Here is a 57,671-nt window from a genome sequence, read left to right on the forward strand (position 1 = left end):
GACGGACAGGGCCGTCAGCCCTGAATCGATTCGGAGATGGGGTCGGACCAGGTGTAGCCGCAGGACTCGCAGAGCCAGTTGTTGGAGGGTTCGACGGATTCGAGGATGGGATCTTCGGCTTTGCACTTGGGGCAAAGGGGGATTTCGTAGGCTGGAGTCTCTTCTTCTTGTTTTATCTCATCGACGATGTCCTGCGGGATCGGTTGGGCGACCACCGCCCTGGCTTGCTCGAGCTGGTCTGCGGCGACGTTGATCTGAATGTTGCCCGCGCCGAGTTCATCGTTCCAGGGAATATTGAATTGCGATCCGGCCCGCTGCACCCAGCTCTCGATGCCGGCGCGACTCAACATCTCGCACCGCTGAGCTGCTTCGTCGATTGAGTCGCAACGGTAGAGTGCTGTCTTCCACGTATACGCGCGCGCTGCAACTTGAGCGGCGTTGCTATCCGGGTCGAGATCGCTATCTTCCCTGCCATCCCAGTGGATCAACGAACTGTCAGTGTCGGACGAACCAACATTTTGAGCACGGGGCGTTTCGGAAATCCCGCGCTTCTTCAATTCATCGCGGAGGATTTGCTGCGCGTTCGGCGTAAGGTCGTTGATCTGGGCGACGAGGTCGTGGATTTCGATGTCGCCCATTTCGCTGTAGAGCACGGTGAGGCGACGCCATTCTTCCAAGGGGTCTTGTTGCATGGGGAGCAGTATAGCGGTTGTTGGTGGGCGATTGGTGATCGGCTGCGCGCAAGAAATACACAAGCAGATCCAGAAGGGAAGCGGATTTTGAGTTAGCGGAAGGTGTTCCAGCCGATGTCGGAGAGCATGGCACGGCCCATAACGAGAGCAGTAACGAGGAGGGCGGCGAAGACGCAGGTCCAGAAGCCCATGCGGCTGAAGGTAATGAAGAGAACGCTTTGCTTGCCGGCGAGTTTGATGCCTGCCTGATCGGGCAAGAGGGCTTCGACAGCCACCGCGATCAGAAAACCTGCGGCCCAGACGAGAGCGATTCTGAGAGAGAGCTGCAGGGTCATGTTCATCATCGAATTGGATTGGCTCCTCTCCCAACGGATATTGAAGGGACGGCGCTGGCAGGGTTTTGGCTGCCTCTGCCGCCGGCTTTACCGAATACCGGCGCAACGATACAATCGTGAAGGAGACACGAACCGCTGCGCTTTAGTGTGCCCGTTCATATCCACTCCGCAAACCGGTTTTGCGGGGACCCGTTTCACCGGCCGACGTAGCTCAGTTGGTAGAGCAGCTGATTCGTAATCAGCAGGTCATCGGTTCAAGTCCGATCGTCGGCTCCATCCGATTCGAAACGCAGCAATCCCCCTTCTACAAACTTAGACACCGTGGAACGCGGGTGCGGGCAACGAGGTCGGTCGATGTATTGCCGGGCTCGAAGGGTCCGTGGACACCCACTCATGGTGCGATACCAGCCGACCGGCGAAGACCGTCCGCAGAGACCCCGATGCACTCCAGAAGTAAAAACCGGCCCTTGCAGGCCGGTCATGAGGATTGCTGTTCAGGTTGGCCCTTGGCCGGGCTATTTGATGATCACGACATTCATGCTCCATGGAGCGAGCATAAGAGTCAGCGGGAGATTTTGCGCTCCCATATCCGTAGTGGTGGGATCGGACCAGACATTGGTTTGCGACTGGTCGTAGATCGCCTTGCTGTAAGTCTCGACACTGACATCCGTGCTTGAGTTCTGAGCAGAGAGCGAGACCGTGACCTGTTCGCCTGCGGTTTGGCTGACGTTGAACAGGACCAGTATAGTGCCGCCGCTATGCGTGGCCGCATAAGCGCGCACATTGGTGGTGTCGCCGGTGACGCCTGCAGTGAGGACGCTTTCACCGTTGACAGCAACGTTGCTGAAAAGCTGGAATGCGCGCGCCGTGGGCGACATGGTTCCGATGGGACCTGAGCCCACGCCGCAAGGACCGTCCGTGGGTCCATCGGAAAAAACGTTGTAGGCGCCAAATGTCTGCCACCCATACAACGAAGAGCTCATGTTGCCCGCTGCGGTTCCGCCAGCGCCCTCGTCGCAATTGCCGAAACCGATCCACCAGGTCGCGCGCACAACTCCGTCGTTCATCATTTCGCCGAGCGCTTGGCCTGCATAAAGTCCCTGGGTGATGGACCAGCTCTGCTTGCCGGGACTGCTATATACGGAGCCCATCTCACCGACATAGATTGGCGTGTTGGGCTTGCCGGCTGTGGTCAATTCTGATTTGATCGTGTTGATGTTCTTGGTCAAATCCTGTGATGCCTTTTGCACCAGGTAAGCGTCGCTTTCAGAGCCCGGGGCCTGGGGATAGAAGTGATATTCAACAAAATCGTAGGAGCCCTTTGCGTTGGCGAGGACCGTATCATCCCAGCCTCCGACGACGTTGTCTGCCTCCACATCGACGCCGACGAGCGTGTTCGGACTGGCCGCCTTGATCAAGCTGTAGTAGCCGCCGGCTCCCACGACTGCGCCGGCATACGTGGCGGGGTCATTCGGCTTGGCGTGCAGATCTTCTTCCCAACTGCCGTACTCCTCGTTCCCGACTGTCATGTGGCTCACCGTGATTCCATCAGCCAGAGCCTTCGTGATCCATGAGGAAGCTTCCGTGGGATCGCCGCCGCCGGTGCAGGCTGCGTTGGACCCGTAATTCGCCGTCAACGCTACGTCCAGACCGCCCGGAATTGCGATCTCGCTGACAAAATTTGCGAAGGTGGAGTTGGAATTCGGGGTGCCTCCGCCATTGGGCGGGGCCTGGCAATTGGAGTTGCTTTGCCAGTGATACACGTCCGACCACGATCCACCTGGCCAGCGAACCGCTTTGATACCAGCCACGTTAAAAGCGTTCAGGATCGGTGTGGCGTTGGTGTGGATGTCGTACCAGGCGGCCAGATTCATGCCGAGAAGCTGATCGGTAACGGCAGGCCCGATGCTTGTCTGATCGACTGCCACGGTGGAGACGACCGCAGCGACAGTGACTGCAGCCGAGGTGCCGCTGGCTGTGTTGTAGGTGGAGGAACTCGAGGAATCGGGCGTGTACGCAGCGCTCAGCGTATCTGAACCGACGGCGAGCGAACCTGCGGGGACATTGATGGTGGCACTGCCGCTGGACAACGTCGCCGCGGACGAAGTGTATGTTCCGCTGGACAGGGTGACGGAGCCCGTCGGCACAGGATTGCTGCCGCCTCCGCTGACGGAGACGGCGGCCGACAGAGCCTGCGCCGTGGTGATGGAGAAGGAAGCAGGCGTCACGGTGACGGTGGGCGTCGTCTTGGGCGAGTCAAAGGTCGCGGTGATTGCGGTGTTGGCGCTTATTGTGATGTGACAGGTCACGGTGGCTGCGGTGGTGCATCCTGCCCAGGAAGCGAAGGTGTTGTCGCCGGTCGGGGAGGTCGCTGTGACGGTTACAGCGGTGCCGGAGTTGTATGTCCGAGTGAATGAAGTATTGCCATTTGTTGCGCCGTTGTTGTCGGCTGGAGAAACGGTCATCCCCACGCCGGTTGCCGGATTGACCGAGTTTACGGTGAGGGTGTAGGCGGTGGGGGGCGGGGGGGTGGTGGATCCTCCGCCGCCTCCGCCGCACGCTGTCAATGCTGTTGCGAGACTCACTGCCACCCAAAGCGCTGCAATCTGATGCAAATTCTTCATAGACGTTCTCCCGAGCTGGCGCGTAAAACGTTTTCATTTCCGAAGCCATGCGGATCCGCAGGGCTTTGTGAAAAGCGATTTAGCACGTTTCAAGACGTTGGAAAATTTTCGCGCAATGATACTCCATCCGGCGAACGAAAGGCGAGAGAGAGGGCGGATTCAGAAGTGACTTTCAGACAGAGGGAAAGATGAATCGCGGGTTAGTTGAATGACTGCAGCAGGTTACACCTCATGGGATCCGGAGCTGACGAGTGAGCCGGTGTCATTCGTGAGCGAAGAGGTTCGCTAACGCGGCAAGCAGACTCTGGAGGACGGTGTGCAGGCGGGCTAAGGCGTCAGCCGCTTCGGCGGTGCGATTTTCGCCTTGGAGGGTGAGGATGTCCACGCCGCAGGAATGGAGCTCATGGTGGTGCGACACGACCTGCCGATAAATGGGCGGCCGGGTTTCGAGAGAGAGGGACTGAGAGGCCACCCACGCGCCGAGGCGACATTGTGAGGGATCGATCGAGGGAGGAACGCGACGCTTGCCGTGAAGAAACGCATCGATGGCGCTGACCCACGCGATGTGCTCGGCGCCTGCGTAGAGGAGCGGGCGGTCGGTGGGATCAAGGACGGCGACATTCGACCACCGGGGATGCGGAATCCAGGTAGCCACCCAACCGGGAAGATCGGTTGCCGGCATGGGGCGCGCAATGCAAAAGCCCTGAGCGACCTGGCAACCGAGGCGAAGCAGCAGAATTCCCTGCTCCACGGTTTCGACACCCTCGGCGACGGCCTGACGACGAAAAGCCGTTGCGAGGCCAAGCATCCCCTCGACGATGGTGAGGTCTTCAGGATCGTCGAGCATATCGCGGACGAAGGTCTGATCGATTTTGAGCACATCGACGGGAAGCCGCTTCAGAAAGGCCAGCGAGGAGTAGCCGGTGCCGAAGTCATCCAGAGCAAAAGAAACACCTAGTTTGCCGCAGGTGTGTATGACCTGCGAGACCTGTGCCATGTCGGGCAACGCGCTGCTCTCAAGCACTTCGATTTCGAGGCGGGAAGGATCGACGGAGGGGTGGCCGGTGAGCAACTCATGCAGACGCGCGGGAAAATCGAGCTGCTGCAACTGCTGCGCGGAGATATTGACACTTACCGGAATCTTGAGGCCGCAGGGAGCCCAGGTTTCCATCTGCGTAAGAACCGTGTCGATGACCCATTCTCCAATTTCGAGTGCGACAGGATGTCCTTCGACGATGGGCAAGAACGCTCCGGGAGTGAGGAGGCCTCGTTCAGGGTGCTGCCAGCGGATAAGCGCTTCAGCGCCTACGATGGCGCCGGTGGCCATGTTCATTTTTGGCTGGTAATAGAGCAGGAACTCCTTGCGAGCGAGAGCGGCGCAGACGCGCTCCAGGTCTTCGTGATGTCCGCGTGTAGAGCGGGCGAGCCGGGAGTCAAAGAGGTGGTAGCGATTTTTGCCGCTGATCTTGGACTGATAGAGTGCCTGCGCAGCCTGGCGCAGAAGTTGGTCGGCATCGACATCCTCGGCCTGGGGGTAGCAGGCGATTCCCGCACTGGCGGAGAGTTGAAGCGATGTATCTCCGATCAGAACCGGCTGGGAAGCGGCTTCAAGAAGCTGCCTGACCATCGGGAGACACTGGTCAGGGTCCCCGAAGTCGCGGAGCACGGCGATGAATTCGTCGCCGCCGAGACGGGCGAGGGTGTCATCATGCTGCATCGTGGACTTCATGCGATGGGCAACAGTGGTGAGGAGTTCGTCGCCGACAGTGTGGCCGTGACGATCATTGATCGCCTTGAAGTTGTCAAGATCAAGACAAACGACAGCCAGGATGCTGCCACGGCGCTCGCCCTGGACCATGGCGTGGTGCAGGCGATCGCGGAGGTGCACACGATTGGGAAGACCGGTAAGCAGATCGTAGAGAACCGCGCGCTGCAACTCCTGCTCGTGCTCCTTTGCCGAGGTGATGTCAGAGAAGAGGGCCACATATTGCTGCGTGTTCCCGGCAGAATCGCGCACCGCTGTGATGGTGAGCATCTCGGCAAAAACGCGGCCGTCCTTGCGGCGGTTCCAGATTTCGCCTGACCAGTGTCCGCTCTCGATGAGGTCGCGCCACATGTTGGCGTAGAACTCCTTGTTTTGCCGGCCAGAGCGCAGCAGGTTGGTCCGTAGACCAACCGCTTCATCGCGGCTGTAACCGGTGATCCGGGTGAAAGCGTCGTTGACATCGAGAATGATGCCGGCGGGATCAGAAATGACGATGCCTTCCGAAGCATGTGTAAAGACGCTGGCGGCGAGTTGCAGGCGGGATTCAGAACGCTTGCGGGCGGTGATGTCTTCAGTGAAGATGATGATGCCGCCTAGAGTTCCGGTACCGGTAAGCCAGGGCCGCACCTCCCAGCGCAGATACTGCACCGAACCGTCGGAGCGTTCAAAAGTATCTTCATCGCGTTTGATGGTTTCACCGCCCAGGGCGCGGCGATGAATGGTGAGCCAGCGCGGGGGCATATCGGGAAATATTTCGTAATGGGAACGACCGAGGATGTCTGACCCGCGAAGATTGAAATCATCGCACCAGCGCCGGCTGACGGCGATATAGCGCATATCCCGATCGAACATGGCGAGGGCGGCTGGGGCATGCTGGATAAAGAGCTGAAGCAACTCCTCGCTCTGGCGGAGGTCGGCTTCGGTTCGCTTTCTTTCGGTAATGTCCTGAATAGTGCCGCGCATGAAGACGGGTTCGCCAGAAGGATCGCATTCAATACGGCCGCAGCCATGTACCCAGCGTCCGGCGCGATCATTGTTGCGGATAATTCGGTACTCGTGGTCAAAAAGCTCACCGCGTCCGAGGACCTCTTCGTCGAAATAGGCGGCCATCATGGCGTGATCTTCGGGATGAATGAGGGCGATCCAGCCCTCGATGGAGCGTTTATACTCGGGCCCGATTCCGAAGATTTGATCGAGGACATCGGAGGAGGACCAGTGGTTGGTCTTCAGATCGAGCACGTAGCTGCCAAGACCGGCGATGCGCTGGGCTTCTTGCAACGAGCGCGCCAAGTCACGGAGAGTGCGGTCGGACTGCACGTCGTTGCCAGGCATATCCATAGGGTCCTGGGGACTCAAACTCAGGGGAGTCGGAGGCTTGTTTTGGAAGAGCGGGACAAAAATACCATAACCCAAGGTCAAAACATAGAGGGTTTCCTTACCCCAGAATAAACGAAGGTGCGGACGACAAACGGGCAATCGGCAACTCGGCCAGCGGGAGAACGCGGTGAATTCCGGAAAGGGTCGGCCAGCAGCAATTGGGAAACGCAAAGGGAGTCTGCTAAAAATGGCGCCGTTTTTGTGCAGATGGAATCCGCCATGACACTGGAACCAAATGAGGTACGAGTTATCCACTCACTTTTTCATGCAATCTTGTTTCGTCCCGGCTTATCCACGCTTATTCTTGGCATAATTCAAGCTGTAGTGTGACTTTCGCAAGGTGCGAGCCAAGCCGTCGGCTTATCAAGCTAGTAAATGGTGTCGATTTTCACGAGTTTCAGGACCGAGTTCGAATCCTGCGGACCTGCGGACCACCGGGATGTAACCACCGGAGCATTGAAGAGTGAACAGCTTTAGCCGCCAGGATGTGTTGAGAATTCTGCAGATCAGTTCCCGCCAGCTCCAGGGGTGGGAAAGAGCCGGGCTCATCAGCCAGCGCGAAATCTACACTTTCCAAGACCTCGGACAATTGAGAACGCTACGCTCGCTGCGCGAGGACGACGTGCCGGCAGCGTCGATCCGGCATTCGGTCGCGGCCATGCAGGCTGTGGCGGGGATGTCGAATCCGCTGCAGGAGGCGTCTCTGGTGCGGACGGGGACGCGTCTTGCGTTTCGATGCGATGGCGCGATGGTGGACCCGATCCGCCGGCAGTTGCTGTTTGATTTTGAGCGGATGGAACGGCAGACGGGGATCGCAGCGGTGTGTGCGCTCAGCCGGGTGCAGGACGAACTCCGCGGAGTGCAGGAACTGTTCATGGCCGCGGTGCAGGCGGAAGAAGCTGGCGAGAAGCATCGCGCCATTGCACTCTATGAGGAGATGCTGCAGGTCGATCCCGACTACGCGCCCGGCTACATCAATCTCGGCACCATTCACTTTCATCTCCGGCAGCATGTTCGCGCGGAGGAGTTGTATCGCAAGGCAACCGTGAAGGACCCAGGATACGTGCTGGCGTTCTTTGACCTCGGCAACGTGCTGGACGAACTGGAGCGGTCCGACGAGTCGATCGCAGCCTATCAGCGGGCGGTAGCACTGGCGCCCCGTTACGCCGATGCGCATTACAACCTGGCCCTGGCCTTCGAACGCAAGGGCGAACCGAGGTCGGCCCTCCGCCACTGGCAGGCCTACGTGAAGCTGGATAAATCGGGTCCGTGGAGCGAACACGCACGGGTGCAGATCCGTAAACTGCTGGACGGCGAGACCCTATCGATCTCGTGGAGAGCCGCGGGGTACATCGCTCCGCGCAGGGGAACTGCGGCGCTGAAGGTGCTGCACCGGCCGAACTAGCTGCCTTGGACTTGAAGCCGAAGAATCTGTTATCTGGATGACTTTCAGACCCTTAGAACTGGCGGGATTTCGCGGATTATCGGGCAGAGGCACTTTCCAAAGTAATTACTTTCCACAACTTTATATTTCAAGTTGAGTCTAAAAAATAGGGCTCAATGCTGGACGATGGTTCAGGGGGTGTCCCTTACCTACACCGCGCACAGGTGGCTCGTTCGTCTCCCTTCCTTCACGAGGACGCTAACCGCGCGGCTTGACATTGGCTTGACTCGAGCATGGGCTGGGTGCGGCTCACGTCTGGTCTCAACCGGTTCCGTTTCCAAGGATGGCTATGATTACGAAGCTGCTTCAAGGTCAAGACAGGCTTCGGGTGTGCGGCTGGATTGCTGCGTTTGCCCTGGCATCGACCGCCGTGGCCGCGCAGACGCCGACTCCCCGCATTCGAAGTGAGATTAGCAATGTTGCGGTTTCGCCACTGAGGGCAACGCAGCAGCCTCTCGGTTCAACCCAGTTCGATGCCGGGCGGATGCCTTCCGATGCCAAGCTTAACGGCATGAGCATCGTATTCAACCGTTCGACCGCCCAGGAAGCGCATCTGCAGGCGCTGATTGCAGCGCAGCAGGATCCGCGCTCGCCGCAGTATCACCAGTGGCTGAGCCCGGAACAGTTTGGCGCGCGGTTTGGCATGGCCCAGTCGGACATGGACAAAGTGCAGACGTGGCTTCAGCAGCAGGGCTTTGCGATCGCCTCTGTAGCCAGAGGCCGGAATATGATCCGCTTCTCGGGCACGGCAGGCCAGGTGGAGCAGGCTTTCCAGACCCAGATGCACTACTTCAAGACCAATGGCGAGACACATTTTGCTCCGGCCACGCTGCTTTCGGTGCCTACCGCCATTGCGCCGACCATTGCGGCAGTGCGGGACTTGAGCGACTTCAAGCCGCGACCGATGCACATTTCAACGCACCGCGCGTTCACGTCGGGCCAGTCTGGCAATGTGTTCTTTGCGCCGGGTGACATCGCCGTGACTTACGACATCAATCCGCTCTACAGCCCGGGCGGCATAACCGGCGCGGGTCAGTCGATTGCAATCGTCGGCCAATCGGCAGTACTAGCGAGCGACATCGAGGCGTTTGAGACTGCTGCGGGGCTTCCTGTGAAGGATCCAGTGATGGTGCTGGTACCCGGTTCGGGAGCTTCGAAGGTGGTTGCAGGCGGCGATGAGGGCGAGTCGGACCTGGATATCGAGTGGTCCGGAGCAATTGCGAAGGGCGCAACGATCGACTTTGTGTACACGGGTAACGGCGGAAACTTGAACGCATTCGATTCGATTGCGTATGCGATCGACGAGAAGATTGCGCCGATTATCAGCGTGAGCTATGGCGCATGCGAGACGGCGCTCGGCGGCTTCTCACTGGAAACACAACTGGCCCAGGCTGCGGTGCAGGGACAGACAGTGCTGGCAGCGTCGGGCGACCAGGGATCGACGGCATGCTCGGGCGACACCACAAACAATCTGACAACTGCGCAGCAGTTCGCGCTGGCCGTAAATTACCCCGCGAGCAGCCCGTACGTAACGGGCGTTGGCGGCACGGAGATCAGTGCGGCGAACAGTGTTTCAACAAATTCGACCTACTGGGTCGGCCAGGGAACGAGCGATGCCCTGACGTCGGCGAAGACCTACATCCCGGAGATTGTGTGGAACGACGATTCGACGCAGTTTGGCCTCGGAGCAACCGGTGGCGGCACCAGCGCGCTGTTCGCCAGACCAACCTGGCAGACCGGCGTGACGGGTATTCCGAGTGGCACCAAGCGGCTGGTGCCTGACGTTTCGCTTTATTCCTCGGCCGGGTTCCCCGGCTACCTGTTCTGCAGCAGCGACACGTCAGACTGGGCGCAGGCAAGCGGTACAACGCCAGCGCAGGCAGCGAGTTGTAACAGCGGGTTCCGAGATTCGACCTCTGGCGACCTCACCGTTGCAGGCGGCACCAGTTTTGCAACGCCGATCTTTGCCGGCATGATTGCGCTGATCAACCAGAAGCAGGAGTGGACGGATGGACAAGGCCTGGCGAATCCGACGCTCTACACACTGGCTGCAGGTGCGAATTACTCCACCTTGTTCCATGACGTGACGAGCGGCAACAATAACTGCACCGCGGGATCGACCTATTGCGGCACCACAACGACGGGCTTTTCGGCGGGAACAGGCTACGATCAAGTGACTGGCCTTGGCTCGGTGGATCTGGCGAACATTGCCGGCGCGTGGGCGAAGAATGCGACGCCGCTGGTGGCCACGACGACCGCGGTTTCGGCGGCGAGTGCATCGCCCAACGTAAGCACAGATGATGTCGTTACGATCACGGTGGCGCAGGTGGGCGGAACCGCGACCCCAACGGGCACTGTGAACTTGTCGATTGACGGCAGCGGGACAGCATACGGAGCCACCGGCAGCACGACGACACCTGTGACCCTGACGAACGGCACCGCGACCTACACGGCAAACTTCTCGACGGCCGGTGCACACACGATTGTGGCGCAATATGCGGGTGACGCCGCGAATGCTCCCTCGACGAGCAGCGTAGTGATCACTGTGGGCGGGGCTACCTCAGGAAAGGGGACCTTCGCCATGACGTTCAGCCCGACGACCTTGACCTTGAGCCAGGGATCGCAAGGGACTGAAGCGCTGACGGTCACGCCTTCAGGTGGATATACCGGAACGATAAGCTTTTCTTTCTCGACCTCGAATGACACTGCCCTTGCCAACCTGTGCGTGTTTGCAGGCACGGGTTTCAATACCGACACAACAATGACTGTGCCAGGCACGGCAGCGGTGACGGGGACGGTCACGATCGATACGAATGCGTCGGACTGCGTGAGTTCGACGGGAGGCGCGGTCAAGGGGCGCGGCCTTCGCGTGATTCCGCACACGGGGGGCTCGGTGAAGGCGAGCAACAACACTCCGAAGAGAAACAATCCGGTTCCGGCAGGAATCGCCTTTGCGGGGCTGGTGCTCGCGGGATTCCTGGGACGATCGTCGCGCAAGCTGCGGCAATTGGCTTGCGTGATTGCGCTGGCATCGCTGGGGCTTGCGATCTCGGCTTGCGGCGGCGGCGGAGGCAGCAGCGGTGGCGGCAGTAAGGTTCCGAATCCGGCAAAGGGAACGTATACGATCACTCTCGCAGGGCAGGATTCGGTCACAACCACAATTAAGGCGCAGCAGTCGTTCACGCTGGTAATCAAATAAAGGGAGAAATTTGATTGAAGGACGGTCGGGGCAGACTTCACAAGAAGTCTGCCCTTTTTGTGTTGTGATCGTGGGGCGAGCCATCGCTCAGGCTCCAATGGTCTCCTATCCGCATCGCCTGCACGCAGGCGGGCGCGACATTCTGATACACTCCGATGCCGGAGGCACTGATTTCCTTGTCTGACAAGAGACCTTTCCCTTCCCCGCTGACCTATCTGACCGAAGAAGAACGGATGTTTTTTGCAACGGTGCGGAAGTTTGCGCAGGAGACGATCGCGCCGGCGGTGCGGACGATGGACGACGATCAGCAGTTCGCGCCGGGATTGATAAAGAAGCTATTCGAGCTGGGGTTGATGGGGATTGAAATTCCGGAAGAGTTGGGCGGCGCGGGCGGCAGCTTCTTTGATGCGGTGCTGGCGATCGAGGCGATTGCCACAGTTGATCCGGCTGTAGCGGTGCTGGTGGACGTGCACAATACGCTGGTGGTGAATGCGATTCGGCGATGGGCAAATGAAGAGCAGAAGCAGAAGTGGCTTCCCCGATTGGCCGCGGATACGGCGAGCGCGTATGCGTTGAGCGAGGCCGGCGCAGGGTCGGATGCGTTTGCGCTGCAGACCCGGGCGGAAAAAGTAGATGGCGGCTATCGCTTGAGCGGACGCAAGCTGTGGATCTCGAACGCCAGGGAGGCGGGACTGTTTCTGGTGTTCGCAACGCTCGATCCGGCGGCGGGATATCGAGGGATCACGGCATTCTTTGTGGAGAAAGGTACGCCGGGATTTTCAGTTGGCCGCAAGGAAGACAAGATGGGGATTCGGGCGAGCAGCACGTGCGAACTGGTGCTTGATGGATGCGTGGTTCCAGCGGCGAATCTTCTGGGAGAAGAAGGCAAGGGATACAAGATCGCCATTGAGTCGCTGAACGAGGGGCGCATCGGCATTGGTGCGCAGATGCTGGGGCTGGCCGAGGGCGCGTGGGGACATGCGGCGAAGTACGCGAAGGAGCGGCGGCAGTTTGGCAAACCGATCGCGGAATTCCAGGCAGTGCAGTTTGCGCTGGCGGAGATGGCGACGGAAATTGAAGCGGCAAAGCTGATGGTCTACAACGCCGCTCGTCTGAAGGATGCGGGGCAATCGTATGTGCGCGAGGCGGCGATGACGAAATACTTCACGTCGCAGGTTGCGGAGCGGGTGGCGAGCCAGTGTGTGGAGGTCTTCGGCGGCAATGGATTCGTACGCGACTATCCGGCGGAGAAGTATTATCGCGACGCGAAGGTGGGCAAGATCTACGAAGGCACGTCGAACATGCAGTTGATGACGATTGGGAAGATGGTTTTGTGACAGGGGTCAGGGGTCAGGGGTCAGGGGTCAGGGGTCAGGGAAAAGCGTTGCAGGATGTTCGGCGATCGGTGCAACCTGATCTTCAAGGCTGGCCGTTGGTTCCCTTGGGAACGTGCGAGGTCAGGCCCTTCAGCAGAAACTCCCGGATGAGGTTCGAGACCGCATTCGCGCCTACACCGGTAGCGCCGTTCAGCATAACGAGCGAGACGCCGCGGTCAGATTGCGGATAGTAGAGATTCGATATTGCGCCCGCAGAAAAGTCGCCGAGAACCTCGGAGTAGTTCGGCCGAAGGCGTCCGTCATCGGTGCGGGTCACAACCGCACGAGACATTGCATACAAAGCTCGGGAACCGACGCTTCCCTTCCCTTTGTAGAAATACCTTGGGTCCTGATGAAAGATCGACGGAAAGGCAGCCCGGGAGAGCATGTCGCCCGCGAAACGATTGGCATACGCTGCGCCGAAACGTTTGCCGAATCCACCGATTCCGCTGCCATAGCCGGAGAACAATCCCTGGTATTGCTCCGCGCCTGCAATACCGGCAACGGTGATGATGGAAACCGGATCGATGAGCGATCGGAACGAAAGCTTAAATTTTTGCTTCGCCATCATGGGTGGGGCATCCCAGTCATAGGCACTGTAGAAATTTGGAATGACGCCGCCGATGCGCTGCTGCTCGGCGATGCGTACCTGCTGCTCGGCAAGCTGCTCCTTGTCAGCCGTAACCGTGACGCTGGTGGCCCCACCCGACACGGCGAGCGTGATGGTTGGCGCAATGCGAAATTCGCCGGGCTTCAACTGAAACGTACCGGAAGCGAACATGCTCATGCCATTCCCTGAGACAACGATCTTGTAGGAGCCGGCAGGGACGCCCGCAAAATCGAACTGCCCGTCGGAGCCGGAACTCTTTGTCTGCACAACAGAATGGGAGGGTCCCACAAGCTGAACCTGCGCGCCCTGCACGACGTCTCCGCGCGTATCGAGAACTGTGCCGGAGATATTTCCTGTGCCTGTATTTTCGGATTGCGATTGCGAGGCCTGGCTGCCGGGCTGGATCGGTTGCGGGGCATCCGGCAAGATGCTCTCGTGAGGGGATAATTTGAGACCCTGCGCTGCGCGGGCCTGGGGAAGAAGAAGGCAGAGGAACGCCCCCATAAGAGAAACAAGAAGAACTGAATATCTTGATCTATTCAATCAACACCCTCGCCCACTATCGGAGATCGGACCATCAATTTCTAGACGAAGCACAAACGCGGGCGTAACGGCAGCTGCCGATGACGTCTTCGTCATTTAGCGCGCGAAAAGAAAGATCGCTCAATTGAGGAGATGCAGAGGCGGGGAAAAGCGTTGATCCAAAAGAGCTCAAGCCATGACGAGCAACCAAATTCAACACGGGAAGCAATGGAATCTAACAGGATGTTCATTTTGAACCAGATTCAGCGCATCAGAGCCTGAGCAACCTCGCGAATGTGCGCGGGGCGGGTGCGGCAGCAGCCACCGATGATGTGGGCGCCGGCGGCGAGCCACTCCAAGGCTTTGACCCCGTAGGTTTCTGGATCACTGCTACCGGTCCAGCAGCGAGCCTGCGCATCCCAGCCTTCGCCGGAGTTGGGGTAGACGACGATGGGTTTGTCGGATGCGGCGCGGAGTTCCGCAATCAATGCAGGAATCAGCGTGGGGTGGGTGCAGTTGACGCCGATGGCGACGGTATGGGGAAAGGCCGCGACTGCGGCGGCGCACTGGCGGAGCAGCTCGCCGTGAGCCACGTGCTGCTGGTCGCGGCAGGTGAAGCTGAACCACGTGGCGAGTTCCGGATGCGGAGCGAGGGCCTGACCGACGGCTTCAGCTTCGGCGAGAGAAGGCAGCGTTTCGAAAGCGAGCAGATCGGGGGCCTCTCTCTCGCTCGCCTTGGTCAGTATCTTGATCCGGTCAGCGTGGAATTCGACGAGATCGTTAAAGGTGCAAGTGTAGTTGCCGTGGTATTCGGCGCCGTTGTGGAGGGCGGCGCCGTAGGGTCCGAGCGATGCTGCGATGACGATACGACGGCCTGGAAATGCCGCAGCGGCTTCACGTGCAAGTGCGACGGAACGGAGGAGCGCGGCGTCGGCGCGCGTGGGGTCGAGGCCGACTTCGGCATAGCCCATGCGCGAGACCTGGTAGCTTGCGGTCTCGACGATGTCTGCTCCGGCTTCGATGTAGGCACGATGCACGGCGACAATCTTCTCGGGCGCGTCTTCAAGGACGTGGGCGGACCAGAGCGGGCCATCGATGTGGGCGCCGAGGTATTCGAGTTCGGAGGCCATGCCGCCGTCGAGGACGTGGACGTCACGAAGCAGAGCGTCGCGATTTTGAGTGAAATGACTCACGCGGCAAAAGCCCTTGGCGCTCTTAACTGAATACCTTCCAGAAGAATGTCAGATAGACGGCGATGGCGCAGAACAGTGCGCCGATGAACCACTCGATCCAGAAGAGCCATCGCCAGCGAGGGCGCAGTGCGGCAAGGACCGCGAGGGCGAGGAAGCCGAGCATGAAAGGCAGCGTACGAAGATCGGTGTTGTAGCCCGCCTGTCCGAGTTTGCTGACGCCGTGCGCGAGATCGAAGAGCAAACTGGAACAGAGGGCGGCTGGAAAGAGAACCAGCAGCCAGGTGCCGATCACTCGCCAGCGCGTGAACTCGAGCACGGCGCATGCGACGAGAAGGACGATTGCGAACCAGCAGAAGAGAGTTGCCACAGGGATGCCTCCTTCAACTGCGGTTGCTGCTTGTTGGAATGGTACATGGAAGAGGCAGTTCTTAGTTTTCAGTTGTCAGTTTTCAGTCTTGAGTTTTCTGGTTCAGGATTGAATACTGATTGACGCGAAAGCGCTCAATAAGCAACCGGAGATCCTTCGGCTTCGCTCCTGATGACAATTCGGGGATGGCTCAGAGTGTTAGGGCGAATTACAGCTTTTGTGTGCGCTGGACGGTGCGGACGCCCTGGACGCGGCGGATGCCGAGGACCATGCGGTTCAGGTGGCGGAGGTCTTCGGCTTCGACGACGAATTCGATGACGGCTTCGCCGTTATCGTCGTGGTGGATGTCGACGCCGCGGATGTTGGTGTTGTCGTCGGAGATGACGGCGGTGAGCTCTTTCAGCATTCCTGTGCGGTCGTCGCAGTAGACAGTGATCTTGACCGGGTAGCGTTGGGGACGTCCGCTATCGTCGCCTACGCGCGACCACTCCACGTTGATGCGGCGATCGCTTTCATAAAGCAGGTTCTGCACATTAGGGCAGCTGCGCGCATGGACGGCGACGCCTTTGCCGCGGGTGACGTAGCCGACGATCTCTTCGCCGCGGATAGGATTGCAACATCGCGCGCGATAGACCAGCAGATCATTCTGGCCTTCGACCTGGAGCGAATCGGAGCCGGTGAGATGCAGCTTGCGCACCGCGTCGGTCATGGCCTGCTCGACGGTGCCGGGCGCTTGCGGCTCGGTGGCCTGCGCGCCGTCTGGCGGATTGGCATAGCCGGGCGCGAGTTTGTTGAGGACCTGATGCGCGGAATGCTTGCCGGCGCCGAGAGTGGCGAGCAAGTCGGCGGCGGTGGCAACACCGTATTCGCCGGCGATGCGCGCCAGATCCTGGTCGTCGATCTGGCTCATGGGCACTTTGAATCGGCGGGCTTCGCGCTCGAGTAGCTTGCGGCCGATTTCGACGGCGCGGCGGCGCTGGTCTTCGTTGAGCCAGTGCTTGATCTTGTTGCGGGCGCGCGGGCTCTTGACGAAGGTCAACCAGTCGCGGCTGGGCTTGTGGTCTTTCTGGGTGACGATCTCGACGATGTCGCCGGTGCGAAGCTTGGTGCGCAGAGGCACCATGCGGCCGTTGACCTTGGCGCCGACGCAGGTGTGGCCGACTTCGGTGTGAATGGTGTAAGCGAAGTCGACGGGAGTGGCGTCGGCGGGGACCACGACAACTTTTCCCTTGGGCGTGAAGGTGTAGACCTCGTCGGGGTAGAGATCCATCTTCAGGCTGGAGAGGAATTCGTTGGGATCCGTCATCTCCTTTTGCCACTCGACGAGCTGGCGAATCCAGTTGAGGCGCTCTTCATCGCGCGCGGTGACGACGTCGTCCTTGGTTTTGTATTTCCAGTGCGCGGCGATTCCCTCTTCAGCGATGCGGTGCATTTCTTCAGTGCGGATCTGCACTTCGAACTGATGTCCGCCTTCACCGATGACGGTGGTGTGGAGGGATTGGTAGCGATTGGCGCGGGGAATGGCGATGAAGTCCTTGATACGGCCGGGCACGGGACGCCAGAGGGTGTGGATCAGTCCGAAGACGGCGTAGCAAGCGGCGAGGTCATGCGTGATGACGCGAACGGCGAGCAAGTCGTAGACCTGGTCGAAGGTAACCTTGGAGCGCTGGAGCTTCTGGAAGATGGAGTAGTAACGCTTGATGCGCCACTCGACGCGTGCTTCGATGCCGTTCTCACGAAGTTGCTCGCTCAGTGTGTCCTCAACTCCTCGCAGGAACTGCTCGCCCTCGACGCGCTGGGCTTCGACGGCCTCGGCAACTTTTTCGAAGCTGACGGGATCGGTGTAGCGGAAAGCGAGGTCTTCAAGTTCGCCGCGAACCTTGCCCATGCCGAGGCGATGGGCGAGTGGGGCGTAGATGTCGAGGGTTTCGCGGGCGATGGCTTCGCGGCGATCGGGCTGAAGATGCTGGAGGGTGCGCATGTTGTGCAGCCGGTCAGCGAGCTTGATGAGGACAACGCGGACATCGGTGACCATGGCGAGAAGCATTTTGCGGACGTTTTCGGCCTGGCGGTCTTCGCGGTTGGCGAACTGAATCTTGTCGATCTTGGTGACGCCCTCGACGATGTGGGCGACCTGGTCGCCGAAGTCGGCCTCGATCTGCTCGCTGGTGGCAGGAGTGTCTTCGACTGCGTCATGGAGGAGGCCCGCGGAGATAGCGGTCGCGTCCATCTTCATTTCAGCCAGGACTTCAGCAACTTCCAGCGGATGGATGATGTATGGCTCACCGGAAGCGCGCATCTGGCCCTTGTGATGCTGGACGCAAAACTCCCAGGCTTTGCGGATAAGCCCAATGTCTTCAGTGGGCCGGTTGACCTGAACGAGGCGGAGGAGGGCTTCGAAGCGGCGGTCGATCGCAGCCTGATCGAGGATTGGACGGACTGGCGCAGAGGGCGCTGCTGGTTCTCCAGTGGCGCTGCGAATGTCTGTCGGTGTGGGCTGGCGGACGGTCGCCATGCTTCATTATAGGCCGCAAATGTTGAACATGCCTCAATGCGGGGTCGGCAGCGGCAGCGTGGTTAGGGCAAAGACGACGGGCCGAGCCGGATTTCTGGAGACAAACTCGCGATTGTGGTCGGACGAAGTTGGTTAAGGAGGGTTGTGCAAAGTGCAACGATTTTTCGACGTTCCCGGCAGCAGTGTCATCGATCGTCGAAGGGTTAACGAAGTTTTCTATTCTCGTCATTATGCTTTCGTTATTAAGTAAATCGGGCAATAACCTCATACTTTTAGGCTGCGCTGTGTGTGTTGGCCATCACTGCCTTGTGCCCATAGAACGGGCGTAGAGTCGCGTTCGGACTAGAGGTCCAGAACCGAGGAATTTATGCTGAAAAGCCTCTTAGTTACAGCTGCGGCCGCAACACTTGCGGTCAGCTTGAGCTTTGCAGATCAGTCGCAATCAAAGGTAGTGATTCCTGTCAACAAAACCGCACCGAACAATGGCAAGCAGATGTACAAGAACTATTGTGCTCCGTGTCACGGCGCAGACGGAAAGGGCAACGGGCCTGTGGCATCATCGTTGAAGGCGCGTCCGACCGACTTGACGGAATTGACAAAGAACAACAACGGGAAGTTTCCGGACACGCATATCGTAGCCATTCTGCAGTTTGGCGCGGATGTTCCGTCGCACGGTTCGGCTACGATGCCGGTATGGGGACCGATACTTGGTACGATGAACAAAGCGAACGTTCAGGATAAGCAGCTCAGAATCAGCAATCTGACCCGCTACCTGCAGACAATTCAGGCACAGTAGACGCCGGCGGCATTGCTCCCCGTAGCGGCGACGAGCCCAAGGGGATATATGACAATGGCAAAGAAGCCCAGACCTGACCGAAACGACAAGGCGCCCGAAGCATCGCTGCAGACGGCGCCTTCTCTGCGCCGTGATAAGAAACGGCGACCGGATAAAGCTGTCGTCACACACCAGACGCCCCTGCGCGACTCGAAACGAATTCCCTATTCCCCAAACAAATTGACGAGTCGACCTGCGATCGCCCAGGAGCACGGGATTGGTGCGCGTGTAAGCCGGCGTGCGGCGGATCGGCTGCGTGCGGGGCATGTGTGGGTCTACGCGTCGGATGTGGAATCGCTAAACTCAGGCGGCGGGAATGCGCCGGCGCTGCTGCCGGTGGCGGACAGTCGCGGATTGCTGCTGGGGACGGCTCTCTACAGTCCGACGTCGCAGATTGCTCTGCGCGTGGTATCGCGTGAGGCGATCGGCGAGGCGGAGTGGCTGGACCTGCTGGGAAGGCGGCTGAAAAACGCCATGTCTCGTCGAGTGCCGGATCTCAATTCGGAAAAGATCGATAGCGACTCGTTCCGCTTGTGCTTTAGCGAGGCGGACGAGATTCCTGGGCTGATTGTCGACAAGTACGGCGAGCTGGTGATTGTGCAGCTGCTGGCGAAGGGACTGGATTCGGCGGCTGTGAGGGAAAGAATAGTTGAGACGATCAGGCCGATTGTTTCTCCGGCATCGATTCTGGAGCGGCCCGATCCGCGAATTCGCGAATTAGAGGGATTATCGGCGCCATCGGTTGAGCCGCTGTATTCTGCTGATTCGAAGAATCCATTGACGGCGACGCAGTTTCGGCTCAACGGGCTGACATTTCACTACGACGCGAATGCCGGCCAGAAGACCGGCGCTTTTCTCGATCAGCATACGAACTACAAGGTGGCGCAGGATTGGGCCGGGGTGCTCGCGCCGGGCGGAAAAGCGCTCGATGTGTGCACCTACCAGGGTGGGTTCGCGCTGCACCTGGCGCGGGTTTCAAAGCATGTGACGGGAATCGATGCTTCGCGAGCTTCGCTGGAAGTGGCGGAGCGCAATATAGCCGCAAATCGAGACAAGCTCACGGCAGATGTGGATTGGGTTGCCGGCGATGCGTTCGAAATCTTGCGTGACTGGGCATCGGCACGCGAGCAGTTCGATGCGATCGTGCTCGATCCGCCGGCGTTTGCCAAAAGCAAGCGGGCAGTCGAGGGTGCATTGCGAGGATACAAGGAGTTGAACCTGCGTGCCATGCAGATGCTGAAGGCCCACGGATTGCTTGTGACGTGCTCGTGCTCGCACCACGTATCGGGGGCTGAGTTTGAAGCGGTCGTGGCGGCGGCTGCAGCGGATGCACATCGGCGCGTGCGGCTGCGCGATCGGCGGGGAGCAGCGCCTGATCATCCGGTGGTGCTGAATATTCCTGAGACGGAGTATCTGAAGTGCCTGATCCTGGAAGTGGAGTGAAGGCAGAGTTCGTGTGCTTGCCGGACTTGAGCACTTGTTCTCTGACAAATGCAGCGAGTCAGCGTCCCTTTCGCGACGTAGCAGGTTAGCGGGTCAGCAATTCGACCCTGTCTCCGCAGCGGATTATGTCTGTGGGCGGCGGCGCCAATGGGGCAACAAGCGATTGCGCCAGGACGATGGCGGCGGGGATTGAGGCTGGTGCGACAGATCGGCTTGTGCTGCGGCGCGGATCTGAGAAAGGGCTTCTTTTACCTGGACGCGCAGAGATTCGGCCTCAAAGACGCATGCGCGAAGGTAGGCGGAGACGCTGAGGTGTGCGGCTGCGGCGCGTTCGTGGAGCTGAGTCTCTTCGGCTTCAGTCAAGCGAATGCTGATGCTGGTGCTTTTGCGCTTTTTGCGAGGAGCAAAGGGAGGTGTCTGCGGAGCCACGAGAGCTGCCGGGGATCGGAATTCGTTTGTGGGCATCGCGGCGACTGGCGGAACGCGGCTTTGCGAACGGGGAGCTTGCTCGTAGCTGATGCTGGCAAAACTGCCCGCGCTCTTGATCGCCGGTGTGGGTACCGATTCAGACATCGCATACGAGCATAGGCGGGACAGAAGCTCCGCATCGAGAAATTGCAATGATTCGCGCGAATTGCTTTGTTAATTTGGAACGGCGCTACGAAAGCATTTCAAACTGGGAATCAGAAGCGCAATTATTCTGAGGGCACGTGCGCCGGCTTTCCAGTCTTTGTCGGACTGCCCGTCTCCGTCCATAGGAATGAGAGCTGATCGGCGTCGTCCTGAATCTGCTGCTCGACGCTGACGCCCGCGGAGTGGCCGCCGGCGGTGCTGTAGTGAAGCAGGATGGGGCGGCCGCTCTTCGATTCAGCCTGCATGAGTGCGGTCATTTTTCGCGCATGCAGCGGATCGACGCGGGTGTCGCTGTCGCCGGTGAAGAACATGATGGCGGGGTAGTCGGAGCGCGGCTTCACGTTCTGGTAGGGGGAATACTTCAGGAGATAGGGAAACTGCTTTTGGTTTTCGGCGGAGCCGTACTCCGTTGTCCAATGCGGTCCTTGTTCGAATTTCTGGTAGCGCAGCATGTCGAGCAAGGGGTAGCCGCACCAGACGGCGGAGACCAGTTCCGGATGCTGCGTGAACGATGCGCCCATGAGCAGGCCTCCGTTGGAGCGGCCGGTGATGGCGAAGTGCGCGGGCGAGGTGTATTTGTTGTCGATCAGGTAGTGCGCTGCGGCGAACCAGTCGTCGAAGACATTCTGTTTTTTTTCGAACATTCCCTGCTCGTGCCAGCTTTCGCCGTACTCGCCGCCGCCGCGCATGTTGGGGACCGCGAAGTATCCGCCCTGCTGGAGCCACCAAGCCCAGGCTGGGTTCCAGGTCGGTGTCTCGCTGAGGTTGAAGCCGCCGTAACCGGTCATCAACAGGCGAATGGAGCCGTCCTGCGGGAGGCCTTTTTTGCCGGCGATGAACATGGGGATCTGGGTGCCGTCCGTTGATTTATAGAAGACCTGCTTGAGTTGGTACTGGGCGGTATCGAAGGGGACCTTGGGTTGGGCAAAGAGCTCGCGTTTGCCGGTAACCGTGTCGATGCGGTAGATGGTGGGCGGCTGGATCCAGGACTCGAAGCTGAAGAAGCCGTAGCGGTCGCTGGTGCGGCCGACCACTCCCGAAGCGGAGCCGATGCCTTCGAGATCGACCTGTCCTGCTGATTTTCCATCGAGCGTATACGCGCTGATCTCGGACTTCACATCGTGGAGGCGCTTGACGTAGATTTTGTCGCCGACGATGGAGAAGGTTTCGATCACATCTTTGCCTTCGGGCACGATGGTCTTCCAGGCCTCGGGCATGATGCCGGGGTCCGCGCGGAGGATGCGGCCGTTGGGCGAGCTGTAGTCGGTTCGGATGTACCAGGCGCCCTTGGCATAGATCGTGGAGAAGCGCGAGTCCAATCCCCAGACGAGGACTTCGAAGGGAGAATTGGGTTTGCGGAGATCGCGAAAGCAGATATCAACACGTTTGGCGGGCACGCCGCGCGCAATGGTGACGACAAGATAGCGAGCGTCGTCGGTGATTTCGGCGCGGAAGAGATCGATGGGGCCCAGCAGTTCACCGTGAAACTCGCGGCCGAAGATGAGCTTGTCGTCGGCATTACGGGTGCCGATGGTGTGCAGGTAAAGCAGCGTGCCTTTGCGGTCGGTGCGCGTGTAGTAGAGGCCTTTGCCATCGGGGGAGAAATCGAGCGAGTAGTAGAGGCCCGCGGAAAGTTCATCTTCGAGCGGCTTCTTCTTTGCGATGCTGAAGATGCGGACGGTGGCCTCGTCTGCGCCGCCCTGGCGGACCTGGTAGGCGAGGAGAAGGCCATCGCGAGATACGGCGACGAGGCGGACGGAGGTGTTGGGGTCGCGGCTGAATGCGGCGGGATCGATGAGGCGCTCATCCTTGGATAAGCTGAGGGCTCCGGGCGCTGCCGGCTGGCCTTTCGACGCCGTGCCGGTCCAGCTGTGGCGCACGTAGATCGATGCCTGCTCTTCGCCGGCGAGGCGCTTCATGAAGTAGTAGTTGCCGGCTCGTTGCATGGGGATCGACCAGCGAGAAGTGTGTTCGAGCGGGTCGAGGTCGTCGAGGGTCTGGTTGCGGATGGGGTCCTGTTTCAGATAGCGGGTGGTATAGACGTTCTCTTCGTCGATAAAGGCGCGGGTCTCGGGGCTTTTAGCATCTTCAAGCCAGCGAAAGTTGTCGGTGATCTTGGTGCCGAAGTAGTTATCGATGACAGGTTTCGCTTCGACGACGGGTGGCGGGGGGAGCGTAATGCCGTCGCGTCCGTGGATGGCCTGGGCGATCGAGTGAGTGGCGAGCAGAACGGTAAAGAGGAACAAAAGACCAGCGGTGCGCCGCATCGAAAACCCCCTGCCAGACAGGATACTCGGGGAAATTGGGCGAATGCGCTCTTGAATCAGCACAGCCCGAGCAGTGAGGTGACGCCGTTGGGACCGCACGCTCGTTGCAGGTGCAATGGCGCGCGCCATCATCTGCAACCCCGGTAGAATCGACAGGAGTGGAAAACCCTTTGCCAACTCAACCGCGAGCGGGCGCGTATTCGTTGCTGGCGCGCGCCCTGCGATCCCTGCGGCCTTCGCACGCGCACTCAGCCTTCAGCGCGACGGTGGTACTGATGGTCTCGGTGTTTTTGTCGCGCATCATCGGGCTGGCGCGGGTGAAGTACATCGCGTGGCTCTTTGGCAGTGGGATGAAGGCCGATGCGTTAAATGCGGCATTTGTGCTTCCCGATATGATCTCGTACTTCCTGGTGGGCGGCGCAGCGTCGATCACATTTGTCACAATCCTTACGAGATATCGCGAAACGGGGCGGGAGAAGGAGGGCGAGCGTTCGCTCTCGGTGATTCTGACCACGATGTACCTGGTGCTGGGCGCGGCCATCGTGCTTGCGGAGATTTTTGCGCCTCTCTTTGTGACGCTGCAATTCAACGGATTTGATGCGGAAAAGGCGGCTCTTTGCGTCAAGCTCACGCGGATTCTGCTGCCGGCGCAGTTGTTCTTCTTTGCGGGAGGCGTGTTTGGCGCGGTGCTGCTGGTGCGCAAGCAATTCACGGTACAGGCGGTTTCGCCGCTGATCTACAACCTGGGAACGATTGTCGGCGGCTATTTGCTGGTGAAGCAGCTCGACGTGTCATCGCTGGCGATCGGGACTGTGGCGGGTGCGTTCTTCGGTCCGTTCTTCCTCAACTGGCTGTTTGCGCGACGGGCAGGTGCGCACTACAGGCCGATTCTGGACTGGCACGATGAGGGGCTGCGGGAATGGGTGCGGCTATCACTCCCGCTGATGGCGGGCGTTTCGCTAGTGACGGCGGATAACTGGATCATTGCGCATTTTGCATCGAAGATCGGCGGCGCGGTGTCGGAGTTCAACTACGCCAAGCAGTTTTTCACGGCGCCAATGGCGGTGCTGGCGCAGGCTGCGGGGGCCGCGTCGATGCCGTTTTTCGCGAGCCTGTGGGCAAAGCAGAGCCGATTTGAATTTGCCGGCGTGGTCGCGGACTCGGTTTCGCGCGTCTCCTGCATGGGATTGCTGGCGGCTTCGGGGATGATCGCGCTGGGCAAGCCGGCAATCGACCTGGTGTTCACGGGAGGCCATTTCTCAGCCAGTGATGCGAGCCAGTGTGCCGGCTATTTTGCAGTATTCTCCATTTCGCTTTTTCTGTGGTCGGCGCAGGCAATCTACTCGCGGGCATTTTACGCGGCGGGTAACACGATTGTGCCGATGGCCGCTGGAACGATTGTGACAGTGATCTCGCTGCCGATTTACGTTGCACTCTTTCACCGATTCGGGGCAATGGGACTGGCGTTCGCGTCTGACATCGGCATCGCGATGCAGACGCTGGCGATTGCGGGACTGCTGCATCGGCGACATATGGTGTCGTTGGCGAGCCTCGACTATCGCGAATTGGGAAGATGCGTGGCCGCGGCGCTGACCGGCGGGGCGGCCACCTGGATCGTGTTTTCGTGGATGGCGGGAGAGTTGATCGCGCGGATGCACCTGGCGGGCCATCGCCGCATAAATGACCTGGTGGTGCTGCTGGCGGGCGGTCTGCTGTGGGCGGCGATTTCGATGGGTGTGCTGAAGCGAACGGGATCGGAGTTGCCACGGGTGATGATGAAGCGGCTGCGACTGGCCTGATTTCGGTCGCGTGCGATTCGCGAGCATTCTTCGGAGCTGAAAATGCTTGCCTCTATGCGAAGAATTTAAAAGGCCTCGCTCAGGGCCTGAAGGCCGCTTCAATTGGCTGCGCTTACGGCACGACTAAAGTCATGCCCTTTCAAAGCATCTTGTTTTTTGGTAATTTGCGAGGCCCTCACAGATTCTGTGGGTGTTCGTGAGGTGAGAATTCAACGAACCTTCCTCGAAGACAACGGATTCGGCTCCGCAAAAGGATTGATCGCACGCGGCGATAAGGCACCGAGACCCCTGCCGAGACAGGGGTCGTCGTGGTCGGACAGTTCGGCAGCGCGTTACGAGTGCACTGCCACTTTGGCGGGCTCGGCTGGCACGGCGGTCGGCTTCGAATCCGGTTTGCGGATGTCGATGCCGCCCTTGAAGAATGCGCCGTCTTCAATGCTGATGCGGGCCGCGGCCACGTCGCCGGTGAGGGCGCCTTCGGCACGGATATCAACGCGGTCGGTGGCGTTGACGTTGCCCTTGAGCTTGCCGAGAACGACGATTTCGCGGGCACTAATGCTGGCCGTGACGTTGCCGTTCTTGCCCACCGTAACGCGATTGCCGGGAATGCTGATGCTGCCCTCGACCTTGCCGTCGATGAACAGGGATTCGGTTCCGGTAATCTCGCCCTTGATGGAGAGGCCCTTGCTGATGCTGGCCTGCTCGCCGACAGAAGACGATGGGGCCGGGCGAGGCGTTTCAAGAGTAGGTGCCACCGGCGTGGGGCGAGCGGGCTCGGGGGTCGGAGTCGGAGAGGGTGATTGGCCTTGTTGGGTGGGTTTCCACATAGCGCTCAAAACTATTCCTTTTCTGTCCTGACGGGACTTAGGTGGTGCCAAGGCAGGGACCACAGCGGTGGACCCAAAGACTTAAGATTCCCGGACGGGCGCCCGGATAATGGTGAGCACGTGCGTCCGCAAGATGATTTCTGTCCTTGCTCGATCTTATCAAGCATGGTTGATGCCGTTATTGTAAGACGACAGGGCAAAGTTGCACGAATGTGGAGATTACCGTAGTTTTCTGGTTGCCATCTCTGACAACAGAGGAATGCGGAAAACCCTGTGAATTGAGGCTATTTACCTAGAATTCCCAAAGTGAGGACCAAAAAATGCAGGGTTGGGCTCGTTTTCCCCTTTTGGTGTGGGTGGCGATTGCGTCGTTGGCAATGGGTTTGAGCGCTCAGAAAGCCGTGGACTCTGAGCCGTTCGACGTCGTGATCCTGCACGGACACATCGTCGACGGGACAGGATCGCCGTGGTACTCGGGCGATGTGGGCATCCGCAACGGGCATATTGCCGCAATTGGCGACCTGGGCGGCGCTCCGGCGAAGCAGAAGATCGATGCGCAGGGAAAGATCGTCGCGCCGGGATTCATCGACATGTTGGGACAGTCTGAACTGACCATCCTGGTCGATCCGCGACTGCCTTCGAAGATCTACCAGGGCATCACAACGGAGATCACGGGCGAAGGCGGGTCGGTGGCACCGGTAAATGACGCGATGCTGGCGGCGGATCACTCTGGCTATGCGCATCTGCGGATCACGCCGGACTGGCGAACCTTGGGTGAATATTTCGCGAGGCTCGAGAAGCAGGGGATGGGCATCAATCTCGCAACGTATGTCGGCGCGACTTCGGTGCGGCGGATGGTGCTGGGCGATGCGGACGTGCAACCGACGCCGGCGCAGCTCGACGAGATGAAGGTGCTGGTGGACCAGGCAATGCGCGACGGAGCGGTGGGACTGTCGACGGCGCTGCAGTACACGCCGGCACCGTACGCAAAGACCGAAGAACTGATTGCGCTGGCGCGCGAGGCGTCGAAGTATGGCGGCATCTATGCAACACACATGCGCAGCGAGGGCGATGCTGTGCTGGAGTCGATTGACGAGGCTACGCGCATCGGGCGCGAGGCGCAGATTCCGGTGGAGATCTGGCATCTGAAGGCGGCCGGCAAAGCGAACTGGGGCAAGATGCCGCAGATTGTGGCGCGCATCGATGCGGCGCGGGCGGCGGGCGTGGACGTGAGTGCCAACACCTATGCGTACACGGCATGGTTCAACACGTTCTCGGCATTCGTTCCGCCTTGGGCGCATGACGGAGGCGACTTGAAGCTGGTTGAGCGATTGAAAGATCCGGCGATGCGTGCGCGGATTCGCAAGGATATGACGAGTAGCGGCAAGGACTCGGCCGGCGAAGACTGGGACAACGAGTGGCAGGAGATTCCCGGGCCGGAGGCGATTTTGATTGCGGTGGTGCAGAATCCGGAGTTGTTGTCGTTGCAGGGCAAGCGACTGTCAGACGTGGCGGCATTGTGGCATGAAGACGCGATCGACGCGCTGTGCGACATCCTGATCAAGGACAAGGCCTTCACAAACGTTGCGGTCTTCGGCATGGATGAGCCGGATGTGAAGCTGGCGTTAAAACAGCCGTGGGTTTCGATTGACAACGATTCGCAGGGGACTTCGCCCGAAGGACTGCTGGGGAGCGAGCATCCGCACCCGCGGGCGTATGGGACGTTTCCGCGAATTCTGCGGAAGTATGTGCGCGAGGAGAAGGAGCTGACGCTGGCGGATGCGATTCGGAAATTTAGCGCGCTGCCCGCACAGCGGATGCGGCTAACGGATCGAGGGGTGCTGAAGCAGGGGATGTGGGGCGATGTGGTGGTTTTCGATCCGGAGAAGATTACGGACAAGGCGACGTATGAGGAGCCGAACCAGCTCTCGGTGGGGATGGATTATGTACTGGTGAATGGCGTGCCGGTGATTGCGGAGGGCAAGATGACGGGGGCGCTGCCGGGGAAGGTGCTGCGCGGGGCGGGGTACGTGCCCTAGCGCGATCTAGTGCTGCAATAATCGACCCTATGGCGATGAGCGAGCTGGATAAAAGCTGTTTTATGAATGTGGCGCTGGAGATCTTTTCAAGGTCCGATCTGAAACCGATTGCGGACGCATTTGGATCGAACGTAGCTGTCCTTTATCTGGGAAAGGAATTTGGATTATTCAAGGCCTATTTCTATCCCGGCTGGCCGCAATCTAATACGCCCGAGACAGGTATTCTCCGGTACTGCAAACTTATTCAAAAGCTCTCAATAGAAGATCGGAAACTGTGGGATTCTGCCAAGTCTCGCAGCTTCGATCTTGGATTTGAAGGCCCAAAGGAGGGCCGGCACTACTGGGGTGCAGTGAGCCAAAAAGCGGTCCGCGCCGCGGCTGAAGTTGGAGCCCAGATCGCCATTTCGATCTATGGTCCAATGAAAGTCGCCAAACAAACGAAAAAGAAACGGGCGGCCCCGGCAAGGTGATTTCGCTGCGTCGATTCAGGTATCAAACTCATCTCTTGATTGGAACGAAATAATACATACTCCATGAGCCATCCTCTTTTTTCGCCTTTTCAATTGCGTTCTGTGGTGTTTCCCAATCGCATTGGCGTTTCGCCGATGTGCGAGTACTCGTCCGAGGACGGGTTCGCCAACGACTGGCACCTGGTTCACCTCGGTTGCCGCGCGCAGGGTGGCGCTGGGCTGGTGATGACGGAGGCCTCGGCCGTCACTCCGGAAGGCCGCATTTCATCGGCCGACCTGGGCGTCTGGAAGGACGAGCACATCGAGAAACTCGCGCAGATTGTGCGGTTCATTCATGCGCAGGGCGCGCGTGCCGGGATGCAGCTTGCCCATGCGGGCCGCAAGGGCAGCATGACTGCGCCGTTTGGCGGTGAGCGGCTGCTGACTCCGGAGGAAGGCCGCTGGGAGCCGCTGGGGCCGAGCCCGATTGCGTTCTCGCCGACCTACGCGGTTCCGAAGGACCTGGATGCGGCTGGGATTGCCGGGGTGGTCAGGGCGTTTGCCGAGGCTGCAAAGCGGGTCGACAAGGCCGGGTTCGACCTCGTGGAGATTCACGCGGCGCACGGCTACCTGCTGCACGAGTTTCTTTCGCCGCTTGCGAACCAGCGCACCGACGCGTATGGCGGCAGCTTCGACAATCGAACCCGGCTGCTGCTGGAGGTGGTTGACGCGGTTCGCGCGGTGTGGCCGGATCATTTGCCTCTGTTCGTCCGCATTTCGGCGACGGACTGGGCCGAGGGTGGGTGGTCTCCGGATGAATCTGTTGAACTGGGACGGCGGCTGCGCGAGCACGGCGTCGATCTTGTGGATGTCTCGTCGGGCGGACAGGTCCCGAACGCCAAGATTCCGGTGGGGCCGGGGTTCCAAGTGCCGTTTGCTGCACGGATTCGCAAGGAGGCGGGTATTCCGACGGCTGCCGTAGGCATGATCACCGAACCAAAGCAGGCCGATGACATCATCGTCAATGGCGAGGCGGACATCGTGCTGCTGGCGCGGGAGATGCTGCGCGACCCCTACTGGCCCGTGCATGCGTCCGCGGCGCTGGGGGAAACGACGAGATGGCCGGTGCAGTATTTGCGCGCTGCGCCACAGGGTTCGACGGCGCGGCCGTCGATTGAGAGGCCAAAGTGGAGAGAAACCCGGTGATTTTAGCCTGATTTTCAACAAGATTCGGCGTCTCTGAAGGTTCAAGCCGCGTATTTTGCTTCACTTCGGTTGCAACAGGTGGCCTATACTGCGTCTAAGCAGTGATCCCGCAATACCTGCGGGCCTTCTGTATTGGCTATGGCATCGCACCCATCCCCGAAGCGCGCTGTTGAAACTCCGACTATCCCCGACCGTCTTTATTTCAAGATTGGAGATGTTGCGCGCATTCTCAAAGTCGAGCCCTACGTGCTTCGCTTCTGGGAGTCACAGTTTCCGCAGTTGAAGCCGAACAAGAGCGGTACCGGCCAGCGTCTCTACCGCAAGCGCGATGTCGAGATCGCAGTTGAGATCAAACGGCTTGTCTACGGCGAGGGTTATACACTCTCGGGTGCCAGACAGGCCCTGGGACAAGCGAAGCGAGCGGAACCTAAGGCGGCGGCAGTTGCGTCTCCGGTACGGGCTCCAGCGCCTGCAGCGACCGTTGGAAAGAAGCGCGATAAAGTGGCGGAGGTCGTTCTTCGCGCGCGCGCTGAGTTGCGCGAGATTGCCGCAATGCTGGCGCCGCCCGGGAACGCAGCAACGCCGCTGGTGCAACCGCTGCGCCGCCGGGCACGTTCGTCGCCGGTGGAGAATGTCTCCGGATCGCTGTTCGACACATAGGCAGGATTGACATCAGTCAGGAAGCCAGGCGCCAAGCCGTGGCCGCTCTGGACAATGACACATAAGAAAAATGCCGACGATGAATGTCGGCTTAACCTGCTTAGATCTAGATACTTATTGGTCGGGACGGGCAGATTTGAACTGCCGACCCCTCGCACCCCAAGCGAGTGCTCTACCAGGCTGAGCCACGTCCCGACACAGTCGAGCCGGCTCGGGTGAGCCGGCCCATGGGGGTTCTGATTAGTTTACACCAGCATGCGCCGTCCCTACGGGACTCGCGGTCTTCTGGAATCCCATTTCCCCACGCTGAAGCGCGGGGCTAGGAAACCGTGCGCCTCCGGCGCGCTTTATCTCTCAGCTTTCGAGCGCTGTCAAAGGAGTGGTGAAGCTCAGACAGACTCTAGCTGGGCGCAAATCCCGGCCGCGCGAAGAAACAGCGCGCTTCCGGCGCGTTTTATCTCTCGCTGGTCGGAAACACCGGTAGGGGATGGCTGCAGGACTGAGGGCGGTTCAAATTCACCGCATATCTGGCTATCAGCGTCCGGCTCAGTGCGAAGGCGGAACAAACTCTTGCGGAAGCGCCGAGCCTTCGCCGAAGAAGAACTGTTCCATCTGCTCCACCAGAAACTCCTGGGCCTGCGGGGTCCAGGGCTGCAGACGGTACTCGTTCAGCAGCATCTTCTGGCGATCGACCCACTCGCCCCATGCCGCTTTGGAAACATTCTTATAGATCTTCTGGCCGAATTCCGAGTCGAAGGGCGGCTCGTCAAGGCCCTCCATTTCTTTCTTGTTGCGAACACAAAAAACCATATGCGCCATCGCTCCTGCTCCCCCTCTTTATTGTATGGGATGACGATGAAGCCGAACTGGACGCAGCCAGAAATGCGATGGGGTCCGGGGAACTGCGTTGTGCGGTTCCCCGGGAGTGAATCAGTATGCGGCGATGCCGTTGAGGCCGCTTGACGCTTCGAGTCCGCCGACCGTTCCCAGGTTCGACAGACTGCCGTCGCTTTCGACCCCGAATACGCCGATGGCGCCTGTACCCGCATTGAGCGTGTAGACATACTTTCCGTCAGCACTCGTAGCCATATCGAGATTCGTGCTGCTTGTTGGGTTCGTGGCGACCACGGTTGCACCAACCGGAGTCAGCGAGCCGTTGCGTGCGATGGCAAACCCTGAGAGCGTGGAGGTGCCCGCATTTGCGGTATAGACGAAGCGGCCGGTGGGAAGCACAACATCCCAGCAGGTGGCGGCGCCGAGCGTGGGAAGGGCGGAGGAGATCGTGGTGAGGGATTGATTCCATCCGACCCAATACGTGGATATCGTGTTGGAGGCGTTCGCCGCGATCAGGGCGCCGTTGGGCGCGAACTGCAACGCGAAAGGCGTCGCTCCTGCGCTCGGATTGACCGAGATATCCGACAATCTGCCGTTGGGAAAAACGCGGAAGACATCGAGATTATTCGTTGCGCTTTCGGCGACCACAAGGAACTGCCGGTTGGGACTGAGTACCAGAGCGGTCGGAGAAGTGGCGCTTCCGCTCAGGTATTTGGTTGAGTCATGGATCGGGATGAGACGTCCGTTTGGCGTAACACGGACGCCGCTTACGTTGCCGTTTCCGCCTGCATTGAGGACGTACAACAAATTTCCTGTTTGGGTGAGGGCGGTGGGAGAACTGCCTCCGCTCGGCGTTGTATCCACGAGCCTGAGGTTCGTGCCGTCGACTACGAAGGAAGAGATGGTGCCGCTGCCTGCATTCACGGCGAAGAGCAAGCGATGGTCGGCATCCAGAATGAGGGAGCCCTGCGAGTGAAGCGGATCGATGGTGCCGCCGCTGCCGTTGCCTCCGGTTGAGAAGGCGCCAACCCATTGCAGCGAACCATCTTGTTGGCGGGAATATGCAACGATCTGGTTGTTCGTGGCAGCGTTGGTCATGACGAAGACGGCGCCGCGGTTCTGTTCAGCATGCAATGCTCGCGGAGCAGACAAGAACGCGCCGCCGGCCAGTAAACACACTGCGACTGTGAGCGTGAAGCTCTTCATGTTTCCGGTACTCCAATCAGGGGAAATCGGCCCTGGACACAGCTTTTGCGAGATGCTTGTTGGCAACGCCGAACAAGCAACGTGCCGAGGGCCCTTGTGAAGCGAGAGAGTGACAGTGCCCCCGGAAAGTTACAGAGAAAACGGCCGACAGACCAAAAGAAACCGAAACTCTCGCGCGAAGATGAACATTATTGAAGACGCACTTTTTCCCCGAGATTGCTGTCACTTTTCCTGACCTCGTACAATCAAACGCAATCCGATATGTGCGGCCGATTTGCTCGTCGATCCACGCAAGAGGTGCTCGCCGACTGGTTTGGAGTCGAGCCTGAGGACATGCCCTTTTTTGCGCCCACGTATAACGCAGCCCCGCAGAGCACGCAGCCGGTTGTGCGTCCAAGCGCTGATACGGGTAAGCCCGAGTTTGCGCTGATGCGCTGGGGGCTGGTGCCTTTCTGGGCCAAGGATGCGAAGGTTGGCTACTCCACGATTAACGCGCGGGCCGAAGAGGTTGCGGCGAAGCCCCTTTACCGCGAGGCTTTCAAGAAACGCCGCTGCCTCGTTCCGGCCGATGCGTTCTACGAGTGGCAGCGGATCGATGCGAAGACGAAGCGGCCCTTTGCCTTCGGAATGCAGAGAGGAGAACCGTACGCATTCGCCGGGCTATGGGAGCGATGGAAGCCGAAGGAGGGAGAGGCGCTGGAGACGTTTACCATCCTGACAACCGATCCCAACAAATTGGCGGAACAGGTGCATAACCGGATGCCGGTGATCCTCGATCCGCAGGAATATTCACGATGGCTGGAGCCGGGCGATCCGTCGCGTCCGCCAGTCGATCTGCTGCGGCCGTATCCCGCTGAGAAAATGCATTCGTGGCCGGTGAGTGACCGCGTGGGCAATGTGCGCAACAACGACCTTGAGTTGCTGACCGAGTGCCCGCCTGAAAAGCAACTTTTCTAATGGCATCCCGGATTACCGACGTGTGGGCAATGCGATGATTCTGATTGACTTTCGCACACGCCGGCGCTTTTCCTTAAATCAATCCTGTTTGATTTTGCGCCGCCTGCAGCCGCATTCGGGTGTTTTCTGTGCACGGCGAGCAATTAAAGACGCCAAGGCGAAGAAATCGAGATAAGACCTACAGGAGGCAGGAAAGGATTCCCAATGACCGTAGCGACACGATCCGGCATCTCAGACAATGCGGCCGGTGCAATTTCTTACTTCACGTTCCTTCCGGCCATCGCCTTTCTGCTTCTTCCGAACTATAAAAGCAGCGCGTATATTCGTTTTCACGCGTGGCAATCTGTTCTGCTCTGTATTACCGCCTTCATTTTCGATATCGTTCTGGGCTCCATCGCTTTGCTGACCCTGTTTCTTGGGACCGTTACCCTCGCCTACATCCTCCGGGCGTTGTCTTTGCTGTGGCTGGTGGTATGGCTGGTTTGCGTCATCCAGGCAGCAACCGGCAAGCGGTTCAGGATTCCACTTCTCGGGAGTATTGCCGAAAAGCTCGCGATGAAGTAGTCTTTCTCCCACCACGGAAACCAAGACGCGGTGAGTAGTATCCCCGTGGCTCGCTGGTTGTTGTTCTCCGAATATTCGCTCTTTTCTCTGCAGTTCCGGGTATGATCCGAGTCCCAAGTGAAGGAGCAGCTATGTCTGATTCTCCGCAGTACACTCCCGTTCCCCCGCAGGCTCCGCAGGCCACGCAGAGCGGATTGTCTGATACCGCCGCCGGAGCGCTCGCCTACGTAACCATCATTCCGGCGATCATCTTTCTCCTTGTCGAGCCTTACAACAGGAATTCGTATGTGCGCTTCCATGCATGGCAGTCGATCTTCCTTGGCATTGCCGCCTTTGCGATCGGCATTATCAACATCATTCCGATCCTCGGGCAGATCATCTTCCTGATTGGTATGCTGATTCTCTTCGTAGCATGGATCGTGGCACTGTTGAAGGCACTGAAGGGCGAGAAATACCAGCTTCCGATTATCGGCAAGTACGCTGCGCAGCAAGCGGGCACCTAAGCCTGCTGCTGGCGTGATTGCACATACGCGCGATCGCTTCTCAGCGGCGTTTTTGTTTGCGGATATGGCGGGTCTCCCTCTTCGACCCGGAAGCAGCACTTTCCTTGCGCCGATTTGTCTTTGATTTCGGCGGCGGTTTGGGCTGCTTTTTGCCGGTCAGAGGGATGCCTTCTTCCACGATGGAGAACTGCAGCCGTCGTTCTTGCGCGAGAATGCGGTCGAGGACGACCTGGACGCGATCGCCGGCGCGGAAACGGCGCCCCCAGCGCTCTCCTATAATCTCGTGCGTATTTTCGCGCCAGGTATATCGGTCGTCGCGCAACGTGTCGATGGGGACCAGGCCCTCGACAAAAAGATCCGTGAGTTCGACGAAAAGGCCGTATTTCGCGGGATTGAGCACCAGCGCGGCAAATTCCTCACCCACGCGATCTTCCATGAAGCGCACCTTCTTCCACTCCACCAGCTCGCGCTCGGCTTCGGCGGCGCGACGCTCGGCCTGACTTGATTCCTCGGCGATCTGCGCGAGTTCAGCCTCGGGGATTGGGGCCTCGCCAGTGAAGCCTTCGCCCGGCTTTAGTTTTTTTGCGTGATGAATGGCGATGCCTTTCAGGCCTTCGTGCGGGTGCGTCCATGGGGAGCCGTGGCGTCCCTCGGCAACTTCGGCTCGACCTTCAACCCCGGCCCGCAGCAGAGCCTTGGTGATGCGATGGACGATGAGATCGGGGTAGCGGCGGATGGGCGAGGTGAAGTGCGTATAGGTCGGGGCAGCGAGCGCGAAGTGCCCTTCATTGATCTCGGAGTAGCGTGCCTGGCTGAGTGAACGCAACATGAGATAGCTGAGAATCCGCTCCTCGGGCTTGCCTTCAATGCGCGCGGCAAGCTTCTGATACATCTTTGGCGTCACGGCGATATCTTCGGGGACCTCGTGGGTGCGTGCCGGGCGGCCGCTGCGTTGCGCATCGCGTCGATCGCCGCGCGTCTGGATGCGTTTGACGGGAAGTGCGCCGAGACCGAGGGAATAGCCGAAGCTGGCGGCAAGCTCCTCGAATTGAACGACGCGGCGCGGGTCCGGCTTCTCATGAATGCGGTAGAGCGAAGGCACGCCGAGGTCTTCAAGCCACGTGGCGACACACTCGTTGGCGGCGAGCATGAATTCTTCGATGAGGCGGTTGGCCCAGGTACGCTCGGACTTGGTAACGCCGCGCATCCGGCCCTGATCGTCGAATTCAATCACGGGTTCAGGCAGATCAAAATCGATGCTGCCGCGCTCTTCGCGACGCTTGTTCATCAATCCGGCAAGGTAACGCATGCGCTCGAATTCGGGAACAAGCTGTGCGTACCGCGTTCGGGTTTCCGAATCGCCCTCAAGGATTGCGTGGACGTCGGTATATGTCATGCGTTCGGCGGAACGGATGACGCCTTCGACGATTTCAAAGCTCTCGACGCGGCCCGCGGAGCTGAGTTGCATGATGCAGCTCAGAACGAGGCGATCTTCCCTGGGGCGAAGACCGCAGATGCCCGTAGAAAGCTCATGGGGAAGCATGGGGATTGCGCGGTCGGGGAAATAGACGCTGGTGCCGCGCAGACGCGCTTCGAGGTCGAGATCCGTTCCGGCTCCGACGTACTCGGCGACATCGGCGATATGCACCTGGAGTTCGAAGCCTGCGCCGTGGGCGCGATCGCGCACCAGAACCGCATCGTCAAAGTCTCTGGCGGTTTCGCCGTCGATGGTAACGATGGGAAGGCCACGGAAGTCGCGGCGGCGATTGGCTTCGACCTCATCGAGGAAGGCGACGGCGCGGGTTTCAGTGAGCACATTGTCAGGGAAGACGCGCGGCAACTGATGCTTGCGGATCATCATTTCCACGTCGACGCCAAAGTCGTCGGGATCGCCGAGCACTTCGATGACTCGACCGATGGGTGGACGCGTTGGTGTAGGCCAGCTGGTGATTTCGACATCAACGACGAGGCCTTCGAGATCGTCGTGGTGCGCAGAAGTGGCGGATTCGCTGCCGAGAACGCGATGAGGCGACTTTGCTTCTTCGGGCTCGGGCAGCGCTTGCCCGAACGGGATAACGATGTGCTGCGTCATGCGCTCGTCGAACGGGATGACGTTGTCGCCCATCTCGCGATCTGTTCTTGCATAGTGAAAAATGCCGACGACCGTGGGATTGCGGCGTTCGAGAATGCGGGCAATACGGCCAAGGCGGCGCCCATCGGCGCGCGGTGGCGCTAGTTCCACCAGCACCTGGTCGCCCTGCATGGCTCCGTTGATCTCGTCGGGCGGAATGAAGACGTCATCTTCTTTGACGGAGCCTTGTCGAGCGTTAGGGCGCACAAAGCCATAGCCATCGCGATGCAGATCGAGACGTCCGGCGATGAGATTGTCGCGCGTTCCGAAGCCGGCTCTTTTCGGAATGCTCCAGTGCTCCCGATCGGTTTTGATCAGGTCTCCTCGCGCCGTCATGCGGGCGAGTTGCTCAAGCAGGAGGCGGCGCTCGCGACCGCCGCCGAGGCCGAGTTCGCGCACCAGTTGCTTATATCCGGCTTTGCCGCCGGCAGAGCGTGCGATCTGCGCCAGCAGGTCCCGATCGGTCATAGCTTTAGAGTAGGACAACCGAGCAACTTATGCCTTCCACATTTCAAAGTACAACGCGCCCACCGGCTGCGGGATTGCTGCACATGCCGCAAAAGCGCAGGCCGCGCGCCTGATGCCGCTCGGCCTGCATCCCCAGGGCAGAGTCGCTTACTGCTTTCAGAACCTCCGTTCCGATTCTGTCCGAGAGAATAGCGCTTTCGAGTTCCCGGAAATCCGCGGCGCGCTCCGGAAAAGATCGCGCAACGCAGCCTCGCCTCAGCCTGCCAAGGGTATCCCGCCCGGGAGCCGGGCGTTACACTTGATGCGTTTGGATTCTGCGCGAGAAAAGGAAACGTATTCAATGAGCGATCGTCGGTGGGCACGGGCATTTCTTCTGGCGTGTACGGCGGCATGGGCACCGCTTGCGGCCGTGGCACAGTGGAATCCGCCGAACCCGGTGGTGAGCTTTGACAAGCAGTCCAACGGCCTCGAGATCCACCAGAAGAACGGAGTGCTGAAGCTCGAAGTGGATGCGCCGGATGTGCTGCATGTCATTTACTCGCTGCCTGATGCCGAAACGGAAGTTCGCCCCTCTGATCACGTCGTGATCAAGCATGATTGGCCGGCACCTTCATTTGATGTCACCGCGAATGAGAAAGCCGTCACGCTCACAACCAGCAAGCTGAAGGTCGTGGTAGAGCGCGAGACTGGCGCGCTGCACTATGTGGGTCCGGATGGCAAGCAACTGACCACCGAAGGCTATCGCTCGCTGAAGCCCGTCGAAGTCAATGGCGAAAAGACCTATCACGCCGAAGTGTTTTTCCCGATCTATGGATCTCATGAGGGCCTCTATGGCCTTGGCCAACACCAGGCCGGCGTGTGGAACTACCACGGCGAAACCATCGACCTGTCGCAGGAGAATACGCAGATCGCGATTCCACTGCTGGTCTCAACGAATGGCTATGGCATTTTTTGGAACAATCCTTCTCGCAGCCGCGTCAATAATCGATTCATTCACTCGCTCTACATCAGCGCTGAAGTAGCGGACCGCATCGAATACTACTTTATTTATGGACCGGAAGCCGACCAGATCATTGGGCACTATCGCGAACTGACGGGCGAAGTCCCACTCTTCGGGCGCTGGGCTTATGGCTTTTGGCAATGCAAGAACAAATACCAATCTCAGGCCGAGATCGAAGGTGTTGCAGCGAAGTATCGCGCGCTGCATATCCCGGCGGACAACATTGTGCAGGACTGGTTCTGGTGGGTGACGATGGGCGAGATGAAGTGGAACTCCCACTACCCGGACCCGCAGGGCATGATCGACAAGCTGCATGACGAGCATTTCCATCTGATGGTTTCGGTGTGGCCGTTCTTCCGGCCGGGGACCAGCGTCTACGACCAGTTCGACAAGAACGGCTGGTTCATCGCGAAGACGCTGACAGGCAGTTTTCATCCCGTAGGCCAGGCACTCTACGATCCGACGAATCCAGCCGCGCGCACACAGTATTGGAGCAACATCAATACAGCTCTTTTTCAAAAAGGGGTAGACGCGTGGTGGCTCGATACCGATGAGCCTGAGACCGAGGGCCGCGAAGACAATATCCTCGTCGACCACCAGCTGCACATCGGCTCGGGCGCGCGGTTTGCGAATGTCTATCCGCTCTTTCACACCGAGGGCGTCTCCGAGGGACAACAGAAAGCGTCGGACAAGAAGCGCGTTTTTATTCTGTCGCGTTCGGCGTACGCGGGAACACAGCGCCTGGGCGTGACAGCCTGGTCGGGCGACGTACTCAGCGATTGGGTCACATTTGCGCGCCAGATTCCAGCCGGGCTGAACTTTTCGATTTCCGGCATGCCTTACTGGACGACGGATATCGGCGGATTCATCTCGGGCGGCAATTTGAACGATCCGAAGTTCCGCGAGCTGTTTGTGCGGTGGTTCCAGTTCGGAACGTTTTCGCCGATCTTCCGTGTGCACGGCACACGCTATCCCGATGAGAACGAGCTCTGGTCTTATGGGCCGGACGCGCAGAAAATCCTGGTGGATTATGACAACCTGCGCTATCGCCTGCTGCCTTACATCTACTCCGAGGCATGGCAGGTGACCAACAATCACGGCACTCTGATGCGTCCGCTGGTGATGGACTGGCGCAATGACGTGGAGGCGCAGAATACGGGCGATGAGTATTTGTTCGGGCCGGCAATCCTGGTAAGTCCGGTGACCACGCAGGGCGCAACCAGGCGCGAAGTGTATCTGCCGAAGGCAACGTGGTACGACTTTTGGACGGGCGCCAGGGTCGAAGGCGGCAAGCGAATCGAAGCAGATGCGCCGCTCGCGAAATTGCCGCTATTTGTGCGCGCGGGTTCGATTATCCCGATGGGGCCAACGATGGAATGGTCAACCGAAAAGCCTGCCGACCCGATTGAGGTGCGTATCTATCCCGGAGCCGACGGCGACTTCACGCTTTACGAGGACGAAAACGATAACTACGACTACGCCAAGGGCGAACATGCAACCATCCCGTTGCATTGGGATGACGCCGCCAAGATGCTGACCTTCGGGGCGCGTGAGGGGAGCTTCCCTGGAATGCTGGGGAAGCACACCTTCAACGTCGTCGTTGTCGGCGAGGGCAACGGTGTGGGCATCGGCGACGGCGCTGCCGAGGCACATGCGGTCGTCTACAAGGGGGATCGCCTGGAGGCAAAGTTGTAAGAATGGCTTTCAGCGCTCAGCCTTCAGGTTGCACTTGTTCGATCATCGTCGCTACCAGCGCGAGCGGCAGGCCGACGACGTTGAAGTAGCATCCTTCTACGCGAGGAATCCACTTGGCGGCCAGACCCTGAATGGCGTAGGCGCCGGCCTTGTCCGTCGGCTCACCGGTTGCAACGTAGGCGGCGATCTCTTCGTCGCTCAGCGTTCTGAACTGCACCCCGGTGACTTCGGCGGCAACTTCAACGCCCTTTGCGGTTGCTACCGCGACGCCGGTGATCACGCGGTGTGTGCGGCCTGAGAGCATCCGCAACATGCGGGCGGCATCGGCGGGGTTCTCGGGTTTCGCGAGAATGTGGCTGTCGAGCGTGACGGTGGTGTCTGCGCCGAGAACGACCACCTGCGGTGGGGCAGAACTCTTGGACGATATCTCCGTAAAGACAGACAGCGCTTTTTCACGCGCAAGGCGGACGACATAGGCAATCGCATCCTCACCGGGCCGCAGATCTTCATTCACATGCGCGGGCTGTACCTCAAATACAAAGCCCGCCTGCGTGAGCAGTTCACGTCGGCGAGGCGAAGCGGAGGCGAGAATAAGGCGGCGCATATCGGCTTCTTTAGGGTATCGCGACGCTGTGCCCGCATCGGAATCTTGATGGAATCTGCGGGTTCTGCGTGTACGATCGGAGCGCGATGATGTTTGCGAATCTTGAATTGGCAAGACGGCTGGAGGCAGCGGAGGCCTACGCTTGCGCGCAGTTCGCGGAGGCGCGCCGGAAGCTCTATCCCAACAGCACGTCCGCCTGGATGAAATGTGCGGGGGTGACAGTGGTTTTCGATGGAGTGGACGCGCCAACGACACAGACCTTCGGGCTTGGCTTGTTCGAGCCACTCACACCGGCGGCTCTGGACGAGATCGAGCAATTCTTTCGCGAACGCGGCGCAGAGGTGATGCACGAGGTGAGTCCATTTGCAGGCGCTGCCGTGCTCGATCTGCTGTGTGCGCGGAGCTATCGGCCCTTCGAGATCAGCAACGTACTTTATCGTGCGGTCGAATCACCGACGACGGTCCACGCGGCCGGCATCAGTGTTCGCGTGGTAGGTGGAGATGAAGCGCAGCTGTGGAGCGACATCAACGCGCGTGGCTGGACGCATGAGCATCCCGAGTTCGAAAACTTCGTTCGAGAGTCTGGCATTCTGGTCGTCGCGCGTGAAGGAAGCCCATGCTTCCTGGCGGAGATCGAAGGCTCGCCAGGGGCCGCAGGCGCGCTAACTATGCATCAAGGTGTTGCTCTCTTTGGTGGTGCGTCCACTGTGCCTGAGATGCGGTGCCGCGGACTGCAGGGGGCACTGCTGCAGGAACGCATGCGCTATGCGGCCGAACACGGATGCGATCTCGCGATGATGGTGGCGGAAGCAGGAAGCAAATCGCAGCGCAACGCTGAGCGCAAGGGCTTTCGGGTGGCATATACGCGGCTGAAGTGGAAGCTGGTGCGATAACCGTGAATCGAAACGCTACGTGCTGTTAGAATCCAGAGTCTGAAGAGTCATGGACCCCTACCTTGCTCCAGTTCGCGCGGAAATCGCGATGATGGCCAATGACCTGTTTGTTGTGATTGGTGTGCCATTTGAGCAGACCTTAGAGCTCCAAAGGCAGGTGCTGGCAACGTTCGCATTTGGGATGATCTTTGCGGAGGGCAGGCTGAGGGGCTTGCGGCCGCCAGAAGTTCACGCTTTGGTGATTGCCTGCCTCACAGACGTTTTCAGATACTCGGATCAGCAGGCAGTGTCGTTCAGCACGAATCTGATATCGGCAGCTTCATCGCACAGCCGCACGCCTCGACGACCGGCGCGATCATTCATCTTGGGGTCGATGGGCATCGCCAATGGCAGCAAAAGAAGACAGATGAATTGACGACGAATCTTAGAGAAGTCCTCAGGACCGTCGGCGCATAGAGAACCTCTTCTTTTTGATTAGCGACGCGCTTGGTTTGATGATCTGAAAAGCCTGTGGAATCTCGGAATCCCTTTCTAGATTTTCAGTCCTGTCTCCAGCCCGTGCTCCGTTGCAAGCCCCCAGGCCATGGCGGGCGTGTTGTGGGCCATCCCGAATCTTCCGTCGGGGCCGAGCAGGATGATGCCGCCATGACCGCCGAGACGGTTATGCAGATACGAGATGGCTTCGCGGGCGGCAAACGCGGGTGCGGTGCCGGCGGCAACGCGATCGGTGGCCCACTTGCCCAGCACCAGCTTCATGATGGGCTCACCCCATCCGGTAAGCGAAACCGCCGCCGAAAGGTTGTCGGCATAGCAGCCGCAACCTATCAGCGATGAGTCGCCCACGCGGCCGGGAGTCTTGTTCAGCGTGCCGCCGGTCGACGTAGCGGCAGCGATGTTTCCATCTGTGTCGAGCGCGACCGCGCCAACGGTATCGTGCGAAGAGTCGATCACGCGCGGGATGGCCGTCTCCGGCCCCTTGTCGTCTTCCAGTCCTGAAAATGTCGCATCGGCGAGCCCCGCAGCCTCGCGTTCCCGCGCGATCTTCAGCCGCTCGCGCTCGCGATCGAGCACGAGTTCCGCGTTTTCGATGAGTGGCATGCCGTGCGATTGGGCAAATTCTTCAGCTCCGGCGCCCACGAAGTAGACATGGGGACTCTGCTCCAGCACCAGCCGCGCCGCCTGGATGGGATTGCGAATCCGCTCCACGCAAGCCACTCCGCCGGCCTTCATGCGTCCGCCATCCATGAGAAGTGCATCGAGTTGCACGCGACCATCGGAGGTGAGAAAACTGCCGCGGCCCGCATCAAAGGTCGGATCATCCTCGAGCACGGTAACAGCCGCTTCAACGGCGTCGATCGCCGAGCCGCCACGGGTCAGAACCCGATGCCCGGCGTCGAGCGCATTGCGCACCCCGTTCTCGTGGGCCGCAGCCGCGTCTTCGGGAATGGCCCAGGCTCCGCCATGAACCAGCAAGATTGGTGTCCGCATCACCGGTTATGTTAGCCGATCGAAGCCGGTTCCTTGAATGTGCTCGATAACAGACAGAGAAGCTCGGCGAAGTTGCCGCGCCTATTTTTGTTGTCAAGAGCAGGCCACCGCGTCAACTGACCTAAGCTTATGAATCCATTGCGTAAAAAACTTTGCCGACATTTGCAGGTAATTATGTAACATTCCGCTAAGCTTGAAGCATCAATCGCAATCATGCACAAACGGGAGCCGCGGTGGCTCCCCATTTCTTTCGGACTCCTTCCACGGCAAACGTGCCGCAGAGAGGAAGCTGAATCTCAAAAAATATTCGACGCTATTGGCCGGTGAACCTCGTCAGAGAGACGGGCGTCACGACCTCGCGTCCAATTGGCAGCGAGATGAGCCCGTAAGATTGCTCCTCTTGTCTGTGGTTTGAAGGCTTCACAAATGGAAGGCTGTCCGGGAAAGTCGGACAGATGAACGCAGCAAAACCTAAGCTTGTCGCAATAAAGAAGAAAGCGACTGCTCCAAAGCCAAAGCGCAAACGGGGCGCCGCGAAGATGCGGGAGGCGGCAGACAAGATCGTTGGCCGCGATTGCAAACCGATCGTCGAGGCGCTCTCATCGAATTGCAAGAAAGGCCAGATGCTTAGCGCCAAGTTCCTATATGGTCTGGCACAACTGGCAGAAGCATCGGGCGAAGGCGATAGCGCACGCAAATTCCGCAGCAATGCCACAGAATGGGCCAATTCGCCGGAATGGAAGGGCGATTTGGAACCCGAGACGCCAACCGAGGAAGAGGACGCGGACTAGAAATCCGCATCGACTTCTTCTTGTCAGTCACCAGGCTTTTATTAACGCTAACCTTGAACGGGTCATGCCCATCAGCCGCGCGGTCGTTCTTCGCCGCGCAGTGCCGATGGTCATGGCCGTGTTGCACCACGGGTAAAAAAGGAAGAATCACGCATGAGCCTCCTTCGAATTCAGTCCATTCGCGCCGCAAAAATCCTGGGAATGTGCCTCGCTTGCATGGCGACGGGTTTTGCGGGCCTTGCGCAATCCGTCAGCACCACAACGGTGCAGGGCACCCTATACCTGGCGAACGGCTCGCCGGGATCAGGCACGCTGCAATTGAGCTGGCCTGCGTTCGCCACCGCATCCAGCCAGGCGGTTGCCGCCGGCAAAATCATGGCGACCATCGGCGTAGGTGGATTTGTAAGTGTGAACCTGGCGCCCAACCTGGGCTCATCGCCTGCAGGGCTTTACTACACGGCGATTTTCCACATGAGCGACGGCACCACCAGCACGGAGTACCGACGGATCGAACCCGCCCAACTACTCGGAGTTTTCGGCGGCCCTCATCTTCAATTTGCCGCTCGCTTCGTAGGCGGCGTGGAGCACAACCGATGCGCATGATGAACGAATTCGAAGCACAGGTGCTGAGCGACCTGAATGTGTTGAAGAACCAGATGAACGGCCTGATGGGCGATGGAAACGGCGGACGCATCGCAGAACTCGAACACCGCATGGAGCGCCACGAGCAAAACTGGCAGCGCGCCAAGGGATTCCTGGCTGCATTCAGCGTCCTGCTCGCCGTCGTTGAAGTAGCCGTCGAGGCGTGGCACCGGCATTAGTCTATCCAGTAACAACGATCTCAGATCGGTGAGCCCGGCTACAGCAATCGTCGCAGCGCCCCTTATAATCACCCCATGAGCAAGAAGCCGTTAGTCGGCGTGGTGATGGGCAGCAAGAGCGATTACGAGGTGTTGTCCGCCGCCGTTGAAATCCTGCAGGCACTCGAAATTCCGCACGAGGCCCGCATCGTCAGCGCGCATCGCACGCCAGACTGGCTCTTCAAATACGCCGAAACCGCTCGCGAGCGCGGCTTGCGCGTCATCATCGCCGGAGCCGGCGGCGCGGCACACCTGCCGGGCATGCTGGCATCCAAGACGCTGGTTCCCGTTCTTGGCGTTCCAGTTTCCGCCACGCAACTCAACGGCCTCGATTCCTTGCTTTCGATCGTGCAGATGCCGAGAGGTGTTCCCGTAGGCACGCTGGCTATCGGCAAGCCCGGCGCAGCCAACGCCGCGCTGCTCGCTGCCGAAATTATCGCCGCAACCGACGCCGCACTCTACGACCGGCTGGCCGCCTGGCGCGCGGCACGCTCTGAGGAAGTGATGAAGCAGGAGCTGCCTTAGTGTTTGAAGAATCTCCGCTGCATAAGAAACCACCGGTGATCGAGCCGGGCGGCCTGATCGGCATCCTGGGCGGAGGCCAGCTTGGCCGCATGACCGCGATGGCCGCGCGCACCATGGGCTATCGCGTGCGCGTCATGGACCCCGAAGCCAAGTGCCCGGCAAGCTTTGTCGCGGACCAGACCGTTGTGGGCAAGTGGGACGACGTTGCCGCTGCGCAAAAGCTGGCGAAGGGCGCCGATGCTGTCACGCTTGAGATTGAGCAGATCGGCGTGGACGCGCTCAGTGAAGTTGCTGCCATGGCGCCGCTGCGCCCGGGCGTCGAACCCATCCGCATCATCCAGGACAAGATCCTGCAAAAAACGTGGCTCGCCGAGAACGGATTCCCGGTCGGCCCGTTCCGCATCATCCGCAATGAAGATGAACTGCATCATGCCGTGAAGGTGCTCGCCGGGCGCGTCTTCCTTAAGATCGGGCGCGGCGGTTACGACGGCCGGGGCCAGGCGCGCATCGGCATGGAAGCCTTGTTGAAGAAGCAAATCATCACGGATGCATGGACCAGCGTCGGCGAAAACCCATCTGTCGCTGAACAGGCGCTCGACCTTGTCACAGAAATTAGCGTTATGGCTGCGCGCAGTCCGTCGGGCGAGGTGCGCACCTATCCCGCCGCGCGCAATCACCACGAAAATCAGATCCTGGCATGGAGCGTTCTCCCTTCGGGAGTCGCACCAGAGATCGAGTCCCGCGCCGAAAAGCTGGCAGCCTCCATCATCGAGAAACTCGGCATCGAGGGGCTGCTTTGCGTCGAGATGTTCATCACGCGCCAGGGACGCCTGCTCGTGAACGAACTTGCGCCGCGCCCGCACAACAGTTATCACCAGAGCGAGCGCGGATGCGTGACCAGCCAGTTTGAGCAGTTGGTGCGAACAACCTGCAACCTGCCGCTAGGTGACACATCCCTCATCAGCCCGTGCGCGATTGTGAACCTGCTCGGCGACATCTGGCTGACTTCATCTCCGAACTTCGCCAAAGCACTCAAGGTTCCCGGCGTGCGCCTGCATCTCTATGAGAAGCGCGCCGCAAAGATGGGACGCAAAATGGGCCATCTCTCCGCAACAGGCGAAAGCGCGGATGATGCGCTGGAACGCGTGCTCGATGCGAAGGAGCGCCTCACTTCAGGCAGTTGATCGCATCAGGCCTAAATCCAAACATCGTTTGCGGCGGTGCGCTCGCCGACTTCTTCGCCGGTATTCTTCACGCCGCGCGGCTCAATCAGCATCAGCTTTACTTCGCGTTCCGCATACGGCTTGTGCTCCACGCCCTTGGGCACGACAAACATTTCACCCGGCCCGATGTGCACAGCCCCATCGCGAAAATCAATGCGCAATGTCCCCTCCATCACGATGAAGGTCTCGTCCGTGTCCTTGTGGTCGTGCCAGATGAAATCGCCCTCGAGCTTCACGATTTTGAACTGATAGTCATTCATCTCCGCAATGACCTTGGGTTGCCATTGTTCAGTGAGCAGCCCGAACTTCTGCGCGAGATTGATCGCCTTGTAGCTCATCGAGGCACCTACGAACTAAACTGTTCAGCCTTCTCCCAGCGCTTAGGCCGCTTATTGGCCTGCAGAATCTTCTTGCGCAGCCGCAGCGACTTCGGCGTGATCTCCACCAGTTCATCATCGGCAATGAACTCAATCGCCTGCTCCAGGTTCAGCGTCTTGTACGGCACCAGGCGAATCGCGTCATCGGCGCTCGAAGCGCGCATGTTGGTCAGCTTCTTTTCGCGCACCACGTTTACGTCGAGATCGTTGTCGCGCGAGTGCTCGCCGACAACCATTCCCTCGTACACGTCAACACCCGCACCGACAAACAGAATGCCGCGCTCCTGCAATCCGTTCAGTGAATAGGTCGTCGTCAATCCCTGGCGATCGGCAATAAGCGCGCCCGTCGGCCGCTGCGGAATCTCGCCCTGGTACGGAATGTATCCATCGAAAAGCGCATTCATCACGATCGTCCCGCGCGTCTCCGTCAGCATCTCGCTGCGCAGTCCGATCAGCCCGCGGCTGGGTACACGAAACTCCAGGCGCACGCGGCCCGAGCCGTGATTGTGCATCTTGGTCATCTCGCCTTTGCGCGGACCTAGCTTTTCGATCACCACGCCGGTGTACTGTTCCGGCACGTCGATTGTGAGATGCTCCACCGGCTCCATACGTGTGCCGTCCACCACTTTAGTCACGATCTCCGGCCTGCCCGCCAGCAGCTCGAACCCTTCGCGACGCATCATCTCGATCAGAATCGCTAGCTGCAGTTCACCGCGCCCCAGCACCTTGAACGTGTCTGGAGAGCCCGTCTCTTCCACGCGAATCGACACATTCGTCAGCAGCTCTTTTTCAAGCCGTTCGCGCAGGTTGCGGCTCGTCACATATGTGCCTTCCCTCCCCGCAAACGGCGAGTTGTTCACGCTGAACGTGATTGCGATCGTTGGCTCGTCAATCACGATTAGGGGCAGTGGCGCAGGCCTTTCAAGCGACGTAATCGTCTCGCCGATCGTGATGCCTTCCACGCCGGCCACGGCCACAATGTCGCCCGTGGTCGTCTCCGTTGTCTCGGTGCGCTTCAGTCCGGAAAACGTAAACAGCTTGGTGATGCGCGTCTTCATCAGCGAACCGTCGCGCTTCGAAATATTCACGTCATCGCCCGCATGCAGCGTTCCCTGAAATACCCGGCAGATGGCGATGCGGCCAAAGTAATCCGAATAGTCGAGGTTCGTGACCAGAATCTGCAGCGGCGCATCCACGTCGCCCGTGGCCGCGGGAATCGTCGAAACAATTGTCTCGAACAGCGGCTGCAGGTTTTCTCCCGGCTTGGCCAGATCGAGTGTAGCCGTACCGGCCTTCGCAACTGCATAGAGCACCGGAAAATCCAGCTGTGACTCTTCCGCATCGAGATCGATGAAGAGGTCGTAGATCTCGTTCAGCACTTCCTGCGGACGCGCATCGGGGCGGTCGATCTTGTTGATCACCACGATCGGCTTCAGCTTTGCTTCGAGCGCCTTGGCCAGCACGTACCGCGTCTGCGGCAACGGACCTTCAGCGGCATCCACCAGAAGCATTACGCCGTCCACCATCTTCAATGCGCGCTCCACCTCGCCGCCAAAATCGGCGTGGCCCGGCGTGTCGACAATATTGATCTTGCCGCCTTCAAAGTTTACGGCCGTGTTCTTGGCGAGAATGGTGATGCCGCGCTCCCGCTCCAGGTCGTTCGAGTCCATCACGCGCTCGGCAACCTGCTCGTTGGCGCGGAATGTGCCGGACTGGCGAAGCATGGCGTCAACAAGTGTCGTCTTACCGTGGTCAACGTGGGCGATGATGGCGATATTGCGTATCGTCTGGCTCACAAGCGTAGTGTTCCTTCTCTTTTAGGGCAAATCTGAAATTTGCGTTCGGGCGTGGCCTCAGCGGGCCATCAGGTTGGGAATGAAGTCAAAATGAATGGCCACACAATGCGGCACAATCTATTTTACCAGCATCGCAAATCCAGCAGAATCTGCGGTCTGCCGGCCCTCCGTCCATCCGCCAATCCTCAGCCCTGCCAGCGGGAAACGAATTTCCCGCCGTCGGCCCCAGCGTTTACACTCATTCGCAAATGAACCGCGTCGCTTCCCTCCGCCTCTACCGCCCTTCCCTCCTGTCCATCCCAACTCTTGCCATCGCTTTTTTGTTCGGTTACGCCATCCTGCCGAACACCGCTGCCGCGCAAGCCACCCGCCCAGGCAACACCGACCTCTATATCTACGCCATCGATGTGGAAGGCGGCCAGGCCACGCTGATCGTTTCGCCCTCTGGCCACTCGATGCTCGTCGATACCGGCTGGGGCGACAACAATGGCCGCGACGCCGTGCGCATCATCGCGGCAATGAAAGACGCGGGCATCACAAAGATTGACAAGGTGCTCATCACCCACTTCCACACCGACCACGTCGGCGGCGTTCCAAATCTCGTTGAGCGCGTCAAGGTCGGCGAGTTTCTCGATCACGGCGTCAACCGCGAAGACTCCGACATCACGCGCAAAGATTACGCGGCCTACATCAAAGCCATCGGCAACACCCCGCGCCGCACCCTGCATCCCGGCGACCTCATCGACATCCCCGGACTCAACACCACCGTGATCACCGCCGACGGCGAACACATCAACTCGGTAGCGGGCATCAAACCCACGCCCAATCCCTATTGCGCCAGCGAACCCAAGTGGGAACTCGATACGACCGAGAATCCGCGCTCCACCGGCGTCCTCATCCGCTTCGGTCTCTTCAGCTTTCTCGATCTCGGCGACCTCACCAAGGCAAAAGAGATCCCGCTCGTCTGCCCCAACAACCCCCTCGGCCACGTGAGCCTTTACCTCGTCGACCATCACGGCATGAATCTCTCCAACACCCGCGCGCTTGTTGACGCCATCCATCCTCGCGTTGCCTTCATGGACAACGGCGCACACAAAGCGGGCAGCCCCGAAGCGTGGCAAACCGTCCACGACAGCCCCGGCCTGCTTGACCTGTGGATGCTGCACACCGCCGAAAGCTCCGATGCCGCACACAACAGCGCCGATCCGCTTATCGCAAATCTCAAAGGCGGCAGCGACGGCCACTATTTCAAGGTAGTCGCCGATGGCGACGGCAGCTTCAGCGTCACCAACTCGCGGACAGGCCAAACGAAAAAATACCCGCGCGATTAAACTCACAACTCCACGAACGAATCATCCGTCTCAATTACGAGGAGCCTTTCCATGACCATCTCGCGCCGCAAATTCATTGCCGGAGCAACTGCGGCAGTATCGTTCGCAACCTTCTCGCGCGCGGCCCGCGCCGCCTGCCCCTTCCGCGTCGCCGTCATCAACGACGAAATTTCGCAGGACTTCGATCACGTCTGCTCCGTCGTTGCGCACGACTTCGGCCTGCAGTGGATCGAGTTGCGCAGCATGTGGGGCAAGAACGTCACCGACATGCCCGACGCCGATATCGAGCGCGCAAAGACCATCCTCGCCAAGTACAACCTGCGCGTCACCGACATCGGCAGCCCGCTCTTCAAAACCGATTGGCCCAGCGCGCCGCTCTCAAAGCAGAGCGAACGCCGCGACAACTTCAAAGCCGATTTCACCTTCAAACAGCAGGACGACCTGCTCGAGCACTGCATCAAGCTCGCCAAGACCTTCGGCACCGATAGCATCCGCTGCTTCGATTTCTGGCGGCTCGACAACGTCGCTCCCTACCGCGCCGCCATCAACGAAAAACTGCGCGAAGCTGCACGCCGCTGCGCACGCAGCAACCTCATCCTCCTGCTTGAAAATGAAATGTCGTGTAACACCGCCACCGGCGCTGAAGCCGCAGACACCCTCCGCGCGATCCCCGACACCAACTTCATGCTCAACTGGGATCCAGGCAACGCGGCCACTTTCCCCAACAGCGAGCCGTTCCCCAAGGGCTACGCACTCCTGCCCAAAAAACGCATCGGCCACTGCCACGCCAAGAATGTCGTCCGCAAACCCGATGGCAAGTGGGAGTGGGCTCCCGTGGGTACCGGCGTCGTCAACTGGGCCGGCCAGCTGGCAGCTCTCCAGCACGATGGCTACCACTACGCCGTGAGCCTCGAGACGCACTGGCGCGGCGGCGGCACCCCCGAAGCCTCAACCCGCATCAGCTTCAAGGGACTGAAAGAAGCACTCGCGAAGGCCGGGACCGGCTGTTAACCGATCCCTTCCCCCGTCTCATTACAGGCTGCCTGACTCGCTGCCCTTCTCGTCAATCGCGACGTTGTGGGTCTTCGCGATCTGCTCAATCAGTTGCAGATGCTGCGAGATGATTTTCGAACCCTGTTGAGCCACCTGCTTCACATTCGGATCCTGCGCCATCTGTGCTTCATCTTTGAAGTCTTTCAGATCCTGTTGATGGTCTTTCACCATCATCGAGATGTATGCGCGGTCGAAATCCTGTCCAGAGAGTCCCTGCAATTTGGCGATCTCCTTCTTGTCCTTCTTTGACGGGCCTTTCGGTTCTGGTACGCCAAGCTGCTTCGCAACTGGCTTGAACCACTTATCGGCCATCTGGCTGTGGTCGCTCACCATCTTCTGCGCAAACTGCTTCACGTCGTCGCTCTGGGATTTCTGCGCTGCCAGCTGCCCCAACTGCACTTCAGCCTCACCCCCTTCGAGAGCCTTGCTCACAAATGCCTTCTCGGCGAAGTCCTGTCCCATCGGCGCCGTTCCGGGATAAGTGCCGGGCCCCATATTCGGGTTTCCGGGATTAGTGGGCGCCATCGGTTGCTGACCCGGCATGGTCGGCTGCTGCGGCTGCGGATTGCCTGGCATTTGTGCGAGCGCTACAACCCCGCTCAGCAAAACCGTCCCCGCACTCAAACACAGCGTGTAAGCTATTCGTTTTAATTGCATAATTACCCTCCAGTTGCTGCGAGCCTGCGATTCCGCAGAAACGCCGTTCACCCGCAAAGATGCGATGCACCTCGCTGGGAGTACGGTTGCTCTGGCGAAGCTTCACGGTTCGCAACGCAAATCAAGGATTCGAGGGATTTTCGATGGTGCAAACAAACCGTTGTAACCGGTAAGGACTTTTCGTCGAGCCTCGGCCAATGTCGCCAAGCTGTAAGTGCTGGCGCTCTGACGCGGAAAGTCCCGTGCAACTTCGCCAGTGCCCATGCGGGCTTACGACGAAGAACGGCTCCGCGCGTACAACGCTTCCAGCGCATCGCAAGCCGTCTTCACACCGTCTTCGCCACGCAGTTGTTCAGCCACCGCCCGCGCCTTCTCCGCCAGCCCCGGATCGTCGAGCACCTTCCGCAGCCCGCGTGTCACCTTCTTCGTCGTGTAGCTCGACTTCTGGATCACCCTGGCCACGCCAAGCCGCTTCATGCGCCGTGCATTGTCGGGTTGATCGTGCGAGTAAGGCATGATAAGCATCGGCTTGCCCGCGCGCAAACATTGCGCCACCGTCCCCACACCGCCCTGGTGCACCACCAGCGACGCCCGCGAAAACAGCGCGGAGTACGGCGCGTACTGTGCCACGCAAATGCTGTCGGGCAGCTTCTGCTTCAGTTCGTTGCGCGGATCGGTGCCAATCAGCAGCACCGCCCGTTTCCCCAGTTCCATCGCAGCCTTCGCCGACACCTCGTAAAAATCTCCCGCTGCCAGCACCGCGGCCGATCCCAGCGTAAACACGATAGGCGGTTCTCCGCTTGCAACAAATTCTTCGAGGTTGGGCGGCAGTTTGGCGTTGCCCGCGTCGGCATCGTAGTAGGCGAATCCGGCGATAAGCGTATGCGGCGGCCAGTCCTTTTGTTCGCTGCCCAACACGCGCGAAAACAGCGCCAACACAAGAGAGGGCGAGTGCTTCGCATCAAACAGCGGATTCTCGCCTTTCGGCAAGCCAAGCTCCTGCCGCAGTTCATAGATAGGCTCGGGCCACTTGCGGCTAGCAAACCGCGCCACCCGCTTGATCACGCGCCCAAACCCCGGCACCTTCTTGTCGGCCTTCGCCAGCTTGGGATACGGCGGAAGCACCGGCGGATCGAATGCCGAAAAAAACGACAGCGGCGCCAGCACGTAACTCGCCCACGGGATGCCCGTCACCTTTGCCACGATCGGCCCCGCGTAATTCAACTCACCCAGCAACAGCAGATCAGCTCTCATCGGCTTCGTCGCCGCATCCAGCAGATCGTCATAGGTCTGCCGCAGCGAGGGAAACAGAAAGTCGCGCAGCCCATGCTCGGTGCCGTGCTTGATGTCGTATACCGTCTCCACCAGCACGTTATTCGTCGGATCGATGTCTGGCCGGATCGCGTGAAATTCCAGCCCTAGCGGCGCAATCTTCTGCCGATAAACCTCCGGCACCGCCATCACCGGCGTGTGTCCGCGCCGCTTTAGCTCCAGCGCCAGCGCAATCAGCGGATTGGTATCGCCATACGTGCCGATGTTCGAGAGAACAATACGCAAGAGTCAGATCCGTGGATCGGAATGGAAACGCAACGATAAGACTAATGCATTCCAGACGACAAGGCCTATTGCCGCATAATTGATTGGGGCAACTGCAGTGAAGAACCTTGGCTTTTTGCTTCTCGCCGCGCTTTTCTTCTTTGGTGCATTCCGTTATACCCTCCGCCCCGACCGCATGAAGGCAGAGTTCTCGGATCATCCCATCGGCCATTCGCCCATACTGATGGTTCGAGCACTCGGCGTGGTAATGGCCGTATTGGGCGTCCTCTTGGTATACGCGCTCTATCGGTCGCTGTAATCCCATCCCGCCCTGCTTCAGACTCGTTTAATCTTGCTGCAACATAATTACGAAGGAGAACCCATGCGCGTCCTGCTCGTCGAAGACGAAGTCCGGCTGGCCGACAATCTTTCTGCCGCCCTCCGCGACGGCCCCGGCTTTGCTGTCGATTGGGCCGCCGACGGCGAAGCGGGCGACGACTCAGCGCGCAACCTCTGCTACGACCTCGTCATCCTCGACCTGATGCTCCCCAAGCTCGACGGCCACGGCGTCCTGCGCCGCATGCGCGCCCGCAAAGACTCAACGCCCGTCCTTATCCTCACCGCGAAAGAAGGCAAAGACGCCATCGTCCAGCTTCTCAACGCCGGTGCAGACGACTACCTCGCCAAACCCTTCGATCTCGGCGAACTCCTCGCCCGCGCAAAAGCCCTTATCCGCCGTGGCAAGGGTGCGGCTCATCCCACGCTCAACGCGCTCGGCGTCACTTTGAATACCTTGGAGCAGACCGTCCACCGCAACGGCACGCTCGTCGATCTCTCACCGACCGAGTACCACATCCTCGAATACCTTCTCCATCATCCCCGCAAAGTCGTCAGCAAGCAGGAACTCCTCGAACACCTCTACGACTACAACTGGGAACACCACTCCAACGTGATCGAAGCGCACGTCTCGAACCTGCGCAAGAAGCTCGACACCGCTGTCCCCGATGCGCAACCCGTGATTGAAACACTGCGCGGACGCGGCTATCGCCTCTCGCCCGAGCCCCAGCCCGAGTCCAGGTCATGACCCGCCGCAGCAGCATTGCCTTCCGCCTCATCGCTGCCGTCATGCTGGTTGAGCTGGTCTCTGCGGCGCTGGTCATCGCGGTGGCATGGGGATTCGAGCGCCACAACCACTTCCGCTCCTTTGAAGTGATGCTGCACGGCCGCGCCGACTCCGTTCTCGGCGCCGTGCAGGACGCTGAAGATGTGGGCGACAACGTCATGCTCGACCTGGCCGACCTGCATGTTCCGCCCGATGAGGTCTACGAGGTGTGGGACGGGCGCGGCCATCTGATCGGCCGCTCGCCAAACTGGCAGGGCAGCGCCGGCATGCACGCGCCCGATCACAACGGCTTCTACCGCATCAGGCTCCACGATCGCGGATACCGCGTGCTCTTCATGCGCGGCACCCGCATCGTCGATCCCGGCGAACCAGGCGGTGGTCATCTTCGTTTTGTCACCATCCTCTACGGCGCGCCTACTGAGCACGTGTGGAACGCAATCTACGGTGCGGTCGAATTCTATGCAGCCGGCATGCTACTGCTGGTGCTGATCACCGGCCCGCTCATCGCCTGGGTTCTCCATCGCGGACTCGAACCGTTGCGCCAGCTTGCGTCGATGGCAGGGCGCGTCTCAGCCGATTCGTGGGAGTTCTCGCCGCCCGCCTCCGCGCGCGAAACCGCGGAGCTGGCGCCGCTCACACAGGCCCTCGAAAACGCGCTGCAACGCCTCGAGCGCTCCTTCACGCAGCAGCGCGCTTTTGTTTCCGACGCCGCACACGAGCTCAAAACTGCCGTCGCCGTTGTCAAGTCATCGCTGCAACTGGTCGGTATGCGCCCGCGCACGCCAGAGGAGTACCAGGCCGGCAACGAACGCGCTCTGGCCGACACCGAACGCATCGAAGACCTCGTCGCCAAGATGCTCGCCCTCGCCCGCGTTGAGAGTGGCGCAGCCAATGCCGCATCCGCCGCCACCTCCGACCTCAATCAATGCGTCTGCGCCACCGTCAGCCAACTTGAAACGTTTGCCACCGTCCGGCAGGTGGCAGTCGCCGTTCACGTTCTTCCCGCCGAAGCGTGCATCGTCACCCTCAGCCCTGACGACTGCGCGCTCGTCGTCTCCAATCTCTTGCTAAACGCCTTGCAACACAGCGCGCCCCATACGCAAGTTGAAGTGCGTCTGAGCACGCTCCACGGCTCTGCCGAACTCACTATTCAGGATCGCGGCGAAGGCATTGACCCCGCCGCGCTACCTCATGTCTTCGAACGCTTCTATCGCGGCGATCCTTCGCGCGCTCGCGCTACCGGCGGCGCCGGCCTCGGCCTCGCCATCTGCAAAGCCGCAGTCGAAAAGGCCGGAGGCACCATCACGCTCGGCAGCGAACCCGGCCGCGGCACAACCGCAACCGTTCGGTTGCCCATCGCCGCGCCAATATCAATTTGAAGTGTCATCCTGAGCGGAGCAGCTTTTCGGGGTCCCCACGAACAGGTCTTCGTTCGTGGGGTGAACTGGGGCCCCACGAAGTGGGGTTAGCGAAGCGAAGGATCTGCTTCTGCCTTTCCGCGCCGCCTTCACGCTTCCCATTTCGTCTCCCGGCGCGTAGATAAGCCTCCACTTCCGTTCTTCCCTCATGCCGCGCCCAGTCGGCCGGTGTCCCGCTCCACAACAAATCTTTTGTGTCCGCACTCGCACCGCGCTCGATAAGCAATCGCACCAGCTTTTCGTGGCCAATCAACGCCGCCTGTGCAAAGGCGTCGTATGCGAATGTCCGCCGGGCGGATTGTACCGATTCGGATCCTCGCCGGCGTCGAGAAGCAAGCGGACAATTTCGATATGTCCCACCTGACTTGCCACAGCCAGAGCCAGATGTCTTTCCACACTGCTCGCCGTACGCAGCAGTCGGCCGGCATCTTCAACACGATCCAGCACCGCCGCCGTCGGCAGATCGATACGCGCGCCATGCGCGATCAAGGCTGTCACCGTCTCAAAATAGCCATGCAGGGCCGCGGCATGGATGGCGCTGTCCGGATCGGCACCGTAATCGCAAAGCAGGTCGATCAGCTTGAGCTGCACGCCACATTCTTGCGGGACGTTTCCCGTCGCCACCAGCGCCAGGGTCACATCGCGCGAAGCTTGATCCGCTCCGGCATCGAGAATCACCCGCGCGATTTCGACAATATTCAGCGGCAAAGTCCCGTGCCGAATCGGATTCTCCGCGATGAACTCCAGCAGCGTCGGACTGTGAAAGTAGTTCCCGCTCTCGAATTCAACATGCTCGAGCACCAGCTTCGGATGCTGCTTCAAATGCTCGCGCAATCCCGCGGCATCTCCCGCATCCAGCAGATCGACGGCGCGTCGAAACTCCACGTCCTCAATCCGTTCATGATGCCGCAGTTTCAGCCTGCTCGCGAGTTCCGACGACTCCACATGCGCCTTCAGCCGCGCCCAGCTTTTAAAGCCATACTCGCGCGCGATCATGAATTGCGCTTCACTCAGCCGCAGCGCAGCCGCGAAAATTTTTGCATCCGAAGCTCCCCTGAAACGCGGGTTGAACTCCCGGATGCGTTGCGCAACGCCGCGATCGTGAGCTGCGTGCGCTTTGAGCAGGTCTTTGGCCTGGTATTTGAGGTAGTTAAGGTCGGGTTTGGACGGAAATTGTTTTGCCGGCATGACGAACTTCCTCTCGTATGCCCAGGTCCGCATGTTGAGGGCTGAAAGTCAGTTCGCAAAATCAGATGGTAAGAAAAGGTGGACTTCTGTCCTGCCCGCGGACCGGATGCGGCCTTCAGCGCTGCGAAGAAGATTACCACGAAAACAGCGACCGATGGTGCCGCAAATATACCGCAAAATCCGGCGGCCCAATTTTCCTATGGACATTGCAAAGGAAGGAATGCTACCTTTGGACACTGCAAAGGAGATCGCCGGTGGTCGAGAAGAAATCGGATGTGCTGCAGGGAACATTGGATCTCATGGTTCTAAAGACCCTCCACGCCATGGGCCCATTGCATGGTTTCGGCATTGCCCGGCGCATCGAGCAGATCAGCGAAGATGTCCTGCAACTGAACGAGGGCACGGTCTACACCTCCCTTCTTCGCCTCCAGCAGCAAGGTTGGATCAAGTCGGAATGGGGCATATCTGACAACAACCGCAAGGCGCGGTTCTACTCCATCACGCGTCTCGGCAAAAAACAGCTCGATCTCGAAACCGAAAATTGGGAGCGCATCTCCGGCGTAATCGGGCGCATGCTGCGGCTGGAAAGGCAGGGATAAGGCGATGGGATTTCTGCGCACCTCGACTGCGAAAGTAATCGGCCTCTTCTCATCGAAGCGGCACGACCACGAATTCGGCGAAGAGATTCAAGCTCACCTGAACGACCTCACTGAGCGCTATCTTAGCCAGCGCATGTCTCGCTCCGACGCCGCCAAAGCAGCGCGTCTCCAGTTTGGCAACGTCGCCCTGCTCCAGCAGCAGCAGCGTGCGCAACGCAGCTTTCTCTCACCCGCGGAGTGGTGGGGAGACATTCGCTTCGGCGTGCGCATGATGCTCAAGAAACCCGGTTCGAATGCCGCCGTCATCATCGCTCTGGCCCTCGGAATCGGCATGAACGTCGCTGTCTTCAGCTTCGTCAACGCCCTCTTGCTGCGTCCGCCTGCAATGGTTGGCGGTATAAGCAATCTGTACGAAATTTGGGAGCACTCCCGGGTCTCCACCGGGATTGAAAGCTATCTGCCCCTCACCTACGGCGACTACACCTACTACCGCGACCACCCCCAATCGTTTGAAGGCGTGCTTGCGTTTGATAGTGACGGTTCCCGCGCAATCTGGAACCGCTCCGGGGAAGGCCAGATGGTGCAGGGAGAGCTCGTTTCAGGAAATTTCTTCTCCCTGCTGGAAGTAAGCCCAGCACGGGGCCGCTTGATCTCCGCCGACGACGATCAACTTT

General features: G+C 59.6%; 49 protein-coding genes and 2 tRNA genes (1 of these 51 running past the window's edge). 29 read left to right on the forward strand and 22 right to left on the reverse strand.

Features of this window, described 5'->3' with window-relative positions:
- Nucleotides 1-14: 14 nt before the first annotated feature.
- Both WCA10_RS18200 and WCA10_RS18205 read right to left on the reverse strand, forming a co-directional pair.
- On the reverse strand, nt 15-677 hold the full coding sequence (locus tag WCA10_RS18200) for a hypothetical protein (protein ID WP_472823937.1): 663 nt from the start codon (nt 675-677) through the stop codon (nt 15-17).
- 107 nt (nt 678-784) lie between these two features.
- Nucleotides 785-1,036 carry a hypothetical protein gene (locus WCA10_RS18205; protein WP_472823938.1) on the reverse strand — a complete coding sequence of 84 codons (252 nt, stop codon included), beginning with the start codon at nt 1,034-1,036 and terminating at the stop codon, nt 785-787.
- A gap of 191 nt (nt 1,037-1,227) precedes the next feature.
- On the opposite strand from WCA10_RS18205, the gene WCA10_RS18210 reads away from it, so the two are divergent.
- Nucleotides 1,228-1,303, forward strand: a tRNA-Thr gene (locus tag WCA10_RS18210).
- Nucleotides 1,304-1,542: 239 nt separating this feature from the next.
- On the opposite strand, the gene WCA10_RS18215 is transcribed toward WCA10_RS18210, so the two are convergent.
- Both WCA10_RS18215 and WCA10_RS18220 read right to left on the reverse strand, forming a co-directional pair.
- A complete protein-coding gene (locus WCA10_RS18215; RefSeq protein ID WP_472823939.1) occupies nt 1,543-3,651 on the reverse strand; it encodes a hypothetical protein in 2,109 nt (702 codons plus the stop codon).
- A 262-nt stretch (nt 3,652-3,913) separates the two neighbouring features.
- Complete coding sequence (locus WCA10_RS18220) at nt 3,914-6,754, reverse strand: EAL domain-containing protein (protein ID WP_472823940.1); 2,841 nt, start codon at nt 6,752-6,754, stop codon at nt 3,914-3,916.
- Nucleotides 6,755-7,256: 502 nt separating this feature from the next.
- Here WCA10_RS18220 and WCA10_RS18225 point away from each other — a divergent pair.
- From WCA10_RS18225 to WCA10_RS18235, 3 genes are all read left to right on the forward strand, one after another.
- Complete coding sequence (locus tag WCA10_RS18225; RefSeq protein WP_472823941.1) at nt 7,257-8,198, forward strand: tetratricopeptide repeat protein; 942 nt, start codon at nt 7,257-7,259, stop codon at nt 8,196-8,198.
- A gap of 328 nt (nt 8,199-8,526) precedes the next feature.
- Nucleotides 8,527-11,436 (forward strand): protease pro-enzyme activation domain-containing protein, encoded by a 2,910-nt coding sequence (locus WCA10_RS18230; protein ID WP_472823942.1) that lies wholly within the window; start codon nt 8,527-8,529, stop codon nt 11,434-11,436.
- Between the two features lie 176 nt (nt 11,437-11,612).
- A complete protein-coding gene (locus WCA10_RS18235; protein WP_472823943.1) occupies nt 11,613-12,773 on the forward strand; it encodes an acyl-CoA dehydrogenase in 1,161 nt (386 codons plus the stop codon).
- A gap of 82 nt (nt 12,774-12,855) precedes the next feature.
- Here the strand turns inward: WCA10_RS18235 and WCA10_RS18240 are convergent, their stop codons facing one another.
- From WCA10_RS18240 to WCA10_RS18255, 4 genes are all read right to left on the reverse strand, one after another.
- Nucleotides 12,856-13,848 carry a carboxypeptidase-like regulatory domain-containing protein gene (locus WCA10_RS18240; RefSeq protein ID WP_472823944.1) on the reverse strand — a complete coding sequence of 331 codons (993 nt, stop codon included), beginning with the start codon at nt 13,846-13,848 and terminating at the stop codon, nt 12,856-12,858.
- Between the two features lie 359 nt (nt 13,849-14,207).
- Nucleotides 14,208-15,137, reverse strand: coding sequence for a homocysteine S-methyltransferase (mmuM, locus tag WCA10_RS18245; protein ID WP_472823945.1), 930 nt, complete (start codon nt 15,135-15,137; stop codon nt 14,208-14,210).
- A 22-nt stretch (nt 15,138-15,159) separates the two neighbouring features.
- A complete protein-coding gene (locus tag WCA10_RS18250) occupies nt 15,160-15,504 on the reverse strand; it encodes a hypothetical protein (RefSeq protein ID WP_472823946.1) in 345 nt (114 codons plus the stop codon).
- Nucleotides 15,505-15,712: 208 nt separating this feature from the next.
- Nucleotides 15,713-18,019, reverse strand: a complete 2,307-nt coding sequence (locus WCA10_RS18255) for a RelA/SpoT family protein (protein WP_472823947.1) — start codon at nt 18,017-18,019, stop codon at nt 15,713-15,715.
- A 367-nt stretch (nt 18,020-18,386) separates the two neighbouring features.
- On the opposite strand from WCA10_RS18255, the gene WCA10_RS18260 reads away from it, so the two are divergent.
- Together WCA10_RS18260 and WCA10_RS18265 are read left to right on the forward strand one after the other, a co-directional pair.
- A complete protein-coding gene (locus WCA10_RS18260; RefSeq protein ID WP_472823948.1) occupies nt 18,387-18,815 on the forward strand; it encodes a c-type cytochrome in 429 nt (142 codons plus the stop codon).
- Between the two features lie 54 nt (nt 18,816-18,869).
- The gene (locus tag WCA10_RS18265; RefSeq protein WP_472823949.1) at nt 18,870-20,297 is read left to right on the forward strand and encodes a class I SAM-dependent rRNA methyltransferase; all 1,428 of its coding nucleotides are present in this window, start codon (nt 18,870-18,872) and stop codon (nt 20,295-20,297) included.
- A 123-nt stretch (nt 20,298-20,420) separates the two neighbouring features.
- Here WCA10_RS18265 and WCA10_RS18270 read toward each other — a convergent pair whose 3' ends face one another.
- Nucleotides 20,421-20,870, reverse strand: a complete 450-nt coding sequence (locus WCA10_RS18270; RefSeq protein WP_472823950.1) for a plasmid mobilization protein — start codon at nt 20,868-20,870, stop codon at nt 20,421-20,423.
- A 122-nt stretch (nt 20,871-20,992) separates the two neighbouring features.
- Nucleotides 20,993-23,197, reverse strand: a complete 2,205-nt coding sequence (locus WCA10_RS18275; RefSeq protein WP_472823951.1) for a prolyl oligopeptidase family serine peptidase — start codon at nt 23,195-23,197, stop codon at nt 20,993-20,995.
- A 170-nt stretch (nt 23,198-23,367) separates the two neighbouring features.
- On the opposite strand from WCA10_RS18275, the gene murJ reads away from it, so the two are divergent.
- Nucleotides 23,368-24,996 carry a murein biosynthesis integral membrane protein MurJ gene (gene murJ / locus WCA10_RS18280; RefSeq protein ID WP_472823952.1) on the forward strand — a complete coding sequence of 543 codons (1,629 nt, stop codon included), beginning with the start codon at nt 23,368-23,370 and terminating at the stop codon, nt 24,994-24,996.
- A 332-nt stretch (nt 24,997-25,328) separates the two neighbouring features.
- Here murJ and WCA10_RS18285 read toward each other — a convergent pair whose 3' ends face one another.
- On the reverse strand, nt 25,329-25,823 hold the full coding sequence (locus tag WCA10_RS18285; RefSeq protein WP_472823953.1) for a bactofilin family protein: 495 nt from the start codon (nt 25,821-25,823) through the stop codon (nt 25,329-25,331).
- A 320-nt stretch (nt 25,824-26,143) separates the two neighbouring features.
- Here WCA10_RS18285 and WCA10_RS18290 point away from each other — a divergent pair, with 320 nt between their 5' ends.
- The 4 genes from WCA10_RS18290 to WCA10_RS18305 all read left to right on the forward strand — a co-directional run bounded on the left by WCA10_RS18290 (nt 26,144) and on the right by WCA10_RS18305 (nt 30,177).
- Nucleotides 26,144-27,862 (forward strand): N-acyl-D-amino-acid deacylase family protein, encoded by a 1,719-nt coding sequence (locus tag WCA10_RS18290; RefSeq protein WP_472823954.1) that lies wholly within the window; start codon nt 26,144-26,146, stop codon nt 27,860-27,862.
- Between the two features lie 29 nt (nt 27,863-27,891).
- Nucleotides 27,892-28,332, forward strand: coding sequence for a hypothetical protein (locus tag WCA10_RS18295; protein ID WP_472823955.1), 441 nt, complete (start codon nt 27,892-27,894; stop codon nt 28,330-28,332).
- 63 nt (nt 28,333-28,395) lie between these two features.
- Complete coding sequence (locus tag WCA10_RS18300; protein WP_472823956.1) at nt 28,396-29,517, forward strand: NADH:flavin oxidoreductase/NADH oxidase; 1,122 nt, start codon at nt 28,396-28,398, stop codon at nt 29,515-29,517.
- 138 nt (nt 29,518-29,655) lie between these two features.
- Entirely contained in the window at nt 29,656-30,177 is a 522-nt protein-coding gene (locus WCA10_RS18305; RefSeq protein WP_472823957.1) for a MerR family transcriptional regulator, read from the forward strand.
- 118 nt (nt 30,178-30,295) lie between these two features.
- On the opposite strand, the gene WCA10_RS18310 is transcribed toward WCA10_RS18305, so the two are convergent.
- From WCA10_RS18310 to WCA10_RS18320, 3 genes are all read right to left on the reverse strand, one after another.
- A tRNA-Pro gene (locus WCA10_RS18310) sits at nt 30,296-30,372 on the reverse strand.
- Between the two features lie 351 nt (nt 30,373-30,723).
- Nucleotides 30,724-30,996 carry an oxidative damage protection protein gene (locus WCA10_RS18315; protein ID WP_472800105.1) on the reverse strand — a complete coding sequence of 91 codons (273 nt, stop codon included), beginning with the start codon at nt 30,994-30,996 and terminating at the stop codon, nt 30,724-30,726.
- Nucleotides 30,997-31,107: 111 nt separating this feature from the next.
- Nucleotides 31,108-32,217 (reverse strand): lactonase family protein, encoded by a 1,110-nt coding sequence (locus WCA10_RS18320; protein ID WP_472823958.1) that lies wholly within the window; start codon nt 32,215-32,217, stop codon nt 31,108-31,110.
- 261 nt (nt 32,218-32,478) lie between these two features.
- On the opposite strand from WCA10_RS18320, the gene WCA10_RS18325 reads away from it, so the two are divergent.
- From WCA10_RS18325 to WCA10_RS18335, 3 genes are all read left to right on the forward strand, one after another.
- Nucleotides 32,479-33,174, forward strand: coding sequence for an SOS response-associated peptidase (locus WCA10_RS18325; protein WP_472823959.1), 696 nt, complete (start codon nt 32,479-32,481; stop codon nt 33,172-33,174).
- 204 nt (nt 33,175-33,378) lie between these two features.
- Complete coding sequence (locus WCA10_RS18330; RefSeq protein ID WP_472823960.1) at nt 33,379-33,738, forward strand: magnetosome magnetite crystal formation protein family; 360 nt, start codon at nt 33,379-33,381, stop codon at nt 33,736-33,738.
- Between the two features lie 131 nt (nt 33,739-33,869).
- A complete protein-coding gene (locus WCA10_RS18335; protein ID WP_472823961.1) occupies nt 33,870-34,241 on the forward strand; it encodes a DUF4870 domain-containing protein in 372 nt (123 codons plus the stop codon).
- Nucleotides 34,242-34,281: 40 nt separating this feature from the next.
- Here the strand turns inward: WCA10_RS18335 and WCA10_RS18340 are convergent, their stop codons facing one another.
- On the reverse strand, nt 34,282-36,840 hold the full coding sequence (locus WCA10_RS18340) for a ribonuclease R family protein (protein WP_472823962.1): 2,559 nt from the start codon (nt 36,838-36,840) through the stop codon (nt 34,282-34,284).
- A 340-nt stretch (nt 36,841-37,180) separates the two neighbouring features.
- On the opposite strand from WCA10_RS18340, the gene WCA10_RS18345 reads away from it, so the two are divergent.
- Entirely contained in the window at nt 37,181-39,535 is a 2,355-nt protein-coding gene (locus tag WCA10_RS18345; protein WP_472823963.1) for a glycoside hydrolase family 31 protein, read from the forward strand.
- 16 nt (nt 39,536-39,551) lie between these two features.
- On the opposite strand, the gene WCA10_RS18350 is transcribed toward WCA10_RS18345, so the two are convergent.
- A complete protein-coding gene (locus WCA10_RS18350) occupies nt 39,552-40,139 on the reverse strand; it encodes a Maf family protein (protein ID WP_472823964.1) in 588 nt (195 codons plus the stop codon).
- An 86-nt stretch (nt 40,140-40,225) separates the two neighbouring features.
- On the opposite strand from WCA10_RS18350, the gene WCA10_RS18355 reads away from it, so the two are divergent.
- Together WCA10_RS18355 and imm48 are read left to right on the forward strand one after the other, a co-directional pair.
- Complete coding sequence (locus tag WCA10_RS18355) at nt 40,226-41,032, forward strand: hypothetical protein (protein ID WP_472823965.1); 807 nt, start codon at nt 40,226-40,228, stop codon at nt 41,030-41,032.
- Nucleotides 41,033-41,120: 88 nt separating this feature from the next.
- Complete coding sequence (imm48, locus tag WCA10_RS18360; protein ID WP_472823966.1) at nt 41,121-41,447, forward strand: Imm48 family immunity protein; 327 nt, start codon at nt 41,121-41,123, stop codon at nt 41,445-41,447.
- Nucleotides 41,448-41,563: 116 nt separating this feature from the next.
- Here imm48 and WCA10_RS18365 read toward each other — a convergent pair whose 3' ends face one another.
- Nucleotides 41,564-42,520, reverse strand: coding sequence for an isoaspartyl peptidase/L-asparaginase (locus WCA10_RS18365; RefSeq protein ID WP_472823967.1), 957 nt, complete (start codon nt 42,518-42,520; stop codon nt 41,564-41,566).
- 455 nt (nt 42,521-42,975) lie between these two features.
- Here WCA10_RS18365 and WCA10_RS18370 point away from each other — a divergent pair, with 455 nt between their 5' ends.
- The 5 genes from WCA10_RS18370 (at nt 42,976) to purK (ending at nt 45,880) form a co-directional block, all read left to right on the forward strand.
- Nucleotides 42,976-43,311 carry a hypothetical protein gene (locus WCA10_RS18370; RefSeq protein WP_472823968.1) on the forward strand — a complete coding sequence of 112 codons (336 nt, stop codon included), beginning with the start codon at nt 42,976-42,978 and terminating at the stop codon, nt 43,309-43,311.
- A 153-nt stretch (nt 43,312-43,464) separates the two neighbouring features.
- A complete protein-coding gene (locus tag WCA10_RS18375) occupies nt 43,465-43,914 on the forward strand; it encodes a hypothetical protein (RefSeq protein ID WP_472823969.1) in 450 nt (149 codons plus the stop codon).
- Complete coding sequence (locus tag WCA10_RS18380) at nt 43,905-44,132, forward strand: hypothetical protein (protein WP_472823970.1); 228 nt, start codon at nt 43,905-43,907, stop codon at nt 44,130-44,132. Before WCA10_RS18375 ends, WCA10_RS18380 begins: the two co-directional genes overlap by 10 nt.
- 75 nt (nt 44,133-44,207) lie before the next feature.
- Nucleotides 44,208-44,696, forward strand: a complete 489-nt coding sequence (purE, locus tag WCA10_RS18385; RefSeq protein ID WP_472823971.1) for a 5-(carboxyamino)imidazole ribonucleotide mutase — start codon at nt 44,208-44,210, stop codon at nt 44,694-44,696.
- On the forward strand, nt 44,696-45,880 hold the full coding sequence (purK, locus tag WCA10_RS18390; RefSeq protein ID WP_472823972.1) for a 5-(carboxyamino)imidazole ribonucleotide synthase: 1,185 nt from the start codon (nt 44,696-44,698) through the stop codon (nt 45,878-45,880). The genes purE and purK overlap by 1 nt, the downstream gene beginning before the upstream one ends.
- A gap of 11 nt (nt 45,881-45,891) precedes the next feature.
- On the opposite strand, the gene WCA10_RS18395 is transcribed toward purK, so the two are convergent.
- Both WCA10_RS18395 and typA read right to left on the reverse strand, forming a co-directional pair.
- Nucleotides 45,892-46,257: a cupin domain-containing protein gene (locus WCA10_RS18395; RefSeq protein WP_472823973.1), complete on the reverse strand. Its 366-nt coding sequence runs from the start codon at nt 46,255-46,257 to the stop codon at nt 45,892-45,894.
- An 8-nt stretch (nt 46,258-46,265) separates the two neighbouring features.
- Nucleotides 46,266-48,092: a translational GTPase TypA gene (gene typA / locus WCA10_RS18400; protein WP_472823974.1), complete on the reverse strand. Its 1,827-nt coding sequence runs from the start codon at nt 48,090-48,092 to the stop codon at nt 46,266-46,268.
- A gap of 248 nt (nt 48,093-48,340) precedes the next feature.
- On the opposite strand from typA, the gene WCA10_RS18405 reads away from it, so the two are divergent.
- On the forward strand, nt 48,341-49,423 hold the full coding sequence (locus WCA10_RS18405; protein WP_472823975.1) for a ComEC/Rec2 family competence protein: 1,083 nt from the start codon (nt 48,341-48,343) through the stop codon (nt 49,421-49,423).
- A 51-nt stretch (nt 49,424-49,474) separates the two neighbouring features.
- A complete protein-coding gene (locus WCA10_RS18410; RefSeq protein ID WP_472823976.1) occupies nt 49,475-50,434 on the forward strand; it encodes a sugar phosphate isomerase/epimerase family protein in 960 nt (319 codons plus the stop codon).
- A gap of 21 nt (nt 50,435-50,455) precedes the next feature.
- Here the strand turns inward: WCA10_RS18410 and WCA10_RS18415 are convergent, their stop codons facing one another.
- Nucleotides 50,456-51,133 (reverse strand): DUF4142 domain-containing protein, encoded by a 678-nt coding sequence (locus WCA10_RS18415; RefSeq protein ID WP_472823977.1) that lies wholly within the window; start codon nt 51,131-51,133, stop codon nt 50,456-50,458.
- 270 nt (nt 51,134-51,403) lie between these two features.
- Nucleotides 51,404-52,690 carry a glycosyltransferase gene (locus WCA10_RS18420; protein ID WP_472823978.1) on the reverse strand — a complete coding sequence of 429 codons (1,287 nt, stop codon included), beginning with the start codon at nt 52,688-52,690 and terminating at the stop codon, nt 51,404-51,406.
- Nucleotides 52,691-52,787: 97 nt separating this feature from the next.
- Here WCA10_RS18420 and WCA10_RS18425 point away from each other — a divergent pair, with 97 nt between their 5' ends.
- From WCA10_RS18425 to WCA10_RS18435, 3 genes are all read left to right on the forward strand, one after another.
- Complete coding sequence (locus tag WCA10_RS18425) at nt 52,788-52,988, forward strand: hypothetical protein (RefSeq protein WP_472823979.1); 201 nt, start codon at nt 52,788-52,790, stop codon at nt 52,986-52,988.
- A gap of 63 nt (nt 52,989-53,051) precedes the next feature.
- A complete protein-coding gene (locus WCA10_RS18430) occupies nt 53,052-53,753 on the forward strand; it encodes a response regulator transcription factor (protein WP_472823980.1) in 702 nt (233 codons plus the stop codon).
- The gene (locus WCA10_RS18435; protein ID WP_472823981.1) at nt 53,750-55,171 is read left to right on the forward strand and encodes a sensor histidine kinase; all 1,422 of its coding nucleotides are present in this window, start codon (nt 53,750-53,752) and stop codon (nt 55,169-55,171) included. The genes WCA10_RS18430 and WCA10_RS18435 overlap by 4 nt, the downstream gene beginning before the upstream one ends.
- Before the next feature lie 288 nt (nt 55,172-55,459).
- Here WCA10_RS18435 and WCA10_RS18440 read toward each other — a convergent pair whose 3' ends face one another.
- Nucleotides 55,460-56,398 carry an ankyrin repeat domain-containing protein gene (locus WCA10_RS18440; protein WP_472823982.1) on the reverse strand — a complete coding sequence of 313 codons (939 nt, stop codon included), beginning with the start codon at nt 56,396-56,398 and terminating at the stop codon, nt 55,460-55,462.
- A 254-nt stretch (nt 56,399-56,652) separates the two neighbouring features.
- Between WCA10_RS18440 and WCA10_RS18445 the strand changes: the two genes are divergently transcribed.
- Both WCA10_RS18445 and WCA10_RS18450 read left to right on the forward strand, forming a co-directional pair.
- Nucleotides 56,653-56,997, forward strand: coding sequence for a PadR family transcriptional regulator (locus WCA10_RS18445; protein ID WP_472823983.1), 345 nt, complete (start codon nt 56,653-56,655; stop codon nt 56,995-56,997).
- Between the two features lie 4 nt (nt 56,998-57,001).
- Nucleotides 57,002-57,671, forward strand: partial view of an ADOP family duplicated permease gene (locus WCA10_RS18450; RefSeq protein ID WP_472823984.1) — the beginning only. The gene runs 1,994 nt beyond the window's last position; the window shows 670 of its 2,664 coding nt (coding positions 1-670); the start codon lies at nt 57,002-57,004; its stop codon lies beyond the right edge, outside the window.

Origin of the sequence: Occallatibacter sp., assembly GCF_049582745.1 — a bacterium.
GTDB lineage: Bacteria > Acidobacteriota > Terriglobia > Terriglobales > Acidobacteriaceae > Telmatobacter.

What these genes read in the sequence shown, in the direction of transcription:
- WCA10_RS18270 (WP_472823950.1), bottom strand. Translation starts at nt 20,870, where the DNA reads ATGTCTGAATCGGTACCCACACCGGCGATCAAGAGCGCGGGCAGTTTT.
- WCA10_RS18315 (WP_472800105.1), bottom strand. Translation starts at nt 30,996, where the DNA reads ATGGCGCATATGGTTTTTTGTGTTCGCAACAAGAAAGAAATGGAGGGC.
- WCA10_RS18295 (WP_472823955.1), top strand. Translation starts at nt 27,892, where the DNA reads ATGGCGATGAGCGAGCTGGATAAAAGCTGTTTTATGAATGTGGCGCTG.
- WCA10_RS18415 (WP_472823977.1), bottom strand. Translation starts at nt 51,133, where the DNA reads ATGCAATTAAAACGAATAGCTTACACGCTGTGTTTGAGTGCGGGGACG.
- WCA10_RS18290 (WP_472823954.1), top strand. Translation starts at nt 26,144, where the DNA reads ATGCAGGGTTGGGCTCGTTTTCCCCTTTTGGTGTGGGTGGCGATTGCG.
- WCA10_RS18320 (WP_472823958.1), bottom strand. Translation starts at nt 32,217, where the DNA reads ATGAAGAGCTTCACGCTCACAGTCGCAGTGTGTTTACTGGCCGGCGGC.
- WCA10_RS18265 (WP_472823949.1), top strand. Translation starts at nt 18,870, where the DNA reads ATGGCAAAGAAGCCCAGACCTGACCGAAACGACAAGGCGCCCGAAGCA.
- WCA10_RS18345 (WP_472823963.1), top strand. Translation starts at nt 37,181, where the DNA reads ATGAGCGATCGTCGGTGGGCACGGGCATTTCTTCTGGCGTGTACGGCG.
- WCA10_RS18285 (WP_472823953.1), bottom strand. Translation starts at nt 25,823, where the DNA reads ATGTGGAAACCCACCCAACAAGGCCAATCACCCTCTCCGACTCCGACC.
- WCA10_RS18300 (WP_472823956.1), top strand. Translation starts at nt 28,396, where the DNA reads ATGAGCCATCCTCTTTTTTCGCCTTTTCAATTGCGTTCTGTGGTGTTT.
- WCA10_RS18370 (WP_472823968.1), top strand. Translation starts at nt 42,976, where the DNA reads ATGAACGCAGCAAAACCTAAGCTTGTCGCAATAAAGAAGAAAGCGACT.
- WCA10_RS18215 (WP_472823939.1), bottom strand. Translation starts at nt 3,651, where the DNA reads ATGAAGAATTTGCATCAGATTGCAGCGCTTTGGGTGGCAGTGAGTCTC.
- WCA10_RS18350 (WP_472823964.1), bottom strand. Translation starts at nt 40,139, where the DNA reads ATGCGCCGCCTTATTCTCGCCTCCGCTTCGCCTCGCCGACGTGAACTG.
- WCA10_RS18275 (WP_472823951.1), bottom strand. Translation starts at nt 23,197, where the DNA reads ATGCGGCGCACCGCTGGTCTTTTGTTCCTCTTTACCGTTCTGCTCGCC.
- WCA10_RS18380 (WP_472823970.1), top strand. Translation starts at nt 43,905, where the DNA reads ATGCGCATGATGAACGAATTCGAAGCACAGGTGCTGAGCGACCTGAAT.
- WCA10_RS18335 (WP_472823961.1), top strand. Translation starts at nt 33,870, where the DNA reads ATGTCTGATTCTCCGCAGTACACTCCCGTTCCCCCGCAGGCTCCGCAG.
- WCA10_RS18435 (WP_472823981.1), top strand. Translation starts at nt 53,750, where the DNA reads ATGACCCGCCGCAGCAGCATTGCCTTCCGCCTCATCGCTGCCGTCATG.
- WCA10_RS18220 (WP_472823940.1), bottom strand. Translation starts at nt 6,754, where the DNA reads ATGGATATGCCTGGCAACGACGTGCAGTCCGACCGCACTCTCCGTGAC.
- WCA10_RS18365 (WP_472823967.1), bottom strand. Translation starts at nt 42,520, where the DNA reads ATGCGGACACCAATCTTGCTGGTTCATGGCGGAGCCTGGGCCATTCCC.
- WCA10_RS18340 (WP_472823962.1), bottom strand. Translation starts at nt 36,840, where the DNA reads ATGACCGATCGGGACCTGCTGGCGCAGATCGCACGCTCTGCCGGCGGC.
- WCA10_RS18355 (WP_472823965.1), top strand. Translation starts at nt 40,226, where the DNA reads ATGATGTTTGCGAATCTTGAATTGGCAAGACGGCTGGAGGCAGCGGAG.
- imm48 (WP_472823966.1), top strand. Translation starts at nt 41,121, where the DNA reads ATGATGGCCAATGACCTGTTTGTTGTGATTGGTGTGCCATTTGAGCAG.
- WCA10_RS18230 (WP_472823942.1), top strand. Translation starts at nt 8,527, where the DNA reads ATGATTACGAAGCTGCTTCAAGGTCAAGACAGGCTTCGGGTGTGCGGC.
- WCA10_RS18430 (WP_472823980.1), top strand. Translation starts at nt 53,052, where the DNA reads ATGCGCGTCCTGCTCGTCGAAGACGAAGTCCGGCTGGCCGACAATCTT.
- WCA10_RS18440 (WP_472823982.1), bottom strand. Translation starts at nt 56,398, where the DNA reads ATGCCGGCAAAACAATTTCCGTCCAAACCCGACCTTAACTACCTCAAA.
- WCA10_RS18325 (WP_472823959.1), top strand. Translation starts at nt 32,479, where the DNA reads ATGTGCGGCCGATTTGCTCGTCGATCCACGCAAGAGGTGCTCGCCGAC.
- WCA10_RS18260 (WP_472823948.1), top strand. Translation starts at nt 18,387, where the DNA reads ATGCTGAAAAGCCTCTTAGTTACAGCTGCGGCCGCAACACTTGCGGTC.
- WCA10_RS18395 (WP_472823973.1), bottom strand. Translation starts at nt 46,257, where the DNA reads ATGAGCTACAAGGCGATCAATCTCGCGCAGAAGTTCGGGCTGCTCACT.
- WCA10_RS18405 (WP_472823975.1), top strand. Translation starts at nt 48,341, where the DNA reads ATGAACCGCGTCGCTTCCCTCCGCCTCTACCGCCCTTCCCTCCTGTCC.
- WCA10_RS18205 (WP_472823938.1), bottom strand. Translation starts at nt 1,036, where the DNA reads ATGATGAACATGACCCTGCAGCTCTCTCTCAGAATCGCTCTCGTCTGG.
- WCA10_RS18330 (WP_472823960.1), top strand. Translation starts at nt 33,379, where the DNA reads ATGACCGTAGCGACACGATCCGGCATCTCAGACAATGCGGCCGGTGCA.
- WCA10_RS18410 (WP_472823976.1), top strand. Translation starts at nt 49,475, where the DNA reads ATGACCATCTCGCGCCGCAAATTCATTGCCGGAGCAACTGCGGCAGTA.
- WCA10_RS18255 (WP_472823947.1), bottom strand. Translation starts at nt 18,019, where the DNA reads ATGGCGACCGTCCGCCAGCCCACACCGACAGACATTCGCAGCGCCACT.
- WCA10_RS18305 (WP_472823957.1), top strand. Translation starts at nt 29,656, where the DNA reads ATGGCATCGCACCCATCCCCGAAGCGCGCTGTTGAAACTCCGACTATC.
- purE (WP_472823971.1), top strand. Translation starts at nt 44,208, where the DNA reads ATGAGCAAGAAGCCGTTAGTCGGCGTGGTGATGGGCAGCAAGAGCGAT.
- WCA10_RS18375 (WP_472823969.1), top strand. Translation starts at nt 43,465, where the DNA reads ATGAGCCTCCTTCGAATTCAGTCCATTCGCGCCGCAAAAATCCTGGGA.